Source organism: Glutamicibacter sp., from assembly GCF_050701915.1.
Classification (GTDB): domain Bacteria; phylum Actinomycetota; class Actinomycetes; order Actinomycetales; family Micrococcaceae; genus Glutamicibacter.
Map to the genome: position 1 here is coordinate 1 of NZ_JBOGEG010000011.1, position 57061 is coordinate 57061.

Annotated in this window: 54 protein-coding genes (1 of these 54 cut by a window edge); 18 read left to right on the plus strand and 36 right to left on the minus strand. The window is 62.2% G+C overall.

All coding sequences use genetic code 11. The features are described from left to right. Positions 1-17: 17 nt before the first annotated feature. The 16 genes from recA to ACRDT3_RS08795 form a co-directional block, all read right to left on the minus strand. Positions 18-1070, minus strand: coding sequence for a recombinase RecA (gene recA / locus ACRDT3_RS08720; RefSeq protein WP_431492609.1), 1053 nt, complete (start codon positions 1068-1070; stop codon positions 18-20). Between the two features lie 241 nt (positions 1071-1311). Continuing rightward, complete coding sequence (locus ACRDT3_RS08725; protein WP_431492610.1) at positions 1312-1536, minus strand: DUF3046 domain-containing protein; 225 nt, start codon at positions 1534-1536, stop codon at positions 1312-1314. Between the two features lie 111 nt (positions 1537-1647). After that, complete coding sequence (locus ACRDT3_RS08730; protein WP_431492611.1) at positions 1648-2061, minus strand: helix-turn-helix domain-containing protein; 414 nt, start codon at positions 2059-2061, stop codon at positions 1648-1650. A 196-nt stretch (positions 2062-2257) separates the two neighbouring features. Beyond that, a complete protein-coding gene (locus tag ACRDT3_RS08735) occupies positions 2258-2740 on the minus strand; it encodes a CinA family protein (RefSeq protein ID WP_431492612.1) in 483 nt (160 codons plus the stop codon). A 10-nt stretch (positions 2741-2750) separates the two neighbouring features. Continuing rightward, entirely contained in the window at positions 2751-3353 is a 603-nt protein-coding gene (gene pgsA / locus ACRDT3_RS08740; RefSeq protein ID WP_431492613.1) for a CDP-diacylglycerol--glycerol-3-phosphate 3-phosphatidyltransferase, read from the minus strand. Between the two features lie 5 nt (positions 3354-3358). Continuing rightward, positions 3359-6355 (minus strand): DNA translocase FtsK 4TM domain-containing protein, encoded by a 2997-nt coding sequence (locus ACRDT3_RS08745; RefSeq protein ID WP_431492614.1) that lies wholly within the window; start codon positions 6353-6355, stop codon positions 3359-3361. A 94-nt stretch (positions 6356-6449) separates the two neighbouring features. Then, positions 6450-6701 carry a hypothetical protein gene (locus ACRDT3_RS08750; RefSeq protein ID WP_431492615.1) on the minus strand — a complete coding sequence of 84 codons (252 nt, stop codon included), beginning with the start codon at positions 6699-6701 and terminating at the stop codon, positions 6450-6452. Between the two features lie 135 nt (positions 6702-6836). Next, on the minus strand, positions 6837-7298 hold the full coding sequence (locus ACRDT3_RS08755; RefSeq protein ID WP_431492616.1) for a hypothetical protein: 462 nt from the start codon (positions 7296-7298) through the stop codon (positions 6837-6839). Positions 7299-7393: 95 nt separating this feature from the next. Then, positions 7394-8797 (minus strand): mycothione reductase, encoded by a 1404-nt coding sequence (mtr, locus tag ACRDT3_RS08760; RefSeq protein WP_431492617.1) that lies wholly within the window; start codon positions 8795-8797, stop codon positions 7394-7396. A 78-nt stretch (positions 8798-8875) separates the two neighbouring features. Continuing rightward, on the minus strand, positions 8876-9673 hold the full coding sequence (locus ACRDT3_RS08765; protein WP_431492618.1) for an ABC transporter ATP-binding protein: 798 nt from the start codon (positions 9671-9673) through the stop codon (positions 8876-8878). Positions 9674-9703: 30 nt separating this feature from the next. Continuing rightward, positions 9704-10789: a FecCD family ABC transporter permease gene (locus ACRDT3_RS08770; RefSeq protein ID WP_431492619.1), complete on the minus strand. Its 1086-nt coding sequence runs from the start codon at positions 10787-10789 to the stop codon at positions 9704-9706. A gap of 17 nt (positions 10790-10806) precedes the next feature. After that, positions 10807-12063, minus strand: coding sequence for an MFS transporter (locus ACRDT3_RS08775; RefSeq protein WP_431492620.1), 1257 nt, complete (start codon positions 12061-12063; stop codon positions 10807-10809). Next, a complete protein-coding gene (locus ACRDT3_RS08780; protein WP_431492621.1) occupies positions 12060-13355 on the minus strand; it encodes an opine metallophore biosynthesis dehydrogenase in 1296 nt (431 codons plus the stop codon). Before ACRDT3_RS08780 ends, ACRDT3_RS08775 begins: the two co-directional genes overlap by 4 nt. A 3-nt stretch (positions 13356-13358) precedes the next feature. Next, positions 13359-14189 carry a class I SAM-dependent methyltransferase gene (locus tag ACRDT3_RS08785; RefSeq protein WP_431492622.1) on the minus strand — a complete coding sequence of 277 codons (831 nt, stop codon included), beginning with the start codon at positions 14187-14189 and terminating at the stop codon, positions 13359-13361. Beyond that, positions 14182-15096, minus strand: coding sequence for a hypothetical protein (locus ACRDT3_RS08790; protein WP_431492623.1), 915 nt, complete (start codon positions 15094-15096; stop codon positions 14182-14184). Before ACRDT3_RS08790 ends, ACRDT3_RS08785 begins: the two co-directional genes overlap by 8 nt. After that, positions 15096-16115, minus strand: coding sequence for an ABC transporter substrate-binding protein (locus tag ACRDT3_RS08795; RefSeq protein WP_431492624.1), 1020 nt, complete (start codon positions 16113-16115; stop codon positions 15096-15098). Before ACRDT3_RS08795 ends, ACRDT3_RS08790 begins: the two co-directional genes overlap by 1 nt. Before the next feature lie 443 nt (positions 16116-16558). Between ACRDT3_RS08795 and ACRDT3_RS08800 the strand changes: the two genes are divergently transcribed. Further along, complete coding sequence (locus ACRDT3_RS08800; RefSeq protein WP_431492625.1) at positions 16559-17902, plus strand: MFS transporter; 1344 nt, start codon at positions 16559-16561, stop codon at positions 17900-17902. Positions 17903-18016: 114 nt separating this feature from the next. Here the strand turns inward: ACRDT3_RS08800 and ACRDT3_RS08805 are convergent, their stop codons facing one another. After that, positions 18017-19786, minus strand: coding sequence for a helix-turn-helix domain-containing protein (locus ACRDT3_RS08805; protein ID WP_431492626.1), 1770 nt, complete (start codon positions 19784-19786; stop codon positions 18017-18019). 154 nt (positions 19787-19940) lie between these two features. Between ACRDT3_RS08805 and ACRDT3_RS08810 the strand changes: the two genes are divergently transcribed. From ACRDT3_RS08810 to ACRDT3_RS08830, 5 genes are read left to right on the plus strand one after another with little or no spacing between them, the layout of a single operon-like run. Then, positions 19941-21071 carry an alcohol dehydrogenase catalytic domain-containing protein gene (locus ACRDT3_RS08810; RefSeq protein ID WP_431492689.1) on the plus strand — a complete coding sequence of 377 codons (1131 nt, stop codon included), beginning with the start codon at positions 19941-19943 and terminating at the stop codon, positions 21069-21071. Between the two features lie 29 nt (positions 21072-21100). Further along, entirely contained in the window at positions 21101-22603 is a 1503-nt protein-coding gene (locus tag ACRDT3_RS08815) for a flavin-containing monooxygenase (protein WP_431492627.1), read from the plus strand. Continuing rightward, positions 22600-23595 carry an alpha/beta hydrolase gene (locus tag ACRDT3_RS08820; RefSeq protein ID WP_431492628.1) on the plus strand — a complete coding sequence of 332 codons (996 nt, stop codon included), beginning with the start codon at positions 22600-22602 and terminating at the stop codon, positions 23593-23595. Before ACRDT3_RS08815 ends, ACRDT3_RS08820 begins: the two co-directional genes overlap by 4 nt. Beyond that, on the plus strand, positions 23585-24343 hold the full coding sequence (locus ACRDT3_RS08825) for an SDR family NAD(P)-dependent oxidoreductase (RefSeq protein WP_431492629.1): 759 nt from the start codon (positions 23585-23587) through the stop codon (positions 24341-24343). Before ACRDT3_RS08820 ends, ACRDT3_RS08825 begins: the two co-directional genes overlap by 11 nt. Beyond that, positions 24344-25081 carry an SDR family NAD(P)-dependent oxidoreductase gene (locus ACRDT3_RS08830; RefSeq protein ID WP_431492630.1) on the plus strand — a complete coding sequence of 246 codons (738 nt, stop codon included), beginning with the start codon at positions 24344-24346 and terminating at the stop codon, positions 25079-25081. It abuts the gene before it with no gap. Between the two features lie 115 nt (positions 25082-25196). Here ACRDT3_RS08830 and ACRDT3_RS08835 read toward each other — a convergent pair whose 3' ends face one another. From ACRDT3_RS08835 to ACRDT3_RS08850, 4 genes are read right to left on the minus strand one after another with little or no spacing between them, the layout of a single operon-like run. After that, positions 25197-26099, minus strand: coding sequence for a glycine betaine ABC transporter substrate-binding protein (locus tag ACRDT3_RS08835; RefSeq protein WP_431492631.1), 903 nt, complete (start codon positions 26097-26099; stop codon positions 25197-25199). Next, positions 26096-26827 carry an ABC transporter permease gene (locus tag ACRDT3_RS08840; RefSeq protein WP_431492632.1) on the minus strand — a complete coding sequence of 244 codons (732 nt, stop codon included), beginning with the start codon at positions 26825-26827 and terminating at the stop codon, positions 26096-26098. Before ACRDT3_RS08840 ends, ACRDT3_RS08835 begins: the two co-directional genes overlap by 4 nt. Continuing rightward, positions 26824-27510, minus strand: a complete 687-nt coding sequence (locus tag ACRDT3_RS08845) for an ABC transporter permease (protein WP_431492633.1) — start codon at positions 27508-27510, stop codon at positions 26824-26826. The genes ACRDT3_RS08840 and ACRDT3_RS08845 overlap by 4 nt, the downstream gene beginning before the upstream one ends. Further along, positions 27507-28334, minus strand: a complete 828-nt coding sequence (locus ACRDT3_RS08850; RefSeq protein WP_431492634.1) for an ABC transporter ATP-binding protein — start codon at positions 28332-28334, stop codon at positions 27507-27509. Before ACRDT3_RS08850 ends, ACRDT3_RS08845 begins: the two co-directional genes overlap by 4 nt. A 644-nt stretch (positions 28335-28978) precedes the next feature. Here ACRDT3_RS08850 and ACRDT3_RS08855 point away from each other — a divergent pair. Beyond that, a complete protein-coding gene (locus ACRDT3_RS08855; RefSeq protein WP_431492635.1) occupies positions 28979-30052 on the plus strand; it encodes an Abi family protein in 1074 nt (357 codons plus the stop codon). A 143-nt stretch (positions 30053-30195) separates the two neighbouring features. Here ACRDT3_RS08855 and ACRDT3_RS08860 read toward each other — a convergent pair whose 3' ends face one another. Then, on the minus strand, positions 30196-31902 hold the full coding sequence (locus tag ACRDT3_RS08860) for a ribonuclease J (RefSeq protein ID WP_105658187.1): 1707 nt from the start codon (positions 31900-31902) through the stop codon (positions 30196-30198). 19 nt (positions 31903-31921) lie between these two features. Beyond that, the gene (gene dapA, locus ACRDT3_RS08865) at positions 31922-32833 is read right to left on the minus strand and encodes a 4-hydroxy-tetrahydrodipicolinate synthase (protein WP_431492636.1); all 912 of its coding nucleotides are present in this window, start codon (positions 32831-32833) and stop codon (positions 31922-31924) included. 103 nt (positions 32834-32936) lie between these two features. Here dapA and ACRDT3_RS08870 point away from each other — a divergent pair, with 103 nt between their 5' ends. Then, on the plus strand, positions 32937-34073 hold the full coding sequence (locus ACRDT3_RS08870; RefSeq protein ID WP_431492637.1) for a heparan-alpha-glucosaminide N-acetyltransferase domain-containing protein: 1137 nt from the start codon (positions 32937-32939) through the stop codon (positions 34071-34073). Positions 34074-34133: 60 nt separating this feature from the next. On the opposite strand, the gene ACRDT3_RS08875 is transcribed toward ACRDT3_RS08870, so the two are convergent. Then, on the minus strand, positions 34134-34586 hold the full coding sequence (locus tag ACRDT3_RS08875; RefSeq protein ID WP_431492638.1) for a tetratricopeptide repeat protein: 453 nt from the start codon (positions 34584-34586) through the stop codon (positions 34134-34136). Further along, positions 34583-35341 carry a 4-hydroxy-tetrahydrodipicolinate reductase gene (dapB, locus tag ACRDT3_RS08880; protein WP_431492639.1) on the minus strand — a complete coding sequence of 253 codons (759 nt, stop codon included), beginning with the start codon at positions 35339-35341 and terminating at the stop codon, positions 34583-34585. The genes ACRDT3_RS08875 and dapB overlap by 4 nt, the downstream gene beginning before the upstream one ends. A gap of 195 nt (positions 35342-35536) precedes the next feature. Between dapB and ACRDT3_RS08885 the strand changes: the two genes are divergently transcribed. Beyond that, on the plus strand, positions 35537-35947 hold the full coding sequence (locus tag ACRDT3_RS08885; RefSeq protein ID WP_431492640.1) for a hypothetical protein: 411 nt from the start codon (positions 35537-35539) through the stop codon (positions 35945-35947). 172 nt (positions 35948-36119) lie between these two features. Then, on the plus strand, positions 36120-36773 hold the full coding sequence (locus tag ACRDT3_RS08890) for an alpha/beta fold hydrolase (RefSeq protein ID WP_431492641.1): 654 nt from the start codon (positions 36120-36122) through the stop codon (positions 36771-36773). Between the two features lie 69 nt (positions 36774-36842). Here ACRDT3_RS08890 and ACRDT3_RS08895 read toward each other — a convergent pair whose 3' ends face one another. The 3 genes from ACRDT3_RS08895 to ACRDT3_RS08905 all read right to left on the minus strand — a co-directional run bounded on the left by ACRDT3_RS08895 (position 36843) and on the right by ACRDT3_RS08905 (position 39405). Next, positions 36843-38213, minus strand: a complete 1371-nt coding sequence (locus ACRDT3_RS08895) for a M16 family metallopeptidase (protein ID WP_431492642.1) — start codon at positions 38211-38213, stop codon at positions 36843-36845. Positions 38214-38390: 177 nt separating this feature from the next. Further along, the gene (locus tag ACRDT3_RS08900; RefSeq protein WP_431492643.1) at positions 38391-38756 is read right to left on the minus strand and encodes a hypothetical protein; all 366 of its coding nucleotides are present in this window, start codon (positions 38754-38756) and stop codon (positions 38391-38393) included. A gap of 157 nt (positions 38757-38913) precedes the next feature. Further along, positions 38914-39405, minus strand: coding sequence for an S-ribosylhomocysteine lyase (locus tag ACRDT3_RS08905; protein ID WP_105661860.1), 492 nt, complete (start codon positions 39403-39405; stop codon positions 38914-38916). A gap of 121 nt (positions 39406-39526) precedes the next feature. On the opposite strand from ACRDT3_RS08905, the gene ACRDT3_RS08910 reads away from it, so the two are divergent. Both ACRDT3_RS08910 and ACRDT3_RS08915 read left to right on the plus strand, forming a co-directional pair. Next, positions 39527-40087 carry a purine-nucleoside phosphorylase gene (locus ACRDT3_RS08910; protein WP_431492644.1) on the plus strand — a complete coding sequence of 187 codons (561 nt, stop codon included), beginning with the start codon at positions 39527-39529 and terminating at the stop codon, positions 40085-40087. A 74-nt stretch (positions 40088-40161) separates the two neighbouring features. Continuing rightward, positions 40162-41034 (plus strand): PaaX family transcriptional regulator, encoded by an 873-nt coding sequence (locus ACRDT3_RS08915; RefSeq protein ID WP_431492645.1) that lies wholly within the window; start codon positions 40162-40164, stop codon positions 41032-41034. Between the two features lie 73 nt (positions 41035-41107). On the opposite strand, the gene ACRDT3_RS08920 is transcribed toward ACRDT3_RS08915, so the two are convergent. Beyond that, positions 41108-41527, minus strand: a complete 420-nt coding sequence (locus ACRDT3_RS08920; RefSeq protein ID WP_431492646.1) for a RidA family protein — start codon at positions 41525-41527, stop codon at positions 41108-41110. Positions 41528-41672: 145 nt separating this feature from the next. Here ACRDT3_RS08920 and ACRDT3_RS08925 point away from each other — a divergent pair, with 145 nt between their 5' ends. From ACRDT3_RS08925 to ACRDT3_RS08950, 6 genes are all read left to right on the plus strand, one after another. Beyond that, the gene (locus ACRDT3_RS08925) at positions 41673-42533 is read left to right on the plus strand and encodes a fumarylacetoacetate hydrolase family protein (protein ID WP_431492647.1); all 861 of its coding nucleotides are present in this window, start codon (positions 41673-41675) and stop codon (positions 42531-42533) included. Between the two features lie 41 nt (positions 42534-42574). Further along, a complete protein-coding gene (locus tag ACRDT3_RS08930; RefSeq protein WP_431492648.1) occupies positions 42575-43057 on the plus strand; it encodes a cupin domain-containing protein in 483 nt (160 codons plus the stop codon). Then, entirely contained in the window at positions 43054-43944 is an 891-nt protein-coding gene (locus tag ACRDT3_RS08935; RefSeq protein WP_431492649.1) for an acyl-CoA thioesterase, read from the plus strand. The genes ACRDT3_RS08930 and ACRDT3_RS08935 overlap by 4 nt, the downstream gene beginning before the upstream one ends. Positions 43945-43978: 34 nt before the next feature. Then, positions 43979-45610: an AMP-binding protein gene (locus ACRDT3_RS08940; RefSeq protein ID WP_431492650.1), complete on the plus strand. Its 1632-nt coding sequence runs from the start codon at positions 43979-43981 to the stop codon at positions 45608-45610. Positions 45611-45675: 65 nt separating this feature from the next. Continuing rightward, positions 45676-48072, plus strand: a complete 2397-nt coding sequence (locus ACRDT3_RS08945; protein ID WP_431492651.1) for a bifunctional salicylyl-CoA 5-hydroxylase/oxidoreductase — start codon at positions 45676-45678, stop codon at positions 48070-48072. Positions 48073-48204: 132 nt separating this feature from the next. Continuing rightward, positions 48205-49659, plus strand: a complete 1455-nt coding sequence (locus ACRDT3_RS08950; RefSeq protein WP_431492652.1) for an amino acid permease — start codon at positions 48205-48207, stop codon at positions 49657-49659. A gap of 81 nt (positions 49660-49740) precedes the next feature. On the opposite strand, the gene ACRDT3_RS08955 is transcribed toward ACRDT3_RS08950, so the two are convergent. From ACRDT3_RS08955 to ACRDT3_RS08985, 7 genes are all read right to left on the minus strand, one after another. Further along, the gene (locus tag ACRDT3_RS08955; protein WP_431492653.1) at positions 49741-51393 is read right to left on the minus strand and encodes a thiamine pyrophosphate-binding protein; all 1653 of its coding nucleotides are present in this window, start codon (positions 51391-51393) and stop codon (positions 49741-49743) included. A gap of 47 nt (positions 51394-51440) precedes the next feature. Further along, a complete protein-coding gene (locus tag ACRDT3_RS08960; protein ID WP_431492654.1) occupies positions 51441-52442 on the minus strand; it encodes an AraC family transcriptional regulator in 1002 nt (333 codons plus the stop codon). An 81-nt stretch (positions 52443-52523) separates the two neighbouring features. After that, complete coding sequence (locus ACRDT3_RS08965; RefSeq protein WP_431492655.1) at positions 52524-53627, minus strand: LLM class flavin-dependent oxidoreductase; 1104 nt, start codon at positions 53625-53627, stop codon at positions 52524-52526. Between the two features lie 32 nt (positions 53628-53659). Continuing rightward, positions 53660-54118 carry a flavin reductase family protein gene (locus ACRDT3_RS08970; RefSeq protein ID WP_431492656.1) on the minus strand — a complete coding sequence of 153 codons (459 nt, stop codon included), beginning with the start codon at positions 54116-54118 and terminating at the stop codon, positions 53660-53662. 133 nt (positions 54119-54251) lie between these two features. Next, a complete protein-coding gene (locus ACRDT3_RS08975; RefSeq protein WP_431492657.1) occupies positions 54252-55019 on the minus strand; it encodes a cyclase family protein in 768 nt (255 codons plus the stop codon). A 126-nt stretch (positions 55020-55145) separates the two neighbouring features. After that, entirely contained in the window at positions 55146-56753 is a 1608-nt protein-coding gene (locus ACRDT3_RS08980; protein ID WP_431492658.1) for a phytoene desaturase family protein, read from the minus strand. Positions 56754-56820: 67 nt separating this feature from the next. After that, positions 56821-57061 carry the end of a flavin reductase gene (locus ACRDT3_RS08985; RefSeq protein WP_431492659.1) on the minus strand. It continues 1487 nt past the right edge of the window, so the window shows 241 of its 1728 coding nt (coding positions 1488-1728); the start codon falls outside the window, past its right edge; its stop codon occupies positions 56821-56823.

The following is a 57061-nucleotide window of genomic DNA, read 5'->3' on the forward strand; positions in this document are numbered from 1 at the left end:
CTGGAAGCCTGGGGCCACTACTTATCGCCCTCGACGACTCGCAGTTCGGTCTCGTCTTCTTCAACTTCTTCCTTTGGCAGGACGCCGAGCTTCTGCAGGATCTGGCGCTCGAGTTCGTCGGCCAGATCCGGGTTGTCGCGCAGGAAGCGGCGGGCGTTTTCCTTGCCCTGGCCCAGCTGATCTCCGTCGTAGGTGAACCAGGCACCGGACTTCTTGACCAGGTTGTGCTCGACACCCATATCGATGAGCGAACCCTCGCGGGAGATGCCGTGGCCGTACAGGATGTCGAACTCAGCCTGCTTGAAAGGAGGAGCCATCTTGTTCTTGACGACCTTGCAGCGGGTGCGGTTGCCGACCGCGTTGGTGCCTTCTTTCAGGGTCTCGATGCGGCGGATATCGATACGCACCGAAGCGTAGAACTTCAGCGCCTTGCCGCCAGTGGTGGTTTCCGGGCTGCCGAAGAAGACACCAATCTTTTCACGCAGCTGGTTGATGAAGATTGCGGTGGTCTTCGAGGCCGAGAGGCGGCCGGTGATCTTGCGCAGGGCCTGGGACATCAGTCGAGCCTGCAGGCCGACGTGGCTGTCACCCATCTCGCCTTCGATTTCGGCGCGTGGAACCAGTGCTGCCACGGAGTCGATGACGATGATATCCAGCGCGCCGGAGCCCACGAGCATATCCATGATTTCCAGGGCCTGCTCGCCGGTATCCGGCTGGGAGACCAGCAGCGCGTCGGTGTCGACACCCAGCTTCTTGGCGTATTCCGGATCAAGCGCGTGCTCGGCATCGATGAATGCCGCAACGCCGCCGGCTTTCTGCGCGCTGGCGACTGCGTGCAGGGCAACCGTGGTTTTACCCGAAGACTCAGGGCCGTAGATTTCCACCACGCGGCCGCGTGGCAGGCCTCCAATGCCAAGGGCGACATCCAAGGCGACAGAACCGGTAGGAATTACTTCAATGGGTGCGCGGGTTTCATCGCCCAGGCGCATGACCGAGCCTTTGCCGTAGGCCTTGTCGATTTGGCCCAGGACAGCCTCTAGCGCCTTTTCCCGATCATTTTTTGCTGCCATGGTTCACCTTTGCTCTTGCAAGCCTGCTACGTACTTGCTCATGAATTTTGTCCTGCAATAGACAGTATGCTTGCCCACCGACACTTTGGACTCCGATAGCCCTGAAGTGTGGACAGTCTCAGTGCTTAAGTTCTTGGTGCAGTTTCCTGCGTTGCTTCTAGGATAACCCTATCCGAACAGGTGTTCGAAATTCAACACGGCGTGTTCGAAGATTCGAAGCCGGGATCTTCGAACGAAATCCCTACGATTCCTTTGGCTCGATATCCACGCCAAGCCAGCGTTCGGCCGGAATATCTTGCGCCCGGCACAGGGCTTCCCAAATTTGCTTGGGCTTGACGCCCCTGTTCAGTGCCTCCGCGGCGGTGAGACTGCCAAGTTCGGTAAGGGCCATGGAATCGGCCAGCACGTGGGAGTACCGCGAGCCGAACTCGTTTTCCATATTGCGCCAGAAATCGCTGATTTTCACCTAATTATTCTCCCACGCATAGGCAAGGAGCCCACGCATTTCGCGCAGGCTCCTTGCACGGCTGCCGGCAGTCTCGATTACTGAGTAGCGGTAGCCCTAAAAAATTTGGTTCTAGACCGAGGCCAATGGCTTGCTGCTGCTCTTGGCGGCAAACTCGTTGGCCATATCCGTAGGGACGGTATCCGGGATCGCAATACCCTCTGCCAGGGCAACGCGCTCGGATACTTCACGGAGCATCAAGGACAATGGGATTTCCAGCGCCACGCAGATCGAGGAGAGCAGCTCCGAAGAGGCCTCCTTCTGGCCACGCTCAACCTCGGACAGGTAGCCAAGGGAAACTCGTGCGCTATGCGAAACCTCGCGAAGGGTACGTCCCTGGCGCTGACGGACGTCGCGCAGAACATCGCCGATTTCATGACGGAGTACTACCATTTTGTGCTCCTCCTTCTCGGGCTGGACCATATGGGCTTCTCCCATATCGCGCCAACGGACGACACCATTGACAGTTACGGGTTGCTTGACCATGAATTTAGCCTCTGCTCCTAGGTCCATCTCGAAGATCTAATCAAATACGGGGGCCATCCTTGCGGCCCTACAATTCGTACAACGACAGGTCATACGATTTTGTTCCCGTACGTTCACCCTAATCACTTAAATGCGACCTACGCCACATTCACCATGATTTTTGCGTAACATCTCGGGAAGAAGAGTATTTCGCGTCTTACTGTGAAGAAGCTTTATCCAAGATGGCAGCGAACTGGTGAAGCGCCGCCAGGGTGCTCTGCTCGCGGATCTGTGCCCGATCTCCCACGAAGTGGTGAACCTCGGATCCAGAGTCAGCGCCCATGGCCCACCCAATATACACGGTTCCCACCGCCTTGCCATCGTGCGGGTCCGGGCCAGCGACTCCGGTTGCAGAAATCGCCGCGTCTGCGCCGCAGGCACGCTGCGCACCTACAGCCATCTGCCGGGCAACCTCGGGATCCACCGATCCATTGGCGGCAAGCAGCTTCTCATCGACGCCCAGCAGCGATGCCTTCACCGCGGAGGAATAGCTGACCACTCCCCCGCGCAGCACCGCCGAGGCACCGGGCACCTCGGCCAGGCGCGCGGCAATCATGCCAGCGGTCAGTGATTCGGCCGTGGCCAGCTGCACTGCGCCTTCAATGGCCTTGGCGATAACCTCGGGTGCCTTGGGCTTCATGGCGCCGGCCCTACTTCTGCTTCTTGGACGCTGCTACCAGCTGGCCGGCCTTGACCAGGTACTCCAGTCCGGTGACCACGGTGACTGCCAGGGTCAGCAGCATCAGGTACCACGCCACGGTGCCCAGCCAATCAATGGTGTGGGTGTAAGGCAGCAGGTACAGGCCGATCACGATCGCCTGCAGCACGGTCTTGATCTTGCCGCCCATATTCGCTGCAATCACGCCGTAGCGGATGACCACCACGCGCAGCAAGGTGATGCCCCATTCGCGCACCAGGATCACGATGGTGACCCACCAAGGCAGCTCAGCCAGAATCGAGAAGCAAACCAGCGCGGAACCGGTGAGCAGCTTGTCGGCGATCGGGTCTGCGATCTTGCCGAAGTTGGTGACCAGCCCGCGGCTGCGCGCCAGGTCCCCGTCGAGCTTGTCGGTGTACATGGCAACGACGAAAAGTCCCAGCGCGACCCAGCGCCACAGGCCTTGCTCGTGGTCGTCGGCCATCAGGGCCCACACGAAGAAGGGCACCATGATGATGCGGATGGTAGTGAGCACGTTGGCAATGTTCAGCGTCGGTACCGGTGGCTGGGCACTGCGGCCAGCTTGCTCGCTCATGGGTATCAGTTTCTTCCTGTCAGGTCCCAGGCGTCTTCGCCGGGTTCGTCGGAGCCGTCAAAGTAGTCGACGGCTTGCGGGCGATCTTCCAGATCCTTGGCAACCAGGTCCTCGGCATAGTCGGTGACCGGCTCGGCGTGGTTCACGTTGGCTTCGGCCACCAGCGCAGCCTCGGTGGCCGACGGGGTGCTGGTCGCCGGGTCATCCCCGCGCATCGCGGCCAGGACCATGGGCAGGTCATCGGGCTGGATGAGCACATCGCGGGCCTTGGAGCCCTCGGAAGGGCCGACCACGCCACGCGATTCCATCAGGTCCATCAGGCGCCCGGCCTTGGCGAAGCCCACGCGCAGCTTGCGCTGCAGCATCGAGGTGGAGCCGAACTGGCTGGTGACCACGAGCTCGGTCGCCTGCAGCAGCAGATCCAGATCGTCGCCGATGTCCTCATCGATCTGCTTCTTCTTCTCGGCAGCCGGGATCACGTCTTCCCGGTATTCGGGCTTCAGCTGGCTCTTGACGTGCTCGACCACGCGGTGGATTTCGGATTCGGTCACCCAGGCGCCCTGCACGCGCATCGGCTTGGAGGTGCCCATCGGCAGGAACAGGGCGTCGCCCTGGCCCAGCAGCTTCTCCGCTCCCGGCTGGTCCAGGACCACGCGGGAGTCGGTGACCGAAGAGGTCGCGAAGGCCATGCGCGAGGGCACGTTGGCCTTGATCAAGCCGGTGACCACATCCACCGAGGGGCGCTGGGTGGCTAGCACCAGGTGGATGCCGGCGGCACGCGCCAGCTGGGTGATGCGCACGATGGACTCTTCCACATCGCGCGGCGCGACCATCATCAAGTCGGCGAGCTCATCGACGATCACCAGCAGGTACGGGTAGGGCTTGAGCACGCGCTTGGAACCCTCCGGAGGGTGCACCTTGCCGGCCTTGACCGCCTTGTTGAAGTCGTCGATGTGCTTGAAACCGAAGTTGGCCAGATCGTCGTAGCGGGTGTCCATCTCGCGGACCACCCAGCCCAGCGCCTCGGCTGCCTTCTTCGGGTTGGTGATGATCGGGGTGATCAGGTGCGGCACGCCTTCGTAGGCGGTCAGCTCCACCCGCTTGGGGTCGACCATGACCATGCGCACCTCATCCGGGGTGGAGCGCATCAGGATCGAGGTGATCATCGAGTTCACGAACGAGGACTTGCCCGCACCGGTGGCGCCTGCCACCAGCAGGTGCGGCATCTTGGCCAGGTTGGCCACGACGAAGCCGCCTTCCACGTCCTTGCCCACGCCCATCACCATCGGGTGCTCGGACTTGCGGGCATTGGAGCTGCGCAGCACATCGCCCAGCGCCACGACTTCCTTGTCGGTGTTCGGGATCTCGATGCCGATGGCGGACTTGCCCGGAATCGGCGAGAGGATACGCACATCCGAGGAAGCCACCGCGTAGGAGATGTTCTTGGACAGCGCGGTGACCTTCTCCACCTTGGTGCCCGGGGCCAGCTCGATCTCGTAGCGGGTCACCGTTGGCCCGCGGGAGAACCCGGTGACCTTCGCGTCGACCTTGAATTGCTGCAGGGTGTTGGTCAGCGCGTCGACCACCACCTGGTTGGCCTCGGATGCTTCCTTGGCCGGCGGGCCGGCAGGAAGGTAGTGCTCCTCGGGCAGGGTGTAGGTGACATCGCCGGAGAGCTGCAGCTGCTCGCTGCGTGCCGGGATCGGCGCCTGCGGGGATGCGGAGAGCCCGGCGGCGCGCGAGGAGACCTGGTCCATCGCGGAGGTGGTGGCCTCGGGTTCGGCCTTGAGCCCGATATTGGCCATGATCTCGGCCATCTCGGATTCGGCCTTGGTCGGGCGCTTGACCCCCGGCGGAGGACCGGAGGGCTTCGGGATGGCAACCGTGGCGGTGTCTTCCTGGGCTGGGGCGGCGGAACTGCCCCCATCGAAGTCCGGGCGGGCAATGGCCTGGGTGGCAGCCTCGTCGGCGTCGAAGATCTTGCCGGAGTTGCGGTTGATGGCAGGCATCGCGCCGGTGGACGGCTCGGCTGGATCATCCTGGCCGATGACCGCCTTGTCGTAGGCGACATCGCCGGGGCGATCAGAGTGCTCGCCGCCGTCCACGTCGTAGACTTCGGTGACCTTGCGGGCGGCCGCGGCACGGCGTTCGAAGAAGCCCTGCTTCTTCTTCCTGGGAGCGGGGGCCGGAGCCTCGTCCTGCGGGTAGAGGTAGGACTGGTCATGGTCCTCGCCGGCTGGATCGAGTTCCGCTGCGGCAGTTGCGCGGGTTGCACGCGGTGCCTCCGGGTCCTGGCCGAGCAGGCGGTTGTAGCCCGAACGCACGCGCGAAGGGATCTGCGTGAATGGCGTGGCGGTGACGATCAGGATGGACATGATCACCAGGAAGATGAACACGGCCATGGCGCCCGGGACCGAGATCAGCAGGCCCAGCGGGGTGCCCAGGATGGATCCGGCCATGCCGCCGGCATTCCAGAGCGCCTGGAAATCGTCGGAGACCGCTGGCGAGCCGTTGGCCAGCGAGGCGATGGACGAGCCGGAGAGCGTCATGATCAGCAGGCCGATGCCGATGCGGTTGTTCGCGGTGACCGCTTCCGGGTAGCGGAAGAGCCGGAAGGCGCCGATGAACAAGATGACCGGTAGCAGCACGGCCATGAAGCCCAGGGTGCCGCCGGCGACCGCGTGCACGCCGGTGCCGAACCAGCCCGCATCGCGCAGGCCCCACCATTCGATGATCGCGACGATGATCGAAATCAGCGCGAGGAACAGTCCGGTGCCGTCGCGGCGCAGCTCGTAGTCAGGCTTGACGGTTCCGCCGATGCGGCGGAACGCGCCGCCGAAGATCCGGGCAATGCCCATCCACACGCTGCGTATTGCGCGCAACGGCAGGGCGAGTTCCGCATCCGGGTTCTCGGGCGTTTTCTTGGAGGACGAGGAGCTGGACGCCTTGGGTTTGCGCGCCGCGGTCTTCTTCGTCCCCTGAGACTGGGTACGTGGGGCCATACTCCAAGGGTATCGCCATAGGCTGGATCCGCCCCGAATTTACACGTCTGCACGGGGTGCAGCAGCTAGATAATCGTCACGTGGCGCCAGGGAGCTAGTGCGCGTACTCGATCACCAAGGTGTAGCGGCCATTGCCTTCCACGCAGGTGTGGCTGCTGACTTCGTACCCGGAAGCCTTGAAGGCATCCACCGTGGCGGATTCCATCATGGCGCAGGTCTCGGCGCTGGAGACCTCCTGGGTATAGGTCGTGCCGTTGGCGTGGGCCCCCGGGATACCGGCCAACCCTACCGCCGTGGCCAGCATGCCGGCCACGGCGCATGCGGCGAAATGGCTCTTGAACTTCATTTTCACTCCTGGTCTGCTTCCGTCCCGGGCGCTTGGGCCAAGCGCCTACGTCCAAAAGTGCCACAGCATTCCCTGCACTGCCAGCAGCTTCCAGCCAGGAGCCAGCCAGCGCCTGGCCGCGGAAACCGGATGGGATCAGCCGCGGGCTGCGCAGCGGTTGAGCCCAGCCAGGATGGCGAATCCGGAAGCAAAGCACACTGCCAGCAACCCCAGGGCCGTGCCCAGGAACGGGGCCGGATCGATTTCGCCCAGGCCCAGCGCGGCAATGGCCGACGCCGGAAGCAGGGCCGCGAGGACCGCTCCGATCCCGGCAGCGGCCGATTGCCTGGCAGCTGAGGCCGGCTGGTGTCCCATGGCCTGGATTTCAATGGCCGCATACGCACCGCTGCAGCAGACAAGTCCCATCAGCGCTCCGGCAACCGCGCCGTATGCCAAGGGGATGCCGAGGTCTCCCGGGCTGCTGCCATAGCCGTGCTCGCGGATCGGCCAGAACATCCAGAGCACCGCCAGCATCCCCAGGACCATGCCCAGACCTGCTGCGATCGCGAACATGCTTCGGGTCATCGAGGCCACGGTCCTTGAAGTTTTCCCATTCATGGCACCAGCCTAGGACGACTAGGCACTATTTGCTACTGCCTTTGGGTTTCAGCTGCCAGTTATCATCCGTTCGCTGCCGGACCGCAAGGCCGGCGCTAGGAGAAGTCCAGGCCGAGCAGTGCGTTCTCGGTGACCTCCGGCAAGGCCGGATGAATCCAGTACTGCTGCGTGGCGACCTCGCGCACATCCAGCCCGAAGGCCATAACCGTAATCATCTGCTGGATCAGCGTTGAAGCTTGCGGGCCCATGTAGTGCGCGCCCAGCAGCTTGCCGGTTTCCTTGTCGGCGATGAGCTTGGCGATACCGGTGCTGTCTTCCATCGCCCAGCCGTAGGCCACATCCCCGTACTTCTGCACCTTGGCGGTAATGGCATGACCTGCCTCGCGGGCTTCTTCCTCGGTCAATCCGACGTAGGCGATCTGCGGGTGGGTGAAGACCGCCGCTGGCACGTGCTCATGGGGCATCTTCTTCATGTCCTGCGGGTTCAGCAGGTTGTGGCGCACTGCGCGCATTTCCGCGTTGGCCACATGCTTGAGCAAGAATGGCGAGGAAATATCGCCCAGCGCCCAGATGCCTTCGGCGGATGCCGAACGGCCGTATTCGTCCACGCTGACCCGGCCGTCCACGGAATCGATGCCTGCCCGGTCCAAATCCAGCTGGTCGCCGTTGGGGATGCGCCCCGTGGCCACGAGTAGCACTTCTGCGCTGGCGGTGGAACCGTCATCCAGGGTCAGCACCACCCCGTCGCGCTCTTGCACGGCGCTGATCACGGTCCTGCCCTTGCGCACGTCATAGCGTTCTGCGGCCATCTGGTTGAATGGCTCGCGCAGATCGGCGTCCAGCTGGCGCATGAGCTCGGAGCGGGCCAGGATGGTGACCTTGGTGCCCAGCGCTTCGAAGACGTGGGCGAACTCCATGGCAATGTAGCCGCCGCCAATGATCACGATGGACTTGGGCTGGCGGGCCAAGCGCATGATGTCTTCGTTGGTGTGGAAAGCCACGCCCGAATCGATGATTTCCTGCGGAATGAACGGGCGCGAACCGGCGGCCAGGACAATCTGGTCCGCGCTGATGGTCCTGGTTTCTGTTCCCTGCCCGGTGCGCAGCGTGCGCTCGCCGACAAAACGCGCGTGCTGGTCGTAGACATCGATATTCGGCGTCTGCCCGCCACGGCGGTAGTCTTCGCCGCCCTGGGCAATGGGATCGATGCGCTGATCGAAGACCCTGCTCACGATGCCTGGCCAGTGAACGGAATTGACCTGGGCGTCAATTCCCAGCCTTGCCGAGTGCCTGGTTTCCAGGGCAACGTCGGCGGCATAGACATACATCTTGGTCGGGATGCAGCCGACGTTCAGGCAGGTACCGCCGAAAGCGCCCTTCTCGAGGATGGCAATGGATTTGCCATCGAATTCCGGGCCGGGGATGGAATTGCCCGAACCGGTGCCGAGGATGATCAGATCGTAGTGCTTGTCTGCCTCGATTGCGGCGGAAGACGTCATGGCAGGGGTACCTTTCACGGTCAATGCTGGGGCCCGGCAGGCAGGCGCTTGGCCATTGCTTGCCTACCGGGCAGGCTATCATCCGGGCACTTTACTGCCACTATGTTGCAGCTCTGGCTCATCAGCCAGGCTGAAGACCAGTTGCACGATGCCGTTCACCAGCACCGGCTCCGCGTTGATCCCGTAGACCTGCAGCAGAAGTTCAGGTTTCAGCACTTCCTGGGGCGTCCCCGAAGCGATGACCCCGCCGTTGGCCAGCATGACCAGCTTGCTGCAGTAGCGGGCGGCCAGATTCAAATCGTGCAGCACCACCACCGTAGTGGTTCCCAGTTCCCCGACCATGCGCAGCAGCTCATGCTGGTAGCGGATATCCAGGTGGTTGGTGGGTTCATCCAGTAGCAAGTGCTCGGCCTGCTGGGCCAATGTCCGGGCAACCAGCACGCGCTGCTTTTCGCCGCCGGACAGGGTCGAGTAGCGGCGGTCGGCCAAGTGCCGGGCGCCGACCCGGGACAGCGCCGAGGCAACTGCCTGGTGGTCCTCGCGGGCAAAGGCGGCCAGCGCCTTGCGGTGCGGAGCCCTGCCCAGGAGCACCATTTCGGCGACACTGACCGGCAGCTCGGTGGGCGTTTCCTGGGCCACCACAGCAATCCTGCGAGCCAGCTCGTTGCCGCGCAGCTCGGTGACCGGGCGCTCGTCCACGAGCACCAGCCCCGCCGTGGGCCGGAGCGCCGCATAGAGCGTGCGCAGCAGGGTGGATTTGCCGCTGCCGTTGGGGCCGATCAGCCCCACGACTTCCCCGGGGCCCGCCTGCAGCCCTGCCGATTCAATGACCAGCTTTCCGCCATAGCCCACGGAAATATCTGTAGCAGTAATCATGGTTCTTGCCTTCCTCCAGGTCCTTGGTTCTTATTGAGCCGCATTGAGCTTGCGTACTAGCGCGAACAGCAGCGGGGCGCCGAGCAATGCCGTGACGATTCCCAGGGGTAATTCCTGCGGCGCCATGGCAGTTCGGGCCAGCACATCGGCCCAGACCAGGAAGATCGCGCCGAGCAGGGCGGCTACCGGAATCAAGATGCGGTGCGTCGAGCCGACGCACAGCCGTGCTACGTGGGGAATCACCAGCCCGACGAACCCGATGCCGCCGGAGGACGCGACCAGCGCGCCCACGCACACCGCGGTCACGACCATGACGGCCGCACGCAGCTTGGCTGGCGATATTCCCAGCGCTTGGGCGGTGCCATCGCCAATGGCCAGCGCGTCCAGCGGCCGCGACCAATAGGCCAGCAGCGTGGCGGTCCCGAGCACCACGATCCAGGTGATCATGACCGATTGCCCGGTTGCCTGCGCCAATGAACCCAGCGTCCAGAAAAGCACCGAACGGCCCGCATTGGGATCATCCGAAGCGAAGATCAGCAGCGAGGTGAGCGCGTGCAGCACATAGCCCACGGACACCCCGGCCAGCACCAGCCGGGTGGAAGTCATCTCCGAACCGACCCGCGCCAGCAGGTAGACGAAGATCCCGGCGGCCAGCGCGCCGGCAAAGGCGCTTGTCGCCAGCGAGGCCGTGCCGATGCCGGCAGTGGCGCCAAAGAGGATCGAGGCCGCCGAGAGCGTGGAGGCCCCGGAGGTCACGCCCAGCAGGTAGGGTTCGGCCAGGATGTTGCGGGTCAGCGCCTGCAGCGCCACCCCGGCCAGGGCCAGCCCGGCGCCGACTGCGGCGCCCAGCAGCACCCGCGGCACACGCAGCAGCAGGACGATGGACTCATCGGTGGCGCTGAATGCACCAGGTGCGGATACCCCGGAAAGGTGCGCTTTGAGGATCTGCAGCACGGTGCCCGGCTCGATGGACACCGGGCCGAGTCCTACGGCCACCGGCAAGGTGAGCAGCAGCGCGGCCAGCAGCCCGGCGATCCACAGCCACGAGTGCCGGGCCCGCCGGTCATGGCCCAGGTCATCGCCGGGGCAGGCCAGCGGTTCGAGGGGTTCTGCCAATGCAGGTTCCAACGGGGTCATGGTTGCCTTTCGGGAGTTTCGCCAATGGAATCGGTGCGCAGGCTCAGTGCGGCAGCCAGCGCAATCAGGGTCAATGCGCCAAGCACGGCAGCGGCGGCCAGGTAGCCGGCGGCGGCCAGCGCCGCTCCGGAGGCCGCCGTGCCCAGGAACAAGCCCAGGGACATTCCGGCCGCGTTCAGGCTCAGCGCGGTGCCGCGCACCTGCGTGCAGCGGCTCACCAGCAGGCTCATCACGGCGGCCGAGACCACCGCGTGGCTGGCCGAAAGCACCGCCGTGCTGGCCACCGCCAGCGGCAGCACCGGTGAGAGGTAGACACCGAACAGCGCCACCAGGGAAATGCCCAGGCTGAGGACCATCACGGCACGGGTGCGCCGCTGCGAATCCTCGGCATTGAGCATCCGCCCGGCCAGCAGGTGGCCGAGGAAGAAGGCCCCGCCGCTGACCGACCAGATGAAGGCGAACCAGCTGGCGGTCAGCGCGAACTTCTCCGCGTACAGCGGGGCGAGGAACGCCAGGTGCCCCATGAAGGCGCCGGCGCGGCCGAAGGAGACCAGCAGCAGCGCCCGGGCGCCGGGCACGCCAGCCAGGGTGCGGAAGGCAGCCAGGTAGCCCAGCCGGGCCGGTGCCGATGTTTCACCGGCTGGACCGGATTGCCCGGCGCCGCGGCGGCCATAGTGCAGCACCGCCGGGATCAGGGCGATGCTGATCGCGGCGATGGCGACCAGGTTTCCCTGCCAGCCCCAGAACAGGGCCGGCAGCACCAGCAGCGGCGCGCCTACCGTGGAGGCCAGGGTCTGGGCCGTCATCACCAAGGTGGCTGCCCGGCCCGCGGCCGGGGTGGTGCCGAAGCGGTCCGCGGCCGCGGTGGACAGCGCGGGGTACAGCAGCGCGTTGGACACGCCGGTGGCCAGGCAGAAGACCGCCAGCGCGGCCAGGCCCGAGAATGTCCCCACGACGGCTGCCAAGCCCATCAGCCCCAGTGCCGCGGCGGCTATGGTGCCCGGGGCGATGCGCCCGATCAGCGGGGCCAGCGCTACCCCGGCGAGCACCGCGCCGATGCCGGCCAGCCCGCGCAGGGTGCCGGTTTCGGCATAGCCGGCCCCGGCCCAGTCGGCGATGGGCACCAGGAAGGTGCTGAGCACCGTGAAGGGCAGCAGTCCCAGCGCGGAGGCCAGCAGCGCCGGCCAGATCTCGGCGATGATGCGCCGCTCGCTGGGCAGCGGGTGGGCGGTTTCGACTTCTGGCTGGCTCATGCGGCGCTCCCTATTCCGGCGTTGATCATGCCCAGGTCTTCGGCGAAATCCTGCACCGCGAAGGCCGTTGAGATCTCCTGTCCGGCCCGGGCCGAGGCGGCCTGCACCAGGGCCTCTTCGTAGGCGGCGAGCATCGAGTCGATCATCGGGCAGGGCACAGCCAGTTCCCGGGCCAGGCCGGCGATGATCTTCGTGCGGTAGTAGTCTTCCTTGGGCATCCGCGGCACATCCCATTCGCCCTGGTCATTTTGGAAGACCGGGCGGAAGGCGATGGCCGAGAAGTCGAAATAGCGGCCCTGCGCGTCGGGCTGCGAGAAGGGGTCGATGAGCAGCGAGGCGTAGCGCACGTAGAGCAGGTACTCCTGCTCGATGGCCGGCAGCTGCTCGAATCCGGCCGCTTTTGCCGGGTCGATGCTCTGGGGGTGCACCGGATATCCGTCATCGAGCATGAAGGCCAGCAGGTTGACCGGCTGCCCGCCCAGCGCGGCGGTAATGGCCGACAGCTCCCGCCAGGCCTCGGCCATGGAGTGGATCAGCGCCGGGGTGACCGGGCCTTCGGGATAGAGCTTGTAGACGTACTGGGCGGGCGGGGCGGGAGCGAAGACTGCGCGCAGCGCCACCTCGTTGAAGAACAGGGCCGGATGCACGTACAGCGACATGTTCCGTGCTTCGGCTTCAACCGGCAGTCCCACCAGCTGCACCTGGGTTCCGGCTGCGGCATGCACCGCACGCAGCCGCTGCAGCGCGGGCGTGGCCCCGCCGGTGGAGCCGGCGTAGATGCGGGCCTTGGCTCCGGCGGTCAGCACCAGCGCTCCGCCGGCCCCCTCCACCTGCCGGGTGTCCCCCAGATAGCTGGAGAAGCTGATGATTTCCGGGTCGGCGCCGCTGCGGCGGGCGAATTCGCGCACCAGTGCCGCCGAGCCCAGCGTGGGCGAGAGCAGCACGATCCGCGCCAGGGATTCCAGCACGGCCGGCGGCAATTCGCGCAGCACCGGCAGGTAGGCGTCGGCGGTGGCCGCCAGCACCAGGGTGTCCCAACCGCCGCGCACCTGCTGGTAGCCGCGGTAGCGGTGCTCGATGCGCACCTGCCCGGCCAGTGCGCCATGGGAAGGGTTTTGCACCTGGGCCCGCGCGGTGCCGGCGTTGGCCTCCAGCGCGGCGAAGAAGGCGGCCGAGCGCCGCGAGGCGCGCCCCGCGATGCCCAGTTCCCCGGGCAGCGCTCCGAGCAGCACGGCGCTTTGCACCCCGGCCGGTCCGGTTCCGGCAATGAGGATATTTCCTAGTTCGTCCATCGGCTAATTGCTTTCCGTTCTCGTGCGCGCCTTGGTGTACAGCGCGATGTCGAAGACCTGCCCGGGCTGGCGGATCGTGCCGGCCAGCTGCCACAGTCGGGGGTCCACAGGTTGCATCGGGTAGTTGAACAGCGACTTCAGCCCGTCGCCGAAGCGCATCGCCACCACCACGTCGTCGCGGGTGCGCGGATGCAGCTGGTGCAGCAGCTCGTATTTCACGGCCACCGTGGAGCTGAAGACGATGTGCGTGGCCTGGGGCAGGAAGTCCAGCTGGTGGATTTCCTCTCCCTGCAGGCGGATGTCCAGGCCCTCGCCCAGCTGCGCCACGACCCGGCGGCCCAGCTCCAGCGCTTCGGGATCGATGTCGATCCCCAGGGCGCTGGCTCCGGTGCGCGAGGCCAGGTTCAGCAGGGTCATCGGGAAGGAGCCCGAACCGACCAGCAGCACCTTGGAGCCGGAGTCCGGGGCGACGGCGCCGAATTCCTCGGCGATGCAGGATTCGATGTTGGCGAAGTAGCCCTCGGCTCCGCTTCGGCCTTCGAGCAGGCGCAGCGCCCGGTACTTCTCGATGACCGCGACGCAGCGCGCCGATTCGGTGCGCAGCGCCGCGGCCAGCCCCGTGCCGGCTTCGGTGGCGGCCAGCTGGGCATAGCCCGGTTCGTTGGCCGGGTCGGTGACCAGCTGCGCATAGCTGGCCAGCAGCACTTCGAGCGCGGCAGCGTACCGCGTCGAGCCGTCATACCCTTGGGCGGCTTCGGTGAACCGGCCGAGGTAGCCGTGCAGCGTTGCGGCCAGGTCAGCCGCGGCCCGGGTGGTCAGTGGTGTTTCAGTCATGGATATATGCAGTCCCTTCGGCCACGATGCTTACTTCTGTGCAGATCTGCAGCGCGGTGGCCTTGGCGCGGCTGCAATCTGCGTGCACCTGCACGGTGCCTCCGGGCTGCTTCACGCTGGCATTGACCGGAGCGCCGGTTTTCGCTGCCAGGTAGGCGCCCAGCGCGGCACTTCCCGATCCGCAGCTGCCTTCCCAGATGAGGCTGCCCAGCGCCGGGACGCTGACCAGCGGGTCCAGTTGCCCGCGGGCCGGATCGTAGAGCATGACGCCCACGACGGACACCGCTTCGCTGGCGCCCAGGTCCAGGGCCAGCTGCTGCGCGCGCCCGCGCAGCTGGGGATCCAATCCGTCGCATTCGGCGACCAGGTGCACCGCGTCGGCGTAGCGCACCAGCCCGGCGTCGGCAACGCCCGGGAACGGGTACGGGTCGATGCGCAGCGGCCAGGGCATCGCCAGCTGGCAGCGGTAGGCGGCGCCGGCCGGCTCGACCCGGCAGCTCAACAGCTGCGTGGCGCCGGAGGCTTCGATCAGCAGGTCCAGCGGGCCGCTGCGGGCGCGGCGCGCGGCATGCAGCGCGGCCAGCGACAACGCGGCGTTGGCGCAGAATTCGTCCCCGGCCATGTGCAGCCTGGCCTGTGCCTGAGGCGAGCTGGGCGGCAGGATGAACCCGACTTGCTCGGCGTGCACGTGCTCTGCGCGCAGCAGCCGGTCAGCGATGCTCCGGTAGTGCGCCGCCGGATGCCGGCTGGTCACCAGCACGGTGGTGTTCGATGCCGGGCTGAGCTTGACGAATTCAACGGGGGTGGCACCCCGGGCCAGGCCATGGCTGGGGCCGCGCCCGTGCACCGGGCGGGCCGGGCGGCGCGAAGAGGCCGCTTGCCGGCGCAGGGCCGCTGGCTGGCTCATCAGCGGGCCAGCCGGTCGGCGATCAGCTCGACCCCGTCCACGGCCAGCGGGCCGGGCGAGGAGTAGTAGTAGTTCAGCGGCACGATGGCGCTGTCCTGTTCGATGGCGGGCAAGCCGGCCAATTCGGGGCGGTCGCGCAGCTGGTCGATGACCTGCTGGTCGGTTTCCAGGTTCGAGGAGCCAGTCGGCAGGTACATGGCGAAGACCTTGTCGGCACCGCTGTTCACGAGTTCTTCGGTGGAGGGCTCGAAGTAGCGCTTGGGCACGTCGTTGAAGACGTTCTCCATGCCCAGCAGTTCCATCTGCTCGGCGACCAGCGATTCATGGCCGTAGGAGCCCAAAGTGCCGGCGGTGGGCACGTACAGCGGCATCCCCCGCTGGCGGCCGTCCTGCTTGACACTGCGCGCGGCTTGCTCGACGCGTGCCCGCATCTCCTTCACGGAGTCCCCGGCCGCCTGCTCGGTGCCGAAGAGCTGGCCGTAGGACTCTACGTCCTTGTAGATCTGGTCGAAACCGCTCAGCCCGCCGGTGGATCGATCCTCGAATCCGGCGCAGTATCCGCTGACGGTCAGCATCTTCACCCCGGCGCTTTCCAGGCGTTCAGCCAACGAATCAAGATCGATTCCAGCAGCGATATCGGTGCCGATCACTACGTCTGCGCCCGAATCCAGGATCATCTCGTAGGAGACATCATGCGAGTCCTCGGTGATCCGCTCCGCCTTGCGCACTGCCGCCATGGTTTCTTCGTCGAAAGGCACCTGCCAGCTGCCTGCGTAATGCGTGAGCTTGTCTCCGGCTCCAGCGGCGGTCAGCAGGGCCGGCGCTTCCGAGCCAACTGCAAGAACGCTCTCCGGCGCCTTGTCGAAGACGACCTGCCTTCCGCAACTGTCCAAGGTCAGGCTCTTCGCATCGGTGCCCTGCGGTGCACCGCTTGCAGTTCCGGCTGGTGTGCTGCATCCGGTGGCAAGGGCCAGGACCGCAACCGGCACGACCAGCTTCCAGGCGTTGAGTTTTTTCATCTATCAGTGCTCCATTCAAGGCGGGCAGGCCTCGGCCGCCGAATTCCGGCGCGCTCCTCTGCCAACAACGCTAAACACTAATGAGAATCATTATCAATTGTCAAAACAACTACGATCCCCTTGAAGCTTTCGGAAATGTGTGGCGACGGCGCGGGCAGATCGGCCGCGCCAGGGTGTGGCTGCGAGCCATGGAAACGGGCGTCGAAGCCGGTTGAGCAACGACCTGGAGTACCTCGAAGCCAGGCCAGGAGGCTAAGGGGCGGAAATCAATGCCGCAACATCCGGAGGGCCAGGGAAAAATCGAACACAAAAGCGAAGCCCTGTTAAGAACCTCTATAAGAACCCAAAAAGAGTAGTAACGAGCCCATAACCACCGACCGGCGCCGACTTCACACTGGAAGTGAAGTGATCCCAATCACGAATCTTTCGCCAAGGAGTCTCAAATGTCCAACACCAGACCGATCATCAGTCCGCTTCCAGCGCCAGTCGCCAAATCCCCGTCTAGTATCCGCCGCGTCGTCGCTGCGTCCATGGCCGGGACCGTTGCCGAATGGTATGAATTCTTCATCTACGGCATCGCCGCGACGCTGGTCTTTGGCCAGTTGTTCTTCCCGCAAACCGGAAATGCGCTGGACGGCATCATTGCGGCATTTGCCACTTATGCCGTTGGTTTCGTAGCTCGACCGCTCGGCGGCATCGTATTCGGCCACTACGGCGACAGATACGGGCGGAAGAAGCTGCTTCAGTTTTCCCTGCTTCTGGTGGGCGTTTCCACATTCTTGATGGGATGCTTGCCGGGCTTCGGCACCATCGGATACGCTGCCCCGATATTGCTTGTCACCATGCGTTTCCTGCAGGGGTTTGCCGTGGGCGGCGAATGGGGCGGCGCGGTACTGCTGGTTTCCGAGCACAGCCCGGAGAACCGCCGGGGGTTCTGGGCGAGCTTCCCCCAAGCCGCAGCGCCGGTAGGCAACGTACTTGCAACCCTGGTGATCCTCGGCCTGTCATGGACCCTCAGCGACGAAGCATTCCTCGCGTGGGGCTGGCGCGTCGCATTCTGGCTATCAGCTGTAGTGATTTTAATCGGCTACATGATCCGCCGCACCGTAGAGGACGCCCCCGTTTTCCTCGAAGCGCTCAAGCGTCAGCAAGCAGCCCAGGAAAAGGCAGCAACGCTGATGGAAGTGTTGGTTTCCCAGCCATTGACCGTGTTCAAGGTCGTGCTCATGCGTATGGGAGAGAATGCCTCCTACTACCTGATGATCGTTTTTTCCATTACATATCTGACCATGAACGAGTTGATGGAGCACTCGCAGATCCTGCTGGTGCTCTTCGCCGGAAACGTGATCCAGTTCTTTGCAATGGTCGGCGGCGGCTGGCTGTCGGACATCTTGGGCCGCAAGAAAACCATCCTGCTCGGTTATGCGGGCCTAGCCTTCTGGGCTCTGACCTTCTTCCCGTCCATGAATTCGGGCAATGCGTGGCTGGTGTTCGCAAATCTCGGTTTTGGCCTGGCCGTGCAGGCTCTAGCCTACGCACCGCAAGCAGCATTGATCTCGGAGATCTTCCCAACCCGCATGCGATACATGGGCTCTTCCTTCACGTATCAGATCGGTACCATCTTGGCAGGCTCGATTGCCCCGATCATCGCCGCCTCACTACTGCGCGCCTTCGAGTCGACCACTCCGATTCTTGTGTATATCGGCCTGGTGCTTGTTCTGTCGGTGTTCGCCCTCAGCCGCCTTCGAGAGACCCGCGGTTTGGACTTGAGCACTCTGGACCGTTAGCCCGGCCCATCGCCCCTGACCGGCCAAGGCCTGCTGCACGGTCGCAGCAGGCCTTGGCCGGTTGTTGTGTCCCCGCGGATCGATGGGCGTTGCGCACCAACGGCATCCGGTGGATTATTTTCTGGTTATGCGCGAAGCGATCAGGAGCACGTGGTGGTCAAGGGCCAACCGGCCTTCAGACCAACCTTCCCCGAGCATCAAATTTATGCGGTCAAGTCTCTGGCGGACGGTGTTGGCATGGCATCCAAGAACCGCAGCCGTTCGAACGACGTTGCGCGATTCATCCAGGAACGCCAATGCGGTATCGGCGAGCGCGCTTCCGGATTTTTGGTCGTAGTCCAGCAGCGGACCGAGCGTCAGGCGCAATGTCTGTTGAATGGTTTGCGCGTCGGCATTGGCCAGGAAGATGCCGATCGTACCAAGCGATTCCCAACTGATGACGTTGCCCACATGTTCCAGCGAACCAGCAGCCAGCAGCATGCGCTCCACAAGAGAAAACCCCTCACCCGTCTGGTCTAGGTCCAACTCGACTGGGCCATGGGCCATGCGGATACCGCCAAACCGTCTCGCACCCGGCTTTTTCAGCAGATCTACGACAGCCGAAAAGCTCTCCTGCGGCGCAACTAGATATAGCTGGTCGTTGAATCGTGCACGCAACAGGTGCTCGCCCTGCAAAGCTTCAAGCGCATCTTCGAACCCCGTGAGCGAAGAATCGGTTCCTTGTACGATTCCGACCTGGTACGGTTCGCCACGACGCAGCCCATATGCGGCCATCTGTTCCAGGGTGTGTGCCCGATGCCCGCCCTCAGCCGGAGCCAGCAATGTGGCGAGTAGCTCGGTTCGGCGCTTCTGCTGGTCGTGGCGTCCTGCACCGGAATGCCCGATGAGGCTACCAAGCACCATGGCCCCTCGAAGCAGGATAGCCCGTTGCACCCCATGCAGCGTTCCCTGGACAACCAGGGCACCCAGGGTTTGTCCGTCCAGCACGGCAGCCATAACCGTGATCGTAGTGCCATCAGCCAAGGTTCCGGCGACCGGCTCATTCTTCTTCCGCGATAGCGGGATGATCGTTCGAGCCGGATGCAGCATCTCACCGTTTCCATGCCCGGCGCTTTGCCTGATGGTCAGGTCCAGCACATGAACAGGCAATCCAAGCAGATCGCCGAGAACCGCTCCCAGGCGCAGCAGTCCCTGGGGTTCGCCGATTGCTTTAAATAGCTGCACATCCGCTCGGGCCAGATGTTCAAGTTGTTCATTGGCGCTACGATAATCGGAGTTGGCCTGTTCCATTTCCAGCATCGTGGCCCGCAGCGCATTCACGTGCCGCTGGTTTTCCAAGGCGACGGCGACCTGGTTCGCGAGGGCTTCTAGCGCAAATATCTGCTCATGCGTGAAGCTGTGCTTCACGCGGTCGGCGACCATCAGCGCACCAATGATGTCCTCGCCCACGCGTAGCGGGGCACCCATGATGGCTTTGACCCCTTCAGCGCGAACCACCGCGTCGATTTCATCAATGTGATTCAAGGACGTTGCCGAGTCGTAGTCCATTACCTGGATCGGCCCATCGGCTTTGGCCACCGATCCCAGTACGCCATATCCCAACGGCATGCGGATTTCCCGATAGGCCTGGGTCCACACGCCATCTGTTTCAATGATGCGGGTCTGCGCTTCTTCATTCAGCGAGATGTAGGCCATGTCTACCCCGACGATCGTGCGGGTCCGGGTGACAATCTGGCGCAATACATTGTCGCCCTGCCGGACCGTGGAAATCGCTACCGAAGTCTCGGATAACGCCAGCAGAAGCGTGCGCAGACTACGGGTTCTCGCTTCGGCACGGTCCAGTGCATGCCGAGTTTCATCGAGCGCCACATCCGTCTCTGCCAAGATTCTCCTCTGTCATATAGGAAGCACACATTCCGTCTGCGTGATTATGGAGAATCATACATGGATGTGACCTGCGACGCAGAGCAGACTGGTGCTCAAGCCAATCTCTACATGAATATCGTGAGGATCCCCCTTGACGCAGATCACCAAACAGATGCTCCCCCGCCCGGAGCAGGCCCGCATCGTGCGCGGTGCGGTCCTCAATACCATCGGCGCCGATACCCCCTACGCGGAATCCCAACCACTGAGCATCGATGAGATCCGGTTGGAGTCGCCCAAGGACGGAGAGGTGCTCGTCCGCATCGATGCTGCCGGCATCTGCCATTCCGACTTGTCTGTGGTCAACGGTTCGCGTCCTCGACCGGTACCGATGCTGCTCGGACATGAGGCTTCCGGACTTATTGAGGAGCTCGGCCCGGGGGTCGAGAACCTGAGCCTCGGGCAGCGGGTCGTGCTGACTTTCCTTCCCCGGTGCGGGCAATGCCCGGCCTGCAACGAATCCGGCGGCAAGCTGCCTTGCGTTGCCGGGGCGCAGAGCAACGAACTTGGCATCCTGCTCACAGGCGGCAGCCGGCTAACGCGCCATGGCCGACCGGTAGCCCACCACTTGGGAGTATCTGCCTTTGCGGAGCATGCCGTAGTCGATGCCCGCTCGGTCGTTCCTGTCGGCGATGACGTGCCGGCCGACATCGCGGCAGTCCTTGGATGCGCGGTGCTCACAGGCGGCGGGGCCTTGCTCAACGCCGCGCGCATCACCGCTGAAAGCCGTGTCGCCATAGTGGGTCTAGGCGGAGTAGGCATGGCAGGGCTGCTCACGGCTTTGGCGTACGACTGCAAGGAAGTCATCGCCATAGACGCACAGAACAATAAGCTCGACTTGGCCTTGGAATGGGGAGCCACCGCGGCCTACACTCCTCAGCGGGCGGTTGACCGCCAGGTCACGGCCGACGTCGTGCTCGAAGCCGTGGGCCATCCGGCCGCATTCGAGACCGCAGCTCAAATCCTTGGGCTAGGTGGCACCCTCGTCACCGTGGGTTTGCCAAAGCCAGGCGAGACTGCGCAGATCGAGCCGCTGTCGCTCACGGCCAAGGCGCAATCGATCGTCGGCAGCTATCTCGGTTCGGCGATCCCGTCTCGCGACATCCCGATCTTCGAGGAATTATGGCGTTCGGGAAAACTGCCGCTGGAGAATCTGATTTCCGGGCATATCGCCCTGGACGAGATCAATACCGCCATGGACGATCTTGCCTCCGGGCGGGTCCTACGCCAGATAATCAACTTTTGACCGCACCCGCTCTATTCCAAGGACAGCCAATGAACGACGCACAACATACCTACGAAGCAATCATCCTCGGTGCCGGGTTCGGCGGGTTGGGCATGGGTGCCCAACTCAAGCAGGCCGGAATCGACAATTTCTTGATCATCGACCGCGGTGACTCGGTCGGTGGCGTTTGGAGGGAGAACACCTATCCGGGTGCGGCTTGCGACACTGAAGCGCACCTGTATTGCTACAGCTTCTTCCCGCACCTTCGCGTAAGCCGCATGTACGCGGATCGCGAAGAGCTGCTCAAGTACCAGCAGGACTTGGCCGAAAATTTCGGCCTGGCCGAACAACTGAGACTAAGCACCGAAGTTGCCGAGGCCAGGTGGGATGCCAAGGCCGCGCTGTGGAACATCACTTGTGGCGATGGCACGATCCATAGCGCTCGCGTATTCATTCCGGCATGGGGCCAACTCAATTCCCCCAGCGTCCCGCACCTGGAGGGGATCCAGGATTTCCGGGGTTCCGCATTCCACTCGGCCCGGTGGGATCACGATGTCCAACTGGAAGGCAAGAAGGTCATCAGCATCGGCACTGCGGCCAGCGCCGTGCAATACGTACCGGAAGTAGCAGCCGTCGCGGGCCATCTGGAAGTGTTCCAGCGCAGCGCCAACTGGATGATGCCCCGGAACCAGATCATCTTCAGCGAGGAACAGCTCGACGCGTATGCCAACGATCCTTCGCTCTTTAACGCCAGCCGCTCGGAGCTCCACGCGTTCCGGGAAAATGGCTTTGAGCGTACCCGCCTGGCCAGCGAGGCCCAGCAGGAGGGAATGCGTCTGGCCCTGGCACATCTGGCCAGCCAGGTCCCGGATGAGTCGCTGAGGGCTGCGTTGACCCCGGAATACGAATTCGGATGCAAACGTATACTTCGCAGCGACGATTACTATCCGGCGCTCATGCGCGAGAACGTCAACCTGGTCACCGAGCATGTCTCCCACATCGAGGAGACCGGGGTGCGCACCGCCGATGGCGTGCTGCATGAGGCCGACGTGATCATCTTCGGCACCGGTTTCTCCTCCCAGGCCTTCCACGGCGATCTGAGAGTGATCGGTGCGTCCGGCGAGACCTTGTCCGATCGTTGGTCCGAAGGTGCCGAAGCCTATCTGGGGATCAGCGTGGATGGCTTCCCCAACATGTTCTTGGTCTACGGGCCTAACACGAACCTCAACCACAATTCGATCATCACCATGCTGGAGATTCAGCAGCAGTACATCTTGCAGGTCCTGGACGCGCTGCGTTCCTCGGAGGGAGGGAGCGTTGAGGTCCGCGGCCGGCAGCTAACCGAATTCAATAAGAATCTCCAGCTGGAAATGCAGGGATCCGCATTCTCCTCGGATTGCTCGTCATGGTACAAAAACGCCGCTGGAAAAGTCATCAACAACTGGTCCGGAACAGTCGATGAGTACCGCACCTTGGCGGACTCTTGGCGCGCGGAGGACTACGTCCTTTCGGGTGCTCCGCTCCAGCTCAACAGGACTCGGGTGGACGTATGAACCCGACCGATACCCGAAGCCCCATCTCGCTGGATCGCGTCCACCCCGAAGCCCGGGAGCTGCTGGCGGCATTCCGTCAAGCCGGTGCCCGCAGTTTCAACATGCTTACGGTCTCCGAAGCCCGCGCGAAATATGAATCGACTTGCCAGGCCAATGGCCTGGCCCGCCTGGACCTGCCACTCGTCCAGGACCTCGGCCTGGACGTGCCCGGCGGACGAATCACGCTGCGCCACTACAGCGCCGGCAATACAACGCCTGGCTCGGCCCTGCGCCCGGTGATCTTGTTCATCCACGGTGGTGGATGGGTGTTCGGATCTTTGGAAACCCATGACGCGCTGGCCAGATCCATTGCCGTGCACTCCGGCGCTGACGTGGTGTCGGTCGCTTACCGGCTCGCGCCGGAATATCGTTATCCGGTACCGCTGGACGATTGCAGAGCCGCATTTTCATTCGTGGCCCAACGGTCAGAAGACTTCGGCTGGGATGCAAATCGGATCGGAGTACTTGGCGACAGCGCCGGTGGCGCCATGGCCGCGGCTTTGGCCAACAACCCGGGTTGGTGGCCAGACGGAGCCCAAGTACGAGCTGCAGCGCTGCTATATCCGGTCACGGATCTGAGCCGCGAGTCAGCTTCCTACGCGGCGATCGAACAGGGTTTCCCACTCACCGCCGGTTCGATGCGCTGGTTTGCCGGGCACTATCTGGCGGAACCGGGCCAGGCCCACGAGCCGACGGCTTCACCGCTGCTGGCCGACCTTGCGGGTACGGTTCCGCCGGCCACCTTGGTCATTACCGTCGGCTTCGATCCCTTGGCCGACGAGGGTATTGCCTATGCGGGGGCATTGGCTCGGGCCGGGGCGAAGGTGGAGCACCATCATCTGGCCGGATTCCATCACGGATTATTTACCTCGGCGGGGAAAATACCGACCGGCGCTGCCTACACCAGGCTCACCGGGGACTGGCTTGGAAAGGCCTTGGGCCGTGGAAATTGATGACGCACCCGTCGCGGTGATCACTGGTGCCGGGGCCGGGATCGGCGCAGCTTTCGCCCGCCGATGGTACGAAGCCGGCAACAGGGTCGTGCTCTTGGACAGGAACCTCCAAGCCGCCCAATCCTTGGCGTCCGAGCTGGGTTCGAAGGCCAGGGCCGTCGGCGCGGACGTCACCGACGACGCGCAATTGCACTCCGCATTCGAGTCAATTGCCGCGGCCGAGGGCCGCATCGACACGCTGCTCACGTCTGCCGGCGTGGCACGCCCGGCTGCTTCGGAGGCCGCCGATCCCGCTGATTTCATGGCGCTGCTTGACCTCCATGTCGCTGGTGCCCTGCGCTGCGCCCAGCGCGCCTACGACCTGCTGCGCCGCTCCCCGCAGGGGACGGTAGTCAATGTCGGTTCCGTAGCGACCTTCATGGGCATGCCGCAACGCGCAGCCTACACCGCGGCGAAAGCCGGCATCGGGGGCCTGACCCGTACCTTGGCAGTGGAATGGGCGCCAGCCGGCATCCGGGTTAATGCGGTGGCTCCGGGCTACGTGGCCACGGAGCTGACCGACCAGCTCGTTTTAGCGGGAAAGCTGGATCCGCAAGGAATCATCAAGAGGACGCCGCTGCGCCGTTTCGCCCAGCCCGAAGAGATCGCCGAAGTGATCTGGTTCCTGGCCACCGCGCAATCCAGATTTGTCACAGGCCAGGTAGTCATCGCCGATGGCGGCCTCACTATAGATGGAGATTGGTACTAAATGAACGTCACCTTCGACTTCACTGGCCGAACCGCGCTTATCACCGGGGCCGCCAACGGCATCGGGGCCGCGACCGCACGCCTCTTCGACGCGGCCGGAGCACAATTGATCCTGGTGGACCGCGCTCTGCAGGATCTCAGGAACGTGGGCCGGGAACTGGCCAGTGACCCCCTGCTACTGGCTGTGGACCTGTCCGTTCCCGGGGCCCTACAAAGCCGCTTCGGCGAACTGGACATCAAGCAGGGAATGGACTTCGTGGTGTCCGCCGCCGGGATCTATCCGCGCGAACCCTTTGCCGGGCATGACGCTGGTGTGCGCGACCTGGTCCAGCGGATCAATGTCGATGCGGTGGTGGAAACGATCAGCTGTGCCCTGCCGGTGCTTTCGGAACAAGCCGCAATCGTCACTCTTGCGTCCATCGCCGGACACCGCGGAAGTGCATTCCACTCGGCCTATGCCGCTAGCAAGGGGGCAATCCTGGCATTGACCAAATCGCTGGCCGTGGAGCTGGCTCCGCAGGTCCGGGTCAACGCAGTTTCCCCGGGCATCATCGCCACATCGATGGTCAAGGACCTGATCGCCGAACGCGGTTCGAGGCTCATCGCGGAAACTCCCCTGGGACGCCACGGCACTGCCGAGGAAATCGCGTCGTCCATTGCTTTTCTGTGTTCGGATGCCGCCGCCTACATCACCGGCCAGACGCTTCACGTCAACGGCGGCCAATACATACCCGGTTAGCCTCCAGAGCGCCGCCGGGCCAGGTGCCCCCGAATGCGAAAGTTCGACCGCCGAGCCCGGAAATTCGCGCTCGGCGGTCGATCTGCTACGCGTTGCTCCCAGCAGGGATCCGTACTCAGAGCCCCTCGGAAGTCAGCCATGCCGAAGCTATGTCGGCTGCAGACTTCTTGTCCACGGTGCTCTGGACGTTGAGGTCCACCAGAACCTGCGCTGTCAGTTTTTCGCTGACCGGATTCAGGACTTCTGCCAATTCCCCGGATTGATCAGCGGCCACCAATGGCACCACATTCGATGCCAGGAATAGCGACTTCGGGTCTTCAAGAACTACCAGGTCCTCGGTCTGGATCCGCGGGTCGGCGGTAAAGACGTTGGCAACGTTCACCGTGCCGGCGGCAAGGTCCTCAACGGTCGTGTCGCCAGTTGCCGAGAATTCAGCTTTGACGCCGTAAGCGCTTTCCAAGCCCTGAGGTCCATACGGGCGTTCGGCCAATTCCGGTGGGCCGCCCACGGTCAAGGGTTCGGAAATGCCGGCCAAATCCTCGATGCTCGCGAGTTTATTGGCTTCAGCGAATTCCTTGGTCACCGTGTAGGAGTCCTGATCCGAAGCTGGCGCGGCTTCGAGCACGGCAAGTGATTTCGGCAAGGACTCCTTGAGCTCGTTGTACACTTCATCGGCGGAGCGTGCTTCGGTGTCCTCTTTGTAGAACTGCAGCAGGTTGCCGGTGTATTCAGGGAAGACATCAATGCTTCCGTCTTCTAGCTGAGGCATGTAGGCATCGCGCTGCCCGATGCTGAATTTTCGTTCCACTTCCATGCCGGCTCCTTCGAGGGCCTGGGCATAGATCTCAGCAACGATTTCATTCGAGTAGTAGGCCTGCGAACCTACAACGATCGTTTCTCCACCCTCCTGGGCGGCTTTGCTTTCCGTTGCCAACGGATCCGCACCGGAGCAACCAGCAAGTGCGAGGCTTCCGGCCAACACGAGAGCGCTCGTGGAGAAAATCTGCTTCCTTCTCATGACATTTCCCTTTCGCGGGTGATTGAGTAATCGGTATCTTGGAAAGTCTTCTTCTTCGAGCGCACGCCTAGTCCGTGGGGTACGGCTGCTTTCTGGGCGATCGCAAATGCCAAGTCCAGCACCAAGGCCAGCGCGGCGACCATCAAGGCACCGCCCAGAACCATGTCGAAACGCCGCAGGTTCAGACCGGTAATGATGGGCAAGCCCAGACCGCCCAGATTTATGTAGGCGGCAACAGTAACCGTCGCGACCACTTGAAGCACTGCGGAGCGGATCCCTCCTACGAGCAGCGCAAGGCCCAGTGGAATCTCCACTTTGACGAGGATCTGCCATTCGGTCATCCCCATAGCCCGGGCAGCATCGATGGTTTTGCGGTCAATGGCTTCGAAGCCGGTATAGGCTCCGGCCAGGAGTGATGGAATTGCCAGCACGACGAAGGTGAGCATGGCCGCTTCTGGCTTGTGCAGTACCCCCAGAAGCAGCACCAGCAGAATCAGCAGGCCAAAGGATGGCACCGCACGGGCAATCCCGGCAAGCCCGACGGCCAATTCCCGTCCCCTGCCCGTATGGCCAATGGCCCAGCCGGCAGGAATGGCAATCGCGCTAGCAATCAGCACTGCAAGCACGGTGAACAGCAAGTGCTGCCCTAGCAGGCTAGCCAGTCCCCCATCGCCCTGCCACTGCTCAGGCGCGAAGATCCACGCCAGCGCATCGGAAATCAGATTCATGAGGGCACCTTCTCGGTGGACTTCTGCGCCGTAGTTCGTTTTTGCTTGGTGTTCGTTGAAGTCCACGGCATCAGCCAGCGGCCCGCCAGGAGCAACAGCAGGTCGACTAGCAACGCGATCGCTGCCACCGCGATGATCCCCGCCAGGACTTCTTCAATGATGCGACGCTGCAGACCGTTGGTGAACAGGTAGCCCAAGTTGGTTACGCCGACCAGGATGCCGACCGTTGCCAGCGAGATGGTGCTGACCGCGGTCACTCGCAATCCAGCCAGAACCACGGGACCGGCCAAGGGAAGGTCAACGGCGAAGAAGCGGCGTGCCGATCCGTAACCCATGGCGGTTGCGGCCGACTTTGTTGCCGGGTCGACCGAGTTCAGCCCATCGACCACGCTGCGCACCATGATCGCTACCGCGTAGATCGCCAAGGCGAGAATCAGATTGGCTTCGCTAATCGCGCTCATCCCGGTGAGTACCGGGAGGATCATCAGCAAAGCCAGCGAAGGGATCGTGTAGAGCAATCCGGTTATGCTCACGACCGGTCCGCGCACCAGTTTGTACCGCCAGGCCACCCAACCCAGCGGAATCGACAGAAGGAATCCGAGAATGATTGCTATCACGGACTGGCGCAGGTGCTCTAGCGATAGCGAACCAATGAGTCCGAGATTTTCCAGGACCCAGTTCACTGGACGGACCCATCCTCGACTAGCTTGCCTTGAGTCCGGCCTTGCGCATCAACGAGGACGGTTCCGTGCTCCGTCTGCTTCAAGCTCAGCGCCCGTGCCCCACGCTGCGCACCAATAAAGGAAGCGACAAAATCATTGGCTGGATTTTCAATGATCTCGCTGGGGCTGCCGACTTGGAGCTTCTGTGCGCCCGCCGCCAGAATCACCACCTGGTCTCCTAGGAGGAAGGCTTCATCTATATCGTGGGTGACAAAGACAATGGTCTTGTCGAGTTCCCTTTGGAGCCGAAGCAATTCTTCTTGCAGCTCGGCGCGAACGATAGGGTCGACTGCGCCGAAGGGCTCGTCCATGAGCAGGATGTTCGGATCAGCGGCCAGCCCGCGTGCCACGCCAACGCGTTGCTGCTGGCCTCCAGAGAGCTGATGCGGATACCTGTCTGCCATGGAGGCTGCAAGCCCGACCGTGCCCATCAATTCCAAGGCTTGCGCTCGTGATGCCTTGCGCGTTTCACCCATGAGCCGCGGCACGGTCGCAATGTTCTCCGCGACAGTGAAATGAGGCAGCAGGCCGGAGTTCTGCATCACGTAGCCGATGCTGCGGCGCAGTTCCACCGCTGGCTTGCTGGCGATGTCCTCGCCGTCGATACGGAGCATTCCGTTGCTCGGATCAACCATGCGGTTGACCATCCGCAGCAAAGTCGTCTTGCCGCAGCCTGAGGACCCCACGAAGACAGTGGTGCGGTGTGCTGGAATTTGCAGGCTGAAATCCTTGACGGCAACGGTGCCATCTGGATAGTGCTTCGAGACGTTCTCGAACTCAATCACGCACATTCCTCCCCGGCGGCTTCGATACGACCCGTTGGGTGATGCCTGGGCATATTTCGTCTCCTTGAGCTGGCGTTGAGCCCAATTCTGCCTTAAAGAGCTGTGACAACACCAGATACCAAAAAGTGATTAGATTACGCACGAGCGTTACAGTGCGACACCATTTCGCTTTTACAGAGACCGCGCTGTCACCTCCCAAGGTTGGCACGGTAAGGACTATAAGTCCTGCCTCAGTTATGACTTTGGATTTCCGCGCTAAATTGGCAAGTTGCCTATTGCTTGATTACGGACCAGATAGCTGACAGTGCGCTTGGATTATAGGAAGTGAGCTCCTACCGAAAGATGAAAAGCGACTCAATTCCGGAGGATTACGCAGCCCATTGAATTCTTAGGCACTCTTTAGAGTGTGAGATTGCATGCAAGATGAGGTGGCCAAGCAATTATATGCAAGCCAACTTCGTTCACTTTTCATCCATATTTCGATATAACTGGGAAAACTTCTTAGTTGATTCGATTCAGACAAGAACTTGCCATCACCGACTAAACGGCATGAGCATGGCCCCAGGAGCATACTCGCGCAATCGTCGTAAAACGATGCCGGTAGCGGCTCAACTGGGGCCTTGGAAAGAGGATAGCATACCAACATGCAAGAACAATTCAACAAGGACTGGGTCTCACCAGATCGCTTCGCAGAGTATTTAGTGGCTACAGGTAACGATGTCGCTAATGCCAAGCTGCTTTATGAGTGGAACGCAGCCGTCAGCGCAGCACTATTCGAGGTAATCCACCATGTTGAAGTCTTATTGCGCAACGCGATAGTAAATACCCTTGAACGAGAGCACAAGAACCTAACACACTTAGTTCCAGGGACGCCTTGGATTCAGAATCATGCACAGGTCATCGAAGCAAGTGACCGACTAAAAAAGAACAAGAAACCGGTTACATCAGGCCGAGTTTATTCAAGTCTCACCTTCGGTTTCTGGAAGATCATGTTCGGTAAAGGGTACGACGAGCTATGGATTGCTGCTCTGCAATACGTCTTTAAGCATTCCCGTGCCGACAGAAGCACTATCGCAGGATACTTGGAATCCATAGGTCAATTGAGAAACCGAATCGCACATCATGGAAGCTTGCTCGATTTCGACACAGAAATTGAACTAAAGAAGCTAATACGTCTCGCTTCATGGATCGATCCCGGCGCCTCAAATTGGATATCCGGGCTTGAACGAGTAACTAAATTGTCCGGCGAGCGACCCATTGTTCCGGAAAGAAACGTACTACTCGTACCTGCCACCGACACCTGGACTCTATACGAGCAAATGGGAGCACACGCATACATCTGTCCTCCAGAACGCTCATTCCGAAATTTTGAATACATTGGTTTTTATGCGGACCAAGAGATTAAACCGAAGATTGCACTCGTAATACATCAATATGACGCTGTCGATTTTAATCACAAGAATGCCAAGCGCCTCAGAAGGACCGGTGATGAGTTTGACGCCAAACTGGGCTCTGTCATTGGCGTATCTATGAGCAAGATGAATGCCAGCGGAATACATCGCGTATTCTTGCTTTCTGGTCCAACCGACTCTGCAACAATTACTCTCGATACACCAATCGCCCATGGAAAACGTGGCAAAGGCAGCGCATTCGCACAACGATCTCGTTATTTTGCAAAGTCACAGCTCACAAGCGCTAAAGACACGGATGACCTATAGTCGTCGACCCCTGTTACGATCAATCACTCCGCGTCCAGGTAAAGATTCAAGTCGTTTACTTTTCTAGAACACATTAGATGAGTGAAGGCCTGCCTCCAACAAAGCGTTGGAGGCAGGCCTTCATTCGTGTTCGCTGCGTAATATTAGGCTTCGAGCACTACAGGAACGATCATTGGGCGGCGGCGCAGCTTGCGCGATACCCACGAGCCGATCACGCGGCGCGTGATCTGCTGCAGCTGGTGCGTGGAGTGGTTCGGGTTGTTGCCCACCGCTTCCATGATCGCAGCCGCGATCTTCGGCTTGATCTCGTTGAAGACCGAGTCCTCTTCAGCCACACCACGTGCGTGGATGTCCGGGCCGGAGATGATCGTGCCGTTCTGGCGGTTGATCACGGTGATGACCGAGATGAAGCCTTCTTCACCCAGGGTGACGCGGTCCTTCAGGTCATCATCGGTGATGGTGCCGACCTTGGAACCGTCAACGTAGACGTATCCGCATTCGACCTGGCCAACGAGCTTTGCAACGCCGTCCTTCATGTCGATGACCGAGCCGTCGTCTGCCAGCAGCACGTTGTCCTCTGGGACACCGGCCTGCGCAGCCAGGCGGCCGTTGGCGATCAGGTGGCGGGTTTCGCCATGCACCGGAAGCACGTTCTTCGGGCGCAGGATGTTGTAGCAGTAGAGCAATTCGCCAGCCGATGCGTGACCGGAAACGTGGACCTTGGCCATGCCCTTGTGGATAACCTCGGCGCCCAAGCGCATCAGGCCGTTGATCACGCGGAAGACCGAGTTCTCGTTGCCCGGAATCAGGCTGGAGGCCAGGATGACGGTGTCGCCCGGGTTGATCTGGACCTTGTGCTCGCCGTTGGCCATGCGGGACAGTGCAGCCATTGGCTCGCCCTGCGAACCGGTGGACATCAGCACGACCTTGTGGTCTGGCAGCGAATCGATCTGCTTCAGGTCAACCAGGACGCCCTGGGGCACTTCGAGGTAGCCCAAGCGTTCGGCGATGCCCATGTTGCGCACCATCGAGCGGCCGATGAAGGCCACCTTGCGGCCGTGCACTGCTGCCGCGTCCAGCACCTGCTGCACGCGGTGGACGTGCGAGGAGAACGAAGCGACGATGATGCGGCGGCGGGCGCGCGCGAATTTGGCCTCGAGTACCGGGCCGATTTCGCGTTCGGCAACGGTGAAGCCTGGAACTTCGGCGTTGGTGGAGTCCGGCAGGAACAAGTCCACGCCTTCCTCGCCCAGGCGCGCGAAGTGGCGCAGGTCGGTGATGCGGCCGTCAAGTGGCAGCTGGTCCATCTTGAAGTCACCGGTGTGCAGCACTGTACCGGCTTCGGTGCGCAGGAACACTGCCAAGGCATCCGGGATCGAGTGGTTCACGGCTACGAACTCGCATTCGAAGTTGCCGACCTGCGCGATCTCGCCCTCCACCACGATATTGGTGTTGGCCTTGATGCGGTGTTCTGCCAGCTTTGCTTCGACGAAGGCCAGGGTCAGCTTCGACCCGTACAAAGGGATGTCTTCGCGCAGGCGCAACAGGTATGGAACAGCACCGATGTGGTCCTCGTGGCCGTGGGTCAGCACGAGGCCCACCACGTCGTCCAAGCGGTCCTTGATGTAGGAGAAGTCTGGCAGGATCAGATCCACGCCAGGCTGGTGCTCCTCGGGGAAGAGCACGCCGCAGTCGATGATCAACAGTTTCCCGTTGAGTTCGAAAACGGTCATGTTTCGGCCGACCTCGCCCAAGCCGCCGAGGGGAACAATTCGCATTGTTCCCTTCTTCAGCTTCGCCGGAGTCTGCATACGCGCAGCGTCAGCCTTGCCTACTGAACTCTCAGTCATATGTGGTTAGTCCCTTTCGTTACAGATCCCATCCACCTTCACGTAGGTCCGCGCGGATGGCATCGAGCTCTGCGTCCGACGGTGCCAACAGCGGCAGTCGGACGACGGTGTTCGGCAGGACACCCTGCCAGTGAAGTCCATATTTTGCGGCCACGGCGCCCTGAATGTGGCCCATGATGCCGCGCTGGATCGCGTCCAGCTCAAAGTGTGTGGTGCGTGCAGTCGCCAGATCTCCTGCATGCATTGCATTAACAAGCGTACGGTACTTAGCGGCCGCAACGTGAGCGGTGACCGAAACCACGCCGACAGCACCTGCTGCCATCAGCGGCAAAGTCAGCCCGTCGTCGCCGGAGTACACGTGCAAATCCGTTTTGGCCAGCACGGTGGTGGTGGACTGGTAATCCGCCTTGGCGTCCTTCAGCGCAATGACCTGAGGAATCTTGGACAGTTCAATGATGGTCTCGGGTGCCAGCGAGATGCCGGTGCGTCCCGGGATGTCGTAGAGCATGATAGGCAGTTCAACCGCTTCGGCGATGGCCTTGACGTGAGCGATGACCCCGGCCTGGCTTGGTTTGTTGTAGTAGGGGGTGGTCAACAGCACACCGTCTACGCCCGCTTCCTTGGCAGCCAGCGAGAGCTTGATGGAGTGGCGGGTGTCGTTGGTAGTGGAACCGGCCAGCACTGCGGCACGGTCGCCCACCGCCTTGGCGACGGTACGGAACATCTCGATGTTCTCTTCGTCGGTCAGGGTCGAGGTCTCGCCGGTGGTACCGGTGACGACCAGTCCGTCGCAGCCATCATCAACCAGCTTCGTTGCCAGTTTGGCAGCCATCGCGTAATCGACTTCACCCGCTTCATCGAAGGGCGTGACCATAGCGGTCAGCACGGTACCGAACGGGTATGCCTGATTATCAATTGCACTTGTAGCCATGGCATTAAATCTACACTCGCGCATGTTGCAATGGCATCCCCCGCGCAATTCGTGGTGCGATGATTTCATGAACGATTTGGGTAGTTCCCGGCGGCTGCTGGGCGTGGACGCGGCACGGCTTGCCGCGATCCTCGGGATGTTCGCCGCGCACGTTTTCGCACTGTATGAAACCAGCGGCGCACCCGCCTACTCCCCAACGTTTACCGGGGCTTTCGCCTCCGGCCGAGCATCGGTCCTGTTCATGGTGCTGGCGGGTTTGTCATTGGTTTTGTTGTCGAAATCCTTGGCTCGGAAGGGCTTTTCCCACCCTAAGGTTTGCTCAGTCCTTGTGCTGAGAGCATTAATTATTGCCGTGCTCGGAATGGCAATTGGGTCCGTAAATGAAGCCATCGCGGTCATCCTTGTCCACTATGGGCTACTATTTCTGTTGCTTCCACTGGCCCTCACGCTACCGAGAATAACCATTTGGGTAGTCTCGGCGCTTTGGCTGCTGCTCATGCCGGTTCTTTGGCGACCACTGGCCAACAGCTGGATTGGGGACTCGCTGGGTCATAATCCGGGCTTCGGCGACATCCTCACCCCGCAACTGCTCTTCAAGGATCTAACCGTCACCGGATACTACCCGTTGATGGTCTGGTTCGGTTTCGGTCTGCTTGGAATAGCCATCGGAAGATGCAACCTTCACGGCACGAGGACTGCAGGCCTGCTTGCATTGGGCGGTTCGATTATCGCGGCAGCGACCCATTTAATAGGCCATTTGGTGAGCATGCAAAATGCCGAGCTCATAGCGCGTGAACTGGCCCTGGAGTTATCGCTCGTTCCGACAATGATCACCACCGGGCGCCTGCCGGGAACGAATCTAGATCCGTTCCTGGACAATCCCGCCTATCTCTGGCTCCCGACCGGTCACAGCAATTCTTCGCTTTCCACGCTGCACAATGCCGCCTGCGCTGTCGCCATCATCGGCCTGCTCCTGCTGATCATTGGCCGCCTGGGTGCGTTGGGCCGGATCTTGGCTGGCGCAGGCCGTGCCCCGCTAACCCTGTATGCAGGGCACATCATCTTGCTGCCGGCGCTGAAAAACCACTTGGATCCAATGGCCATCTGGTGGATTCTTTGTTCAACGACAGCCGCCTTCGGAATTTGGCTTGGCTTCAGCAGGTCATCTGGCCCTTTGGAATATGGCGTCCGGGTCCTTAGCGGAGCGGACAGCGACCCCGGAACGAAGAGCAAATTCTAGAACGATGGCCCGGACTCATACGAGTCCGGGCCATCGTCAGGATGCTGGTTCTTGCTGCCGTTACTGGCTGACCTTCTGATCTGCTCGCCAGAAATCGATCGCAGTACGCATGGATTTGCGGGCACGCGGCTTGTCACCGCAGGCCTCATATGCCAGTGCCAGACGGTACCAGGATTTCCATGATTCCGGGTTCTCTTCCACATCTTGCTGATGGATAGGGAAATCAGCGTCGGCCGCCGAACGGAGGAATCGTCCTGATGGCATGCGGGGAAGGTCTTCGGGCAGCTCACCCGAGGCGGCCAAGGACTTCCCCATCTTCTCGGTGCGCAGGCCGAAGAGCACTTCGCGGATGAGGATCCAGACGCACAGTGTAGGAATAACCAGGATCGCAATGCCCATGATCTGCGCGACCAGTTCCCCGGTCTCCAGCAGACGGATAGCCTGGGTGAAGGTCATGCCAATGTACAGCGCGAACAGCAGCAGAATGCCGCCTACCCAAAGTTTCGTTTTCACTGGCCCAGCTCCAGGAAGCCGTCAAGGCCATAGGTCAGTCCCGGTCGGGAGCCAACGGTGCGCAGACCCAGGAGGACACCTGGCATGAACGAGGCGCGGTCAAAGGAATCATGGCGCAAGGTGAACTGCTCGCCCTGGCCGCCAAAGAGCACTTCCTGGTGGGCTACCAGGCCACGCAGGCGTACCGAATGAACGTTGATTCCATCGACGACCGCGCCGCGGGCGCCATCGAGCTGGGTCTCGGTAGCATCCGGGCTCGCGGGGACTCCAGCGGCTTCACGCGACTTTGCGATCAGTTCAGCGGTACGCACCGCGGTGCCGCTAGGAGCGTCCACCTTATTCGGGTGGTGGAGTTCGATGATCTCTACGGATTCGAAGTACTTGGCGGCCGTGGCCGCGAAAGCGCTGGCGAGCACCGAGCCGAGGGCGAAGTTGGGCGCAATCAGCACACCTGCTTGTGGATGCTTGCCCAGCAGCGCTTCCAGATTAGCTCGGCGGCCATCATCCCAGCCGGTGGTGCCGACAACCGCATGCAGACCATTCTCAACGGCGAAACGCACATTGGCTTCGGTGGATGCCGGCACAGAAAGGTCAACGATGTGGGTTGCTCCGGCTTCAAGGATCTGCGACAGATCGTCGCCTCGCCCCAAGCTTGCTACCAGTTCCATGTCTGCAGCCTCGGTCACGGCCTTGACCGCTTCCGAGCCCATTCGTCCGGCCGCGCCGAGCACGGCCACCTTGATCTGTGCACTCATGGGCTTAAGCCTATCGCCCCGAGTGCATCTGCTTTGCCAACGATTACGTGATCTCTCTTGAGTTTTGCAACGAATACCCTGCGGCGAGTCATGGGTTATTTGTTTCTGCTTGCTCTCTACGGCCAGTCCAACTTGTTTTGCCTAGCAAATAGGGGAAAAATATGTGTCAGGAGTCCCCAAGTAGTGAGCAGGGCCATGGGTCAGAAAATTAAGCGTTTTGGTTTCGGTATCGGTGCAATCCTCGCCGTAACCTTCGCAAGCACTTCATGCGGTTCAAGCAACGAACCGATCACCCTGTCCGATGACGAACGGGCAACGATTATCGATGTCGTTCAAGAACAAGGAACGGTCATCGATTCGCCGACCTGCCAGGTCGAGGTTTTCCGTATCGAGGGTTCCACTACCTACGGCTGGGCCACTTGCGCACCTGATAGCCAGGAATCCGCGGACGCCGCCGCTCAGGCAGATGCCTTCCCATTCCGCATTGACGGGCAGGAACTGCGCCGGCCAGATGACGGTTCCAAATACGAGGAGGGCGTGAAGAAGCTCTTCCCGGAAGATCTTCGCTCCGCTATTAATCAGCATTCAACCGGGGCGGGCGGCTAATTCCATTTTGCCCGTTTCACCATTTCAGGTGAGCGTGTCGATTTCCCTTACTGATAGTGTGTGCGCACTTTTCGCACGATGAAAGGCTGGCGTGCGCCACGAGTACTTTGGGCAATTGCCCGAATCCCTAAGGACCAGGCTCTCGGTTCGTGTCGCGGGCCAAGGCCCCGACGTGGTGCTCATTCACGGGCTCGGAGCATCCAGCCGCTATTTCACTCCGCTAGCCAACATCTTGTCCAAGAAGTATCGGGTGATCGTTCCCGAGCTTCCAGGCCACGGCAAGAATCTCGATGATGGCCGCCCGGTGACCGTACCGCGTTTCGCCCACGAAGTAGCACTGGCGCTGCGCGAGCTGAAGGTCGAGAACGCTGTTGTCCTGGGGCATTCCATGGGCGCGCAGGTTTCCATTGAGCTAGCTCGCGCGTGGCCGGATCTGGTCAAGCACCTGATCATTGCAGCTCCTGCGGTCAACGACCGTGAAGCGACGCTCTTCAGGCAGGCGCGTCGGCTGTTCGAAGATTTCCCCCACGAGTTGAACTCGGTGAAGGCGATTTTGCTAGTCGATTACCTGCGCTGCGGCATCCCGTGGTGGGCCAAAAGCTGCGCCCAGATGCTGGACTACTCCACCGTAGAGTTGCTCCGTACGGTGCGCTGCCCGATTGATGTCGTATGCGGCACCCGAGATCCATTATCTCCCCCGGAATTCGGTCTTCGACTGATCGCCAAAACACCGCAAGCCAAGCTCACCGTCATGCGCCATGGCGCACATGGCTTCAATTTCTCTCATGCGCCCGAGCTTGCGGCGCTAGTAGAAGCCGCGGCATAACCAAAAGAAACGGTTTTGCCCCTGGAATCGAAATCCGCAGATTCGGTTCCAGGGGCATAACAGCGAGCCCTAGAGGCCCAAGGCGGCTTCATTTTCAAACGGTCCCACCACGGTGATCACTCGATCCTTGGAGGCCAGTTCCTGGGCCAGGTCCTGAACTTCCTGGGCCGTGACGGAATTGACGCGAGACAGGGCTTCGTCAATGTCCTGGAATTCGCCGGTAATCATTTCTGCCCGGCCCAAACGGGACATGCGGCTTCCTGGATCCTCCAGAGCCAGCACAGTTCCACCAGATAGCTGGCCCTTGGCCTGCGCCAATTCAGTCTCGGTGATACCGTCCTTGGCCAAACGATCAAGCTCGGCACCCAACAGCCCGATAACCTGAGCTGCCTTAGCCGGGGCGCAGCCCGCGTACATCCCAAAGTATCCGGCATCGGTGTAGGCGGCGGAGAAGGAATAGGTCGAGTACACCAGTCCGCGCTTCTCGCGAATTTCTTGGAACAACCTTGAGCTCATGCCGCCGCCGAGAACAGCGTTCAGCACTGCGAGAACCTGACGGCGGTCATCGTGGCCGGTAATGCCCGAGCAGCCCATGATGATGTTGGCTTGCTCGCCCGGGCGGTTGATAACTTCCAGCCCGGCCTTCGAAGTGATCTGCGCTGGTTCACCCATGCGGCGTGGTTCCGGCACAGCCATCGGGTCCAGTTCCCAGCCAGCCTCAGTCAGCGCCTTGAGGACCAGCTCGCACAGCTTGTCATGTTCCAGGGAACCGGCGGCAGTAACAATCAGCTCGCTCGGGCGGTAGTGCGCGCGGTAGTGCTCCATGACTGCCTCGCGGGAGATCTCCATGATCTCTTCCGGAGTTCCACCAATTGGACGCCCTAGTGGGTGCTCGCCCAAGACATTGGCAACGAAGCGCTCGTGGGCAACATCCATCGCGTCATCTGCATCCATCGCCAGCTCTTCGATGATCACCCCGCGCTCCTGTTCCAGTTCCTGCGGGTCGATAACCGCGGAGGTGACCATGTCCGCGATGACCTCCAGTGCCATTGGCAGCTCGGTGTCCAGCACGCGGGCGTAATAGCAGGTCGATTCCTTGGCGGTGGCTGCGTTCGATTCGCCGCCCACGGCGTCGAAGGACTGCGCGATTTCCAAGGCGGTGCGCTTGGCGGTGCCCTTGAACAGCAGGTGCTCCAGGAAGTGCGTGGAGCCGTAGTGCCCTGATTCCTCGTCGCGTGAACCGACCGGCACCCAGAAGCCCACAGTGGTAGACCGCTGTCCGGGCATCGCTTCTGTCAGGACTCGTACGCCACCGGGCAGGATGCTTCGCCGGACTTCAGAGCCGCCTTCGCCTCGGTGGACCAACGTCGGGTCCGCCGGGTCAATCGGAGAAAACTGCGTGGTCTCCACCGAATGCAACGGCAATGGAATCATGGCCACGAATATACGTCCTTAAATCGTCGAGAATAGCCATTTCTAGCTAAGTACACTGTCTTTCATTCTCCCATAGAACCGCAGTTTGAAAGCAATAGCTCAGTGGTGACGGAGCCATCACATTCCGGGAAATGACGCGATCCGACCGCGACTGCGGCAATACCCTCAAGCTAGGTTGGCGGGCTAAGTTGCGTCGAGATATCCGCGTTGCTCGGCGTCAGCGCACACTGGAGTCTGCCGCCCTGGGTCACTTGAAGCGCAGGCAAGATAAACAGTGTTCGCTGCATCTTCTGTGCTCAATTCCGGATATCCCATTGATCCGGGATTATAGGAGACGGCAGTGCTCCACTCATCGAGATTCTCGCAAGCACTGAGCGCCATTTTTTCAGCTTCGCTGATCTTCATTTGCGGCGTTTCATGATCAGACCAGGCTTCATTCTGCTTTTGAATTGCCGACTGGCAATCCTCGCCGACATTGGATGTCCTGGCCGCATCGAAATTCACGCATCCGCTGATAGCTAATACCATGGCGCTCAGTGCTGCTGCCAAGAAGTGAACTCTGCCCATAGTCTCCATGCTACCGACGGGATCCTGCGAGTCGGTGATTCGGCGGCCATCGCTTCCTCTCGGCGAAAGGAGAGCGAAGCAAGAAAATCCCGCACGTTCCAAACGGAACACGCGGGATTTTCAGATCTCAAGCCATTACTTAGGCAAGCTTGGAACGATCGAACGCATCAAGGCTGATGCCCTGCTCCAAGACGACCTTTGCCCACTCGCGAGCCGAGTGCAGGGAATGGTCGCGGTAGTTGCCACAGCTTACGGCTTCGGTTCCTGGAACGTCTTCCCAGGTAACCTTCTCCGCGATATCTTCCAGCGAGCTCTTGATGGCAGCGGCGACAACCTCCGGGGTCGGCTCACCCCACAAGATCATATGGAAGCCGGTACGGCAACCAAATGGGGAGAAATCGATCAGGCCATCGATGCGGGTACGCAGCAGACCAGCCATGGTGTGCTCGATGGTGTGCAAACCTGCCGTTGGAATCTCACCGTGGTTTGGCTGTACTAAACGGATGTCGTAGTTGGAGATGGCGTCTCCCTTGGGACCGTGCTCCACCCCGATTTTGCGCACATACGGCGCCTTGACCTTGGTGTGGTCCAGTGCAAAGCTTTCAACTTCAGCAAGTTCAATATCACTCATATGCAAAGTCTATCTGCTCACCGTCTGGCGAATCGAGAGCTTATCGAAGGAGGTAACCGATAGACTTCTTAGGACGTTCGGGGCAGCAATCCCCTAACTGATTTCTTTAGAGGGGAAGTTCATGTCGGACCAGAAGTCCTTGCTCGTCTTTGCGCATGCAGACGAAGCCGTAGCCTTTGCAGATGTAGAGCACCTGATTTCCGGTGTTGGCAAGGTCAATGCGTCGGTAGCCTTGGCTGGCGCGCTTGCTGAAGGCAACATCAAAAACGTCGTCGTGCTTGGCACCGCTGGCGTGGTTGGCCATGCCGGTGAAGACCGCCCGAGCTTGGACACCATTTACCAGATCACCAAACTGATCCAGCATGATTTCCCGCTGCCATCGGCAGATGTGGACCCTACCGGTGCCATCCTTCTTCCTGACCTCCAGGTCACCATGGCTACCGGCGACGTTTTCGTTTCGGATGACGAGCAGCGCATCCACATCAAGTCCTTGGGCGCCTCGTTGGTCGATATGGAAGGCTATGCCTACGCAAGCATCTGCCAGCGCTTCAACGTGCCGCTGCAGATCTTCAAGATCCCTTCCGATTACGCGGATGATTCTGCGTCGATCGACGAATGGGATGACATCGCCAAGCAGAAGAGCGTCCAGCTGCGCGAGTTCTACGACAAGCACCTGGGGTAGCAGGCTGCCGCCGGGACCTTCCTACGAAGGTTGGCACTAGAATCGTTACACCAGCTTCGAACGGAGATTGTTCCATGACAGCGCAGGCAAAACCACACGTCGGTGCAGCAGAGCTCTCCATGCCCCGCCACCACCAGCTGATCGTTTCGCTTTTCGGAATGCATGCCCGACAGCACGGCGGTGCCCTGCAGGTGGCAGCAATCATTTCCCTGATGCAGGATGTGGGAGTCGAGCCCGCGGGCACTCGTTCCTCGATTTCCCGGTTGAAGAAGCGCGGCATCATCGAAAGCGTGCAAGTCCGCGGTCGCAACGGATATTCGTTGTCCGAATCGGTGCTGACCACTTTTGCCGAAGGCGACGAGCGGATTTTCCATCCACGCCGCGCAACGGCAGAAGACCGCTGGCTGCTGGCAACCTTCACGGTCCCCGAAACCCAGCGCAACATCCGGCACAAGATCCGTTCCGCCCTGGTGCGCATGGGCTTCGGCTCGGTAGTCCCCGGACTCTGGATAGCCCCGGAACATGCCAAGGATCCGGCCTTGGCCTACTTCGCGCGCCACGGCTTGGACAAATACTTCGAGTTCTTCCTGGCCGAGCACATCGGCGGCGCGCAGCTGCGCGAGAACCTGGATTCCTGGTGGGATCTAGGGACCTTGGAGGCAATGTACTCCGAATTCCTGAAGGAGAACCAGGGACGGCTGGAATTCTGGAAGGAACACGCCGGCACGCAGCATAGCCCGGAGGTCGATGCCCAAGGCTTCGCGGACCACCTGATCCTGCTCACCCAGTGGCGCCGCTTCCCCTATTCCGATCCCGGGCTGCCGGCCGAGCTGCTCCCGGAGAATTGGCACGCGTTGAAAGCCGAAGCGCTGTTCATGGACCTGCATACGCTGCTGTCCCCACTGGCTTCCCGGCATGTGCAGCGGGTGATCGGCGAGCAACGCTGATCCTTGCACCCAGACCGATAGAAACAGGGCTGCGAAACCAATTGGTTTCGCAGCTCTGTTCTGCGTCCCGGGGCTAGTTGCGGTCTTGGATGACGGCAACGCCCTGGATTTCGATCAAGGCCTCCTTCTGCCACAGGCGGCTGACCCCGATCCCTGCCATCGCAGGATATTCCGATCCGGCCATCTCCCGCCACAGGCGCCCGATTTCCCTGCCATGGGCCATGTAATCATCCACATCGGTGAGGTAGATGGTCACGCTGGTCAGATCCTCCGGGCGGCCGCCGGCTTCAACCAAGGTGGTCAGCACGTTTGAGAAGGCCTGCTTGAACTGTTCCACGATGCCGCCGGGCACGATGTTCATATTCTTGTCCAGGGCGGTCTGCCCGCCGAGGTAGACCGTGTCCCCCGCCTTGACCCCGTGGGCATAGCCAGAGGGCTTCGCCATGGATGCCGGGTTGATTGTCTCGTTGCGGTGCAGCTTGGTCTCAGTCATTTCCTACTCCTTGTACCGGGTGCATGAAATTTGCCCCAATTGGCTCTAGCGCCATCTTTGTGATGCGTGCTACATTGAGTTTACGTGACGGCGGTAAAAAAGTCGACACATAGATTTTCGCCCAACGGACAAGGGGAACCCACCCATGAAACTCGCAACGATCAACGCCGGAGGGAAGAACTTGGCCGTAATCCAGACCGAGCGGGGCTACCTGCCCCTGCCGGCTGGCGATCTCAACGAGTTCCTCAAGCACCGGGACTGGAAAGCCATCGCATCCAAGGTCCTGGAATCCGGCGCCTTAAGCGATCTCATCCCCTCGGATCAAGCACGGCTACTCAACCCGTTGCCAGCGCCGGCCAAGGTGATCTGCTGCGGGCTGAACTACAGCGACCACATCCTGGAAATGGGACGGGAACTACCTGATTACCCCACGCTGTTCGCCAAGTACGCCGATACCCTGGCTGATCCCGACGCCGAGATATCCAGCGCTTCCTCCGCCAATGTCGACTGGGAAGCTGAATTGGCAGTAGTGCTTGGTTCAGATGCATGCTCAGCGTCTTTGGAAGAAGCCCAGGCCGCCATTGCCGGATACACGGTAGCCAACGACGTCTCGATGCGCGACTGGCAGCGCCGGACCCTGCAGTGGTTCCAAGGCAAGGCCTTCGACGGCACCACTCCCCTGGGTCCCGTGCTGGCCACGGCAGATGAGATCGACCCGGTGGCCGGCGCGGAGGTCATCTGCCGCATCAACGGCGAGGAAGTGCAGCGCGGCAACACCTCGACGCTGGTGTTCTCCGCGGCGCGGCTGGTCAGCTACATTTCCGAATTCACCACGCTGCGTGCCGGGGACATCGTGCTGACCGGGACCCCCGGCGGAGTCGGAATGGGCATGGTTCCGCCTCGCTTCCTCGCTGACGGGGACCGGCTCGAAACCGAAATCCCTGGCATCGGCATCCTCTCCAACAGGTTCCGGCTCCGAGTGAACAGCCCGGCCCTGTCCCAATGACCATCAGCAACATCCCTCCACCGAAACTGAAGGAGCACACCATGACCGAAGCACCCATAACCTACCGCACCGAAGGCGACAATTCGATCTATGCCTCGGAAAATGGCCAGGTTGTCCCCGTAGTCACCCGGGCAGGATCCGAGGACACCAACACCGCCCAGTCCGGGGACTGCATCCGCGTCTCGGGCGTCAGCATCCAGCACACGCCCGCCACCAAGATCTGGTTCGGCCAGGTCTCCAATGTCCCGGGCTACCGTTCCCTCCCCCACCACCATGGTGAAGCGGAAACCGGCGGCTACGTGCTGCGCGGACACGGCCGGATCTACTACGGCGAGAACTACGAGCAGTACGCCGACATGAAGGCCGGCGACTGGGTCTTCGTCCCACCGTTCATGCCCCATGTCGAGGCCAACATGTCGGTGACTGAGGAACTGGTGTGGCTCACCGCCCGGACCCCGGAGAACATCGTGGTCAACCTGCCCGATGTCGCCGACGAAACCCTGGAAGGATACCGCCGAGCATGAGCACCACAGCATTGTCCGCCCAGGTCTTCCTGGACGCCATCAACCTGGCCGAATGCGATGCCGAAGTCTTCGACCAGGCTTTCACCGCCACCCCGCAGTACGTGCCTTGGCCCAAGGCCTACGGCGGCGACATGGTCGCCCAGGGCGCCCTGTCGCTGATGAAGTCGGTAGGCACCGACCGCAAACTGCACTCGATGCACTCCTACTTCCTGCGCCCGGTGGATATGCACCAGCCGGTCCGCTACGAGGTGGAGCACTTGCGCGATGGCCGCGGCTACTCCACTCGCCAGGTGCGCGCTTTCCAGAACGGCAAGCCCGTCTACTGCGCGCTGGGTTCCTTCCACGTTCCCGAAGACGGGGCCGAATATGCACTTGGCGCGCCGGGCGAATCGCTGGACCTGGATCCGCAGTCCTTGGCCAGCGCCGCCGAGGCGTTGCAGGGCGTCGAGGGCGACGCCGCCAAGTACTGGGCCGGCGGCCGCAGCTTCGACATGCGCCATGTTCCCGAAGCCATCTACCTTCCCGGCGAGCGCGAAAAGACCGGCAGCCAGGCGGTCTGGATCCGGGCCTTTTCACCGCTGCCCGATGATGCGGTGATCCAGAAGGCGGCCTTGGCCTATGTCTGCGATTACACCATCCTGGAGCCGATCATGCGCGGTCTCGGGCTGAGCTGGGGCGATGAGGGACTGGTGACCGCCAGCTTGGACCATTCCATGTGGTTCCATCGCGAGGGGCGCATGGATGACTGGGTGCTCTACGCCCAGGAAGCCATTTCGAGCCAGGACAACCGCGGACTGGCCATCGGGCGCTTCTATGCCCGCGATGGCAAGCTGCTGGCCACCGTAGCCCAAGAAGGAATGATCCGCCCCGGGCGGAACGCCAACTAGGACTTCCCACCGAACCTGCCAACGGAGTTGCCTTATGGAACTTTCACCTTCTGCACATGTCGATAGCTTTACCCGCGACCATCTTCCATCTCCCGAATTGTGGCCGACGCTGGAATTCACCTTGCCCGAGCTGCAGTACCCGGACCGGCTCAATGCCGCCGAAGTGCTGATCGACCAGTCCGTCGAGAAGTTCGGCGCCCAGCGCACGGCGCTGCTGGCCCCCGATGGCACCAGCCTGAGCTACGGGCAGCTGCTCAAACGGGCCAACCAGGTAGCCCAGGTGCTGGTCGAGGACTATGGCCTGGTGCCGGGCAACCGGGTAATGCTGCGCGGTCCGAACAATGCATGGCTGGTGGCTTGCTGGCTCGGAGTGATCAAGGCCGGCGGTGTCGTGGTCACCACGATGGCTGCCCTGCGCGCTGCGGAGATCTCCAAGCTGGCCACGCTGACCGGCCCGGTGGCGCTAATCACCGACCACCGCTTCGCCGAGGACGCGCTCAAGGCCAGCGGCGGCAGCTATCCGGTCATCAGCTACGGCGGCACGTCCCTCGACGACCTGGCCCTGCAGGCAGCAGCCAAGTCCGGCAAATTCACCGCGGTGGCCACAGCCGCAGATGATGTGGCATTGCTGGGACCGACTTCGGGAACCACCGGCGTCCCGAAGATCACCATGCATTTCCACCGGGACATCCTGGCCAATTCGGACACCTTTGCCCGATATATCTTGGAACCCACCAAGGACGATGTCTTCGCCGGCTCCCCACCGCTGGCCTTCACCTTCGGGCTGGGCGGGCTGGTGGTCTTCCCCTTCCGCTTTGGCGCCAGCTCGCTGCTGACCGAACGCGCCACCCCGGTGCAATTGGCCGAGCAGTCCCACGCGGCCGGGGCAACCATCCTGTTCACCGCCCCCACCGCCTACCGGGCCATCTTGAAGAACGGCAAGGCCGACCTGCTCAAGCCCCTGCGCGTGGCGGTCTCCGCCGGCGAGCACCTGCCGGCCGACACCTGGCACCACGTCAGGGAGGAAACCGGGCTGGAACTGGTCAACGGCATCGGCTCCACCGAAATGCTGCACGTGTTCGTCTCCGCCGCCGGCAAGGACATCAAGCCGGGAACCACTGGCAAGGCTATTCCGGGTTTCCGCGCCACGGTGCTGGATGCCGAGGGCAACGAAGCCGCGGCCAACGAGCCGGGGCGCCTGGCGGTTATCGGGCCGACCGGCTGCCGCTATCTCGATGACCCGAGGCAGCGCAATTACGTCGAAAACGGCTGGAACATCACCGGGGACATCTTCTCCCGGGACGAGGACGGTTTCTTCACCTACCAGGCGCGCAGCGACAACATGATCGTCTCTTCCGGATATAACATCGGCGGCCCGGAAGTCGAGCAAGCCCTGGACCAGCATCCCGATGTGCTGGAAAACGCGGTGGTCGCCCGCCCTGATCCGAACCGCGGATCGATCGTCTGCGCGTTCGTGGTCATGGTCGAAGGCGCCGAAGCCGATGAGGCGAAGGCCAAGGAATTGCAGGACTTCGTCAAAGCAACGATTGCCCCGTACAAGTACCCGCGGGAAATCCGCTTTGTCACCGAGCTGCCGCGAAATCCCAGCGGCAAGCTGCAGCATTTCAAGCTGCGCGAGGCCTTTAACGGCTCCCCGGTCGCATAAAACTCCCCAAGATATTTTTAGGGCCCCGGCCCAATCGCCCTGCGGGGCTGATGAAAGGACACACCATGAAGATTGCAGTTATCGGCGGCGGCCCTGGCGGCCTGTACTTCGCGGCCCTGATGAAGCAGCTGGATGCGGACCACGATGTCACCGTGTGGGAACGCAATGCCGCATCGGACACCTTCGGCTTCGGCGTGGTGTTCTCCGATGAGACCCTGGGCGGCATCGGCAATGCCGACCCGGTGGTCGCCGAGTACATGTCCCGGCGCTTTGCCCGCTGGAGCGATATCGACATCCACTTCCGCGGCCAGATGCACACCGTGGGCGGCCAGGGCTTCGCGGCCATGAGCCGCAAGGAACTGCTCCAGCTGCTGCAGCGCCGCTGCATCGAGCTGGGCGTGGATGTGCGCTTCTCCACCGTTGCCCCGGATGTGGAGCAACTGGCGGACGAATACGACCTGGTGATGGCCGCTGACGGGCTGAACTCCGCGGTGCGAACCAAGTATGCGGACTCCTTCAAGCCCACCCTTGATCCGCGGACCTCGAAGTACATGTGGCTGGGCACCGACCAGGTCTTCGAGGCCTTCAAGTTCTTCGTCAAGGAAACCGATGCCGGAACCATGCAGATCCACGGCTACCCGTACTCGGACGAGGGTTCGACCTTCATCGTGGAAATGCACGAAGACGTCTGGCGTGCGGCCGGCTTCGACGAAACCGAGAATGAGATCTTCGCCCCAGGCGTGAGCGACCAGAAGTCGGTGGACAAGGTGGCCGGTATCTTCGCCGAGGAACTGGCCGGATACCACGTGCTGACCAACAACTCCAAGTGGATCAACTTCACCACTGTGCGCAACGAGAACTGGCGCCATGGGAACATCGTGCTGCTGGGCGATGCCGCGCACACCGCCCACTTCTCCATCGGCTCGGGCACCAAGCTGGCCATGGAGGACGCTCTGGCCCTGGCTGCCTGCCTGCATGAGCATGCCGACGTTGATTCGGCGCTGGCCGCCTACGAGACCGAGCGCCGCCCAGTGGTCGAATCCACCCAGCGCGCGGCCCAGGCCTCGCTGGAATGGTTCGAGAACATCGGGCAGTACAAGGACCAGGACCCGGTGCAGTTCTGCTTCAACTTGCTCACCCGCTCCCGGCGCATCACCTACGAGAACCTGAAGCTGCGCGATACCGGATTCGCGCAGCAGGTCGACGAGAACTTCGCCCGGCTCAACGCTTCGCCTTCAGTGGCACCGGCGATGTTCCAGCCGCATAGGCTCGGCAACACCGAGCTGGCCAACCGCGTGGTGGTTTCGTCCATGGACATGTACTCGGCCACCGACGGGGTGCCCGGGGACTTCCACCTGGTTCATCTGGGCTCCAAGGCCATGGGAGGGGCCGGGCTGGTGATGACCGAAATGGTCTGCGTTTCCGATATCGGCCGCATCACCCCGGGCTGCACTGGCCTGTACACCGATGAGCAGGCGGCTGCCTGGAAGCGCGTGACCGACTACGTGCACGGAAATTCGAACGCCAAGATCGGCGCCCAGCTCGGCCACTCGGGTCGCAAGGGCTCGACGAAGCTGATGTGGGAAGGCATCGACCAGCCGCTGCAAGAAGGCAACTGGGATGTGCTCGCCCCCAGCGCACTGCCCTATGGCGAAGGCTGCCATGTGCCGGTGGAAATGGACCGTGCGCAGATGGACGAGGTGCGCGAGCAGTTCGCCGCCGCAGCACGCCGCGCCGATGAGGCAGGATTCGACGTGCTGGAAGTGCATATGGCCCACGGCTACTTGCTCTCTTCCTTCCTTTCCCCGCTGTCCAACCAGCGCACCGACGAATACGGCGGCGGCCTGGAGAACCGGCTGCGCTACCCGCTTGAGGTCCTGGATGCGGTCCGCGAAGCATGGCCGGCAGGCAAGACCATCGGCGTGCGCATCTCGGCTACCGACTGGTCGCCAGGCGGGAACACCGAAGAAGATGCGGTGGACATCGCCCGGGCCTTCATCGCCCACGGCGCCCAGTTCATCGACGTCTCGTCGGGGCAGATCGTGAAGGACGAGAAGCCGGCTTTCGGGCGCAGCTACCAGACGCCATTCGCCGACAGGATCCGCAACCAGGTCGCCGCCGAGGCAGGGGTGTCGGTGATCGCGGTGGGCGCGGTGTCCTCCTACGACGACGTGAACTCGATCCTGCTGGCAGGCCGCGCGGACCTGGTGGCGCTGGGCCGCACCCACCTGTACAACCCGCAGTGGACCTTGCAGGCAGCCGCCGAGCAGGACTATGCCGGTGACGGCGCAACCTGGCCGCTGCCCTTCAAGGCCGGACGCCGCAAGCCGCCCGCCGCCCGCACCGACGCGGTCCGCCCGCGGCTCTCGCTGGTTCGGGAAGACGAGGAGCAGGAGCAATCGCACCTGCGCTGGATTCCGGCCAGGAAATCCGAACCCTCCAGTTTGGTAACCAGCGCTTAGCTGTTGCTGCCAGCCGCAGGATTGGCGGCCCTGTTTGGGCTGCCGACCCTGCGGCTTTTTGCCGGGCACGGGAACCGCTTGGCGGCTCGGCCCGGATCCCAATCCACCACCAAACCACCTTTGGATAATTCAATGAAATCTTCCCTGGATCAAATCGCACAGCGAGAAGCTGGCCTGTCGAAGGAGCTGACTTCACGCCAGCTGAGCATGATTGCGCTTGGCGGCGCCATCGGCACGGGCCTGTTTCTCGGCAGCAAGTTCGCCATTTCCTTCGCCGGGCCCAGCGTGATCCTCAGCTACGCCATCGGCGGGTTGATCGCCGTGCTGCTCATGGGGGCGTTGGCCGAGATGACCGTGGCGCACCCGACGACCGGCTCCTTCGGCGCCTTCGCCGAGCACTACATCAACCCGTTCACCGGGTTCCTGCTCAAATACCTGTACTGGTCCTGCATCGTACTGGCCGTAGGCACCGAAATCACGGCGGTGGGCGACTACATGCGAATGTGGTTCCCGGATGTGCCCGCAGTGGTGTGGATCATCGGCCTGTCGGTCTTGCTGATCGGGGTGAACATGTTCAATGTCAAAGCCTTCGGAACACTGGAATACTGGTTTTCCGCCACCAAGGTATTCGCTATTGCCGCGTTCATCCTGCTTGCCGCCTATCTGGTCTTCGGCCAGCGGGGCAATGATTTCGGTTTCCAGAACTACACCGCGGAATCCGGATTCTTCATGGGCGGGGCCCAAGGTGTCTGGTTTGCCGTTGTCGTGGCGATCTTCTCCTACCTGAGCATCGAGATGATCGCCGTCGCAGCCGGTGAGGCAAAAGATCCCGAAGTCGCAGTGAAGAAAGCCTTCAAGGTGACCTTGTTCAGGCTCTTCCTCTTCTACATCCTGACCCTGTCGCTGATCCTTGCCATCGCACCGGTCAGCGAGATCCTCGAAGGCGACAGCCCGTTCGTCACGGTGATGCAGGTGATCGGCATCCCGTTTGCCGATTCTATTCTCAATTTCGTGGTCATCATCGCCGCACTCTCCGCCATGAACTCGCAGCTGTACATCTCCACGCGCATGATGTTCTCGCTATCCCGCGCCGGGCAGGCTCCGAGCAGCCTGGGCAAATTGAAGAAGAACGGCGCGCCGGTCAACGCCCTGCTGCTCTCGGCTGGCGGAATCGCCGTGGCCACCATCATCTACGCATCGAATCCAGAATCCGGTTTCACAATAATGATGGCACTGTCGATGTTCGGCGCAATGATGACCTGGATGCTGATCTTCATCACGCACTTGTTCTTCCGCCGTTCCCATCGGCGCAGTGCAGCACCGCTTAAATACCGCCTGCCGTTCTATCCCGCAGGATCCGCGGCCGGGGCGCTGCTGATGGCCGCGTTGCTGGTCACGACCTTGTTCACCGAGCAGTTCTCCATGACGTTGCTGTTCGGCATTCCCTTCGCCTTGGCCGTCTCTGCCCTGTACTTCCTGATGCGCAAGCGCATGAAGCTGGCACAGGCAGGTTCAGGCACCGGGCATGAGGAGACTGGTGGCTCTAGCCAGCCGCGCGAGCCTGAAAAGGTCAGCGACGCCTTGTAGGTGCAAGCGAGCCCCGGCACAGCGCACCATATGTGCGCTGCACCGGGGCCGCCAACCAGCAACCGCGCTTCCAGAACTGGGCTAGTGCCCTTTGAATGCCTCCGCTAGCCACCAGGCGCCGCCGTCCGAAGCGATTTTCGCGTCGATGACCAGCGGGCCCGTGGGATCCGAGCCGAGCCAGCTGGCTACCGCGTCGAGATCCTCCAGCTTGCGCACCGTGATGCCATCGGCTCCGAAACCGCGGCCGATGGCTGCGAAATCGGTGTCAGGGAAGGTCACCGAGTCCATATTCGGTGCCGTGCCCGTATCGCCGAAATGATGCACCTCCGCCCCGTAGGCGGCATCGTTGTAGACGATGCACACCAATGGCAGCTTCAGCCGGACCGCGGTATCCAGTTCGGCGATGGCCATGTGGAATCCGCCGTCTCCGGTGCCGAGCACCGGCAAGCGCCCGGGCTGCGCCAGCGCCGCGCCGATCGCGGCGTAGAGACCCAGGCCGATCGACTGGAACGCCTGGGTGAAGCAGAAACCGTGTTCGTCAGGCACGTCGAGGAACTGGCTCGGGTATCCCATGAAATTGCCCGAATCGACGCTCACCACGCGGTCGGCCGGGAGGATCTCGTCCAGGGCTTTGGTCAGGGTCCGGGGATCGATCGAGGAAACGGTAGACAGGTCCGCATAGTCGACCTGCTGCCACCGCGCCTGGGCGTCAAGGCGCTCCTTCACCTCGCTGGTGCGATAGCTTTCGCGGACCGCGGTCTTCTGGGCGAGCAGCAGGTCCAGCACGTCCTTGGCGCATTCGGCGCTGTCCCCCACCATGCCCAGGTCGATGGGCCGGTTGGCACCCAGCGCCGGCTCGTCCAGATCCACCTGGACCACCTTGGCGTCCTGGCCGATCAGGTGCCCGTGGCGCATCGTCCACATGTTCAATGCGCAGCCGAACCCGACGATAAGGTCCGCCGAGGAGATGAGCTCTGCGGTCAGCGGGGAGGAGAAGCCTCCGGAAATGCCCAAGTTGAAGTCGTCCTCGTTGAACAGCCCTTTGGCCACCGCAGAGGTGGCCACCAGCGCGCCGGTGTGGCGGGCCAGCGCGAGGATCTCCTGCTTGGCGCCGCGTCCGCCGCGCCCGGCAACGAAGACCGGACGCTGGGCTTTCTCCAAGAGGACCGCTAGAGCGCGCGCCGCGTCGCGGGATGGGCGTATCGGTTCGCGCGGCACCACCTCGATGGGCTCCACGACGTCGGGGGCCGGCAGCGCCTGCAAGTTCAGCGGAAGATTGAGCACCACGGTCCGGCGGTCGTTGACCGCAGTGCGGTAAGCGCGCACCGTATCGGCCACCGCGCTCTGCGCGCTGTGGATCCGCTCCGCCACGGCATAGACGGAGGTCGAGAACGAGTCTTGGTCCATGGCGAAGTTCGAATACACGGCGCTCGGGGCGGCTTCGGCGGCCAGCACGATCATCGGCGTACGCGACTTGGCCGCCTCGCCAATGCCGGTGGCCGCGTTGGTCAGGCCGCACCCCTGGTGCACCGAGACCACGCCGATCTGGCCGCTGGTCCGGGAATAGGCATCCGCCATCGTCGCCGCCCCGCCCTCGTGGCGCGCGGCCGTGTAGGGCACGCCCTGCTCTATCAGCGCATTGGTAATGGTGAAGTTGCCGCTGCCGACAACACCGAAGACATGACCTACGCCGAGCTCCGCGAGGGTTTTTCCTACAAGTTCTGCAACATTCATGGACGGTTCCTTTGATGGCGAATGGTAATTACAAGCTGGTCGAAATGTCAGGCCGCGGCAAGCGTTCGCGAAGGAGCGGAGCCGAATTTCTGCCCGTAGTAGGCAGAGAAGCGCCCGAGGTGGTCGAAGCCCACTTTGGAGGCGATGGAGCTGACGCTGTCGCCCTGGGCAGTGTTGGCTCCCAGCAGCAGCTGGTGGGCCGCCAGCAGCCGCACCTCGCGCAGATACTGGATCGGCGTGGTGCCCAGGTGCCGGGTGAAAACATGCTGCAGCTGCCGCGAACTGATGCCGACGCTTTGGGCCACTGTCGAGATCCGCGTGATGTGCGCGAAATTTTCGTCGATGAAGGTCTTGGCCGCCTGCAGGTAGTCGGGATATCCGCTGGGCACCTGCGGCGGCGGCTCGAAGCAGTCAAGATGCGGGGTCAAGCCAAGCAGCAGGGTCGAGAAGAGCGTGTTCAGCAGGGTCTGGCCGATATGCGCTTCGGGGACGACACCCAACTCGCCCAGGGCCAGGCAGGATTCCATCCAGGTGTGCGCCACCAGGTGCGGTGCTGCAAGCTGCAGGGGCGTGCTTGAATCCAGCGTGATGCCGGCGGCCAGCTTCCTGCCGCTGATGCGGGCGAAATATTCGGCGGCGACCTTGGATTCCATCCCGCCGATCAGCGCCCCGCGACCGGCATCCGGGATCATCAGCGTGGTTCGGGAGGTGCTCAGCGCGAACGGGGCCGCAGACTGCCACTGGTGCGAGCCCGATTGGACGGCCATCGGGCCGAGCGGGAAGACGACTAGGATGCGATTGCCGGTCGGCGGGGAGGTGATGGTGACTTCTTCGCCATAGGCCACGTGGACCAGCGACAACGGGCCCAGGCTGGTGCCGTTGACCGAGCCGTTCAGAGCCACCGCGCTGTTCAGGCGCAAGGCGTGCTGGTCCAGGGTCAGCTCATTAACCGCATCGCGGATGATGCACGGATCGGTGCTCCGGGCGACCGGATGCTGGGCCAGCAACCCACCTGCCTCCGAATGACCAGTTCTCGACAACTCAGTCACAATCATCCTCCTTAGCGAATTTTCCCTGTTGCACGGGGCATGAGCCCCGCACCGTTGCGGGGCCCGGCCGACTTCTGCCTCCTAGCGGGGCAGTCGTACACCGCGGGTTTCCAGAATGGGCAGGACCTTCTTACCGAAATACTCGAGCTCCGTGACGTAGTCTACGAATGCCAGCGTCATGCCGTCGAAACCGGCCTCGTACAAGGCAGTGATCTGGTCCGCGACATCCTCAGGGGTGCCGACCAGCGGCAGTGAGCCGTGACCGGAGGCGAAGCGGTCCCGCATGGTCGAGAGCATTTCCGGTGTGAAGGACTGGGCGTGCAGGCCCTGCAGGCCCATCAGGTAGTCCACCGCACCCCAGTCGGCGTTGTCCCGGGCGTAGTACTCCAGGTATTCCTCGGCTTCCTCCCGTGTGTCGCGGCACACCACATGCCCCAGGGTGAAGACGCCGACTTCCCTGTCGAATTCCGTGCTCGCTTGTTCCTTCACCGTGGAAGCGATCGTGGCGCCGGTGGCCACGTCCGGCACGATGGTGAACACGAAGTCCGAGTTCTTGGCGGCGTAGGCCCGTCCCTGGCCGGAGGAGCCGGCGTTCAGGATCGGCACCTTGTTGCCCCGCGGTTTCGGTTCGGATTCGGCCCCGCGCAGCGTGAAATGCTTGGTCTCCATGTTGAAGATTCCCGGTTCCTGCCATGCGGCCAGGACGACGTCAGCCCATTCCTGGGCGAAGCTGTAGCGCTCGTCGTGCTCGTGCGGCATGAGGGTTCCCATGGCTTCGTATTCCGGCTGGTTCCAGCCCGCGACGATGTTCAATCCCGCGCGTCCGCCGCCGCCGAGCTGGTCGAGGGTCGCCATCTGCTTGGCGGTGACCATCGGGTGGTTGAAGGCGGTGTGGATGGTGGAGAAGACATTGATCCGCTCCGTGCTGCTGATCAGCGCCGCGGCCCAGACGATCGGGTCAAGGACGCTGCCGTGGAAGTTGGTATCACCTTTGTATCCGATCCAACGAGCGATGGGAAGCAGGAAGTCGAAGCCCAACCGGTCCGCGACCTTGGCCATCGCCAGATTCTCTTCCCAGGTGGCTGCCCAGCGTTCGTCGATCTTGGTCACTGCCAGACCGCCAGAGCAGTTCGCGGAGAACAGTCCGAGCTTGAAATCCTTGCGGTCGAGAATCTGTCGAGTCATGGTGTTGTCCTGTCCGAAATTGTGGTTGCTGGTCATCGTGCCTCGATCCGGTGGACCTGGCCCAACAGGATGTAATGGTCCCCCGCCTCGTGGAGCTGGACTACCTGGCAGTCCATCCGGGTTCCCGGAATCTCCAGCACCGGGGTGCCGAGCAGGCTGGAGGTTGTTTCCAGACCGTGGAATTTGTCGGCTCCGCGGGTGGCGAACTTCCGGATCCAGTGCTCCTGGCCGTCGGCCAGGATGTGGACCGAGAACGCTTCGGAAGCCCTCCATGCGTCGATCGCCGAGGATCTCTTGTCCACGCACCAGGAGACCAGCGGCGGATTCAGCGAGACCGAGGTGAACGAGTTGGACACCAGCCCGATCCGTTGACCGCTCGGCTCTCGGGCGGTCACGATCGTGGTGCCGGTGGTCCAGACCCGCATTGCCTCGCGGAGTTCCTGCCCGGAAACCTGGGTAGCGGAATCCTTCAGGGCTGTCGACGTTGTCATGATGGCTTCCTCGCAGTATCGATGTCCCAACGCTTGTTCGTTGTTGGATCAATAGTGGCAAGTGACGCGCATCACCAGCTATCCGATCGACGCTATCCACTATCCGCTTTGCGATGAACTCCGGACCGCGCGGCTACATCAGGGCAAGCACGCGCGTCGGCGCACCAGTGCCGCCCACAATGGGCAGCGGCGCGACAACGATCATCGACCCGAACGCGGGCAGCTTGTCCAGGTTCTTCAGCGACGTAATGCCGTACTTATCGTTGCCCAGCAGGAAATTGTGCATCGGGAACGGCGGGTCGAGCAGGGCTGCGTTGCCTGCATCGATGCCCACGGTCTCCACGCCCACGCCGGAGATCTCCAGCTCCTCGGCAATGTACTTGGCGCACTCGGCGGTGAATCCCGGGGTGTGCGAACCGTTCTCATCCAGATTCAGGAACGCGGCGCGGTCCTCGCCGCACTGGTCCCAGCCGGTGCGGAAGAGCAGCCAGGCATTGGCCGGGAACTCCCCATGGGTTTGCTGCCACGACTTCAGGTCATCGACGCTGATCAGGTAGTCGGAGTCGGCAGCGGCCTCCGCGCTGAAGTCGAGGACCACCGCCGGGCCGACCAGGCGCTGCGGATCGATCTGCGAGACGTCTTTGCCCTCGCGTCCCGAGATCCAGTGCACAGGAGCATCGATATGGGTTCCGATATGCTCGCCGGTGTGGATGTTGTGGTGCTTCCAGAACGGGCCAGGCTCGTTGTAAGCCGACACCTCTTCGAGGCTGAAGTCGATCAGATTCGAGTAGGGATCCGGCAAAACCAACGTCGGGGTGTCTTTGGACAGTGGAGCAGTGAGGTCCTGGACGGTTACCGTGCCGCTAGTCAGCGATGCGAGCACCTGGTTTACCTGAGTCATTACGCCTCCAAGGAAGAGATAAAGAAACTACTTATTGAAAATTAGTGACGATCGTCACAATAATTGCATGATCTAAATCTATCAGCGGGAATTCGCGCTGGGAAGTACCCGCCGTTGAAAGTCCAACTATTTCCTGCCGCGCTTCGCTGCACGGATCAGCTGCTGCGCCGCCAGATGGCCGGAGCCGCCACCCAGGCCCGGGCCGGGGTGGCTTGCCGCGCCGATATGCCAGACGCCCTTGGCAGGTTGCCGGCCCCGGCCGGCGCTGGGCACCGGCCTCCACAGCAGGTTCTGGAACAGCTCAGCCGATCCCCCGTAGGGATCTCCGGCCACTGCATTGGGATTAGCTTCGGCGAGCGCCGCAGGGCTGATCGCCGTGCGGGCCAGCACGAGGTCCCGGAATCCCGGTGCGAACTCCTCGACGCGATCCAGCACTCGATCCACGTACTTCTCAACCAGTTCCTCGTCCCAGCCGTTGGCAACGTCTAGTTCGCCGGCGGCATCGCCGCGTGGGACAAACGGGACTTCCTGCAACTGGATCCACAGCGCCGCTTTGCCCTCCGGCGCGCGGCTCGGATCCAGCACGCATTGCTGGCCCACCACAACCGTGGGCTCCGCGGGAAGCAGCCCGGCTTCAGCCTGGGCGCAGGCTATGGCAGTGGAATCCGACCCGGTGGTCAGGTGGACCAGCGGTGTGGCTGCAAGCCGCTGGTCGGCCCATGGAACCGGCGCGTCCAAGGCAAGGTGCACCTGCATCGCGGCGCGTCCGGGAAGATATGATTTCGTTTCGCGCGGGAAGGATTTCGACGTGTCCTCGCCTTCGAGCAACCCGTCATAAAGCCCCGGCACCGAGACGGAGGCCAGCACCGCGATCTCGGCGGTGAATTCGCCTTGGTCGGTGACCACGTTCCGGGCCCCCGCGTTCAGCGAGCCGATGCGCTGCGCCTGCGTTCCGGTGCGGATATCGACTCCGCGTTCGATCAGCAGCGCTTCGAAGGCCCTCAGGAAGTTCCCGACGCCGCCTTCAACCACCGGAAGCCCGAACTGGTGCATGCTGGCGGCCATCACGGGGAGCATGATGCCGCCACTGGCCTGCTCGGGCCCCAGCCCGGCATGCAGCAGCCACGGGGCCCACAGCTGGTCTGCTTCCGTTCCTGCGAATCGGCTCCGGGTGTAGTTGCGCCCGCTCATCAGCGCCTGCCTCACCAAGTTCTGCGCATTGCCCACCCCCATGCGCAGCGTCTTGAATCCGAGCTTGGCCAAGGCCGGCCAGGTCATCTCGCTGCCCAGCGCCCCGATCACCACAGGGGCCTGGGCACCGAACTCGTCCATCATCTGCAGGTAGGCCGAACGGTCCGCAGGGTTCTCGAACCGCTCCGCGGTGGCCTTGGGATCCCGGGTTGCCACGGCCGTGATCCGCCTGTCTTCGGCGTCGGTTCCGACGCTGGCGGTCACCCATTGGGTGTTGGCGTCCTCGGTATTGCGGTAGCGCAGGCCGTGGCGGTGCAGGTCTTCGCCCAAGGCCGCGTAACCCGGGCCCGAGACGAACAGCGGATGCCAGGAGGAATACGTATCGTGGATGAACCCGGGCAGCGTCAATTCCCCGGAATCGATGAACCCGCCGATCTTCTCGTGCTGCTCCAGCAGCGTGACCGAGGCCCCGGTGCCGGCCAGTTCCGCGGCGGCCACCAGGGAATTGATTCCCGAACCGATAATGACGTAGTCGCTGTGCATCTTCTCCCCTACTGTTGCAATTCTGGTTGCTCAAGCGCCTGCCCCGAAAAGGCGCAGGCGCTCGGGTCTACTTGAAATCCGGATGAAGCTCGGTGCTGTGGTACGCCCCGGCGTGGAAGACCAGCGGATCCCCGTCGGCCCGCGAGTACTTTTCCACCTCACCCACGTAAATTACGTGATCCCCTGCCTCGTGGCGAGCCACTGTCCGGCATTCGAACGTGGCCACCGAGCCGTCGAGCAACGGCAGTCCGGCGACGCCCTCGGAGATGCTCACGCCGGCGAATTTGTCATCCGCGGGGGTGGCGAAC

Bases quoted from the DNA above. Each gene is read 5' to 3' on its own strand.
- recA (WP_431492609.1), bottom strand. From the start codon at position 1,070: ATGGCAGCAAAAAATGATCGGGAAAAGGCGCTAGAGGCTGTCCTGGGC.
- ACRDT3_RS08730 (WP_431492611.1), bottom strand. From the start codon at position 2,061: ATGGTCAAGCAACCCGTAACTGTCAATGGTGTCGTCCGTTGGCGCGAT.
- ACRDT3_RS08735 (WP_431492612.1), bottom strand. From the start codon at position 2,740: ATGAAGCCCAAGGCACCCGAGGTTATCGCCAAGGCCATTGAAGGCGCA.
- pgsA (WP_431492613.1), bottom strand. From the start codon at position 3,353: ATGAGCGAGCAAGCTGGCCGCAGTGCCCAGCCACCGGTACCGACGCTG.
- ACRDT3_RS08745 (WP_431492614.1), bottom strand. From the start codon at position 6,355: ATGGCCCCACGTACCCAGTCTCAGGGGACGAAGAAGACCGCGGCGCGC.
- ACRDT3_RS08750 (WP_431492615.1), bottom strand. From the start codon at position 6,701: ATGAAGTTCAAGAGCCATTTCGCCGCATGCGCCGTGGCCGGCATGCTG.
- ACRDT3_RS08755 (WP_431492616.1), bottom strand. From the start codon at position 7,298: ATGAATGGGAAAACTTCAAGGACCGTGGCCTCGATGACCCGAAGCATG.
- mtr (WP_431492617.1), bottom strand. From the start codon at position 8,797: ATGACGTCTTCCGCCGCAATCGAGGCAGACAAGCACTACGATCTGATC.
- ACRDT3_RS08765 (WP_431492618.1), bottom strand. From the start codon at position 9,673: ATGATTACTGCTACAGATATTTCCGTGGGCTATGGCGGAAAGCTGGTC.
- ACRDT3_RS08775 (WP_431492620.1), bottom strand. From the start codon at position 12,063: ATGAGCCAGCCAGAAGTCGAAACCGCCCACCCGCTGCCCAGCGAGCGG.
- ACRDT3_RS08780 (WP_431492621.1), bottom strand. From the start codon at position 13,355: ATGGACGAACTAGGAAATATCCTCATTGCCGGAACCGGACCGGCCGGG.
- ACRDT3_RS08785 (WP_431492622.1), bottom strand. From the start codon at position 14,189: ATGACTGAAACACCACTGACCACCCGGGCCGCGGCTGACCTGGCCGCA.
- ACRDT3_RS08790 (WP_431492623.1), bottom strand. From the start codon at position 15,096: ATGAGCCAGCCAGCGGCCCTGCGCCGGCAAGCGGCCTCTTCGCGCCGC.
- ACRDT3_RS08795 (WP_431492624.1), bottom strand. From the start codon at position 16,115: ATGAAAAAACTCAACGCCTGGAAGCTGGTCGTGCCGGTTGCGGTCCTG.
- ACRDT3_RS08800 (WP_431492625.1), top strand. From the start codon at position 16,559: ATGTCCAACACCAGACCGATCATCAGTCCGCTTCCAGCGCCAGTCGCC.
- ACRDT3_RS08810 (WP_431492689.1), top strand. From the start codon at position 19,941: ATGCTCCCCCGCCCGGAGCAGGCCCGCATCGTGCGCGGTGCGGTCCTC.
- ACRDT3_RS08815 (WP_431492627.1), top strand. From the start codon at position 21,101: ATGAACGACGCACAACATACCTACGAAGCAATCATCCTCGGTGCCGGG.
- ACRDT3_RS08820 (WP_431492628.1), top strand. From the start codon at position 22,600: ATGAACCCGACCGATACCCGAAGCCCCATCTCGCTGGATCGCGTCCAC.
- ACRDT3_RS08830 (WP_431492630.1), top strand. From the start codon at position 24,344: ATGAACGTCACCTTCGACTTCACTGGCCGAACCGCGCTTATCACCGGG.
- ACRDT3_RS08835 (WP_431492631.1), bottom strand. From the start codon at position 26,099: ATGAGAAGGAAGCAGATTTTCTCCACGAGCGCTCTCGTGTTGGCCGGA.
- ACRDT3_RS08840 (WP_431492632.1), bottom strand. From the start codon at position 26,827: ATGAATCTGATTTCCGATGCGCTGGCGTGGATCTTCGCGCCTGAGCAG.
- ACRDT3_RS08855 (WP_431492635.1), top strand. From the start codon at position 28,979: ATGCAAGAACAATTCAACAAGGACTGGGTCTCACCAGATCGCTTCGCA.
- ACRDT3_RS08860 (WP_105658187.1), bottom strand. From the start codon at position 31,902: ATGACTGAGAGTTCAGTAGGCAAGGCTGACGCTGCGCGTATGCAGACT.
- dapA (WP_431492636.1), bottom strand. From the start codon at position 32,833: ATGGCTACAAGTGCAATTGATAATCAGGCATACCCGTTCGGTACCGTG.
- dapB (WP_431492639.1), bottom strand. From the start codon at position 35,341: ATGAGTGCACAGATCAAGGTGGCCGTGCTCGGCGCGGCCGGACGAATG.
- ACRDT3_RS08885 (WP_431492640.1), top strand. From the start codon at position 35,537: ATGGGTCAGAAAATTAAGCGTTTTGGTTTCGGTATCGGTGCAATCCTC.
- ACRDT3_RS08905 (WP_105661860.1), bottom strand. From the start codon at position 39,405: ATGAGTGATATTGAACTTGCTGAAGTTGAAAGCTTTGCACTGGACCAC.
- ACRDT3_RS08910 (WP_431492644.1), top strand. From the start codon at position 39,527: ATGTCGGACCAGAAGTCCTTGCTCGTCTTTGCGCATGCAGACGAAGCC.
- ACRDT3_RS08915 (WP_431492645.1), top strand. From the start codon at position 40,162: ATGACAGCGCAGGCAAAACCACACGTCGGTGCAGCAGAGCTCTCCATG.
- ACRDT3_RS08920 (WP_431492646.1), bottom strand. From the start codon at position 41,527: ATGACTGAGACCAAGCTGCACCGCAACGAGACAATCAACCCGGCATCC.
- ACRDT3_RS08925 (WP_431492647.1), top strand. From the start codon at position 41,673: ATGAAACTCGCAACGATCAACGCCGGAGGGAAGAACTTGGCCGTAATC.
- ACRDT3_RS08930 (WP_431492648.1), top strand. From the start codon at position 42,575: ATGACCGAAGCACCCATAACCTACCGCACCGAAGGCGACAATTCGATC.
- ACRDT3_RS08935 (WP_431492649.1), top strand. From the start codon at position 43,054: ATGAGCACCACAGCATTGTCCGCCCAGGTCTTCCTGGACGCCATCAAC.
- ACRDT3_RS08940 (WP_431492650.1), top strand. From the start codon at position 43,979: ATGGAACTTTCACCTTCTGCACATGTCGATAGCTTTACCCGCGACCAT.
- ACRDT3_RS08945 (WP_431492651.1), top strand. From the start codon at position 45,676: ATGAAGATTGCAGTTATCGGCGGCGGCCCTGGCGGCCTGTACTTCGCG.
- ACRDT3_RS08950 (WP_431492652.1), top strand. From the start codon at position 48,205: ATGAAATCTTCCCTGGATCAAATCGCACAGCGAGAAGCTGGCCTGTCG.
- ACRDT3_RS08955 (WP_431492653.1), bottom strand. From the start codon at position 51,393: ATGAATGTTGCAGAACTTGTAGGAAAAACCCTCGCGGAGCTCGGCGTA.
- ACRDT3_RS08965 (WP_431492655.1), bottom strand. From the start codon at position 53,627: ATGACTCGACAGATTCTCGACCGCAAGGATTTCAAGCTCGGACTGTTC.
- ACRDT3_RS08970 (WP_431492656.1), bottom strand. From the start codon at position 54,118: ATGACAACGTCGACAGCCCTGAAGGATTCCGCTACCCAGGTTTCCGGG.
- ACRDT3_RS08975 (WP_431492657.1), bottom strand. From the start codon at position 55,019: ATGACTCAGGTAAACCAGGTGCTCGCATCGCTGACTAGCGGCACGGTA.
- ACRDT3_RS08980 (WP_431492658.1), bottom strand. From the start codon at position 56,753: ATGCACAGCGACTACGTCATTATCGGTTCGGGAATCAATTCCCTGGTG.